47 protein-coding genes, 1 tRNA gene and 3 pseudogenes are annotated in these 57,409 nt (G+C 39.8%); 25 read left to right on the top strand and 26 right to left on the bottom strand.

All coding sequences use genetic code 11. From position 1 onward, the window contains the following. Window positions 1-86: 86 nt before the first annotated feature. Both FTV37_RS13130 and FTV37_RS13125 read right to left on the bottom strand, forming a co-directional pair. Window positions 87-1,017 (bottom strand): annotated as a pseudogene (locus FTV37_RS13130) (IS5 family transposase). Window positions 1,018-1,190: 173 nt separating this feature from the next. Next, window positions 1,191-1,922, bottom strand: coding sequence for a Fic family protein (locus FTV37_RS13125; RefSeq protein ID WP_120403233.1), 732 nt, complete (start codon window positions 1,920-1,922; stop codon window positions 1,191-1,193). Between the two features lie 346 nt (window positions 1,923-2,268). Here FTV37_RS13125 and FTV37_RS13120 point away from each other — a divergent pair, with 346 nt between their 5' ends. From FTV37_RS13120 to FTV37_RS13110, 3 genes are all read left to right on the top strand, one after another. Then, window positions 2,269-3,837: a type I restriction-modification system subunit M gene (locus FTV37_RS13120; protein ID WP_180064057.1), complete on the top strand. Its 1,569-nt coding sequence runs from the start codon at window positions 2,269-2,271 to the stop codon at window positions 3,835-3,837. Beyond that, entirely contained in the window at window positions 3,837-5,006 is a 1,170-nt protein-coding gene (locus tag FTV37_RS13115) for a restriction endonuclease subunit S (RefSeq protein WP_180064056.1), read from the top strand. The genes FTV37_RS13120 and FTV37_RS13115 overlap by 1 nt, the downstream gene beginning before the upstream one ends. Before the next feature lie 214 nt (window positions 5,007-5,220). Further along, a complete protein-coding gene (locus FTV37_RS13110) occupies window positions 5,221-8,184 on the top strand; it encodes a type I restriction endonuclease subunit R (protein WP_180064055.1) in 2,964 nt (987 codons plus the stop codon). A gap of 151 nt (window positions 8,185-8,335) precedes the next feature. On the opposite strand, the gene FTV37_RS13105 is transcribed toward FTV37_RS13110, so the two are convergent. Then, entirely contained in the window at window positions 8,336-8,530 is a 195-nt protein-coding gene (locus tag FTV37_RS13105) for a hypothetical protein (RefSeq protein WP_078189992.1), read from the bottom strand. 457 nt (window positions 8,531-8,987) lie between these two features. Here FTV37_RS13105 and sbmA point away from each other — a divergent pair, with 457 nt between their 5' ends. The 4 genes from sbmA (at window position 8,988) to FTV37_RS13085 (ending at window position 13,155) form a co-directional block, all read left to right on the top strand. Next, entirely contained in the window at window positions 8,988-10,184 is a 1,197-nt protein-coding gene (gene sbmA / locus FTV37_RS13100) for a peptide antibiotic transporter SbmA (RefSeq protein ID WP_180022286.1), read from the top strand. Between the two features lie 465 nt (window positions 10,185-10,649). Further along, complete coding sequence (locus tag FTV37_RS13095; RefSeq protein WP_180064054.1) at window positions 10,650-11,621, top strand: hypothetical protein; 972 nt, start codon at window positions 10,650-10,652, stop codon at window positions 11,619-11,621. A 94-nt stretch (window positions 11,622-11,715) separates the two neighbouring features. Then, a complete protein-coding gene (locus FTV37_RS13090) occupies window positions 11,716-12,561 on the top strand; it encodes a hypothetical protein (protein ID WP_180064053.1) in 846 nt (281 codons plus the stop codon). A gap of 147 nt (window positions 12,562-12,708) precedes the next feature. Next, a complete protein-coding gene (locus FTV37_RS13085) occupies window positions 12,709-13,155 on the top strand; it encodes a hypothetical protein (protein WP_257224341.1) in 447 nt (148 codons plus the stop codon). 649 nt (window positions 13,156-13,804) lie between these two features. On the opposite strand, the pseudogene FTV37_RS13080 reads toward FTV37_RS13085, so the two are convergent. Continuing rightward, window positions 13,805-14,550 (bottom strand): annotated as a pseudogene (locus tag FTV37_RS13080) (DUF4850 domain-containing protein). A 187-nt stretch (window positions 14,551-14,737) separates the two neighbouring features. Continuing rightward, window positions 14,738-15,640, bottom strand: coding sequence for an NADP-dependent oxidoreductase (locus FTV37_RS13075; RefSeq protein ID WP_180064051.1), 903 nt, complete (start codon window positions 15,638-15,640; stop codon window positions 14,738-14,740). 237 nt (window positions 15,641-15,877) lie between these two features. Between FTV37_RS13075 and FTV37_RS13070 the strand changes: the two genes are divergently transcribed. Both FTV37_RS13070 and FTV37_RS13065 read left to right on the top strand, forming a co-directional pair. After that, window positions 15,878-16,270, top strand: coding sequence for a lysozyme inhibitor LprI family protein (locus FTV37_RS13070; RefSeq protein ID WP_180040422.1), 393 nt, complete (start codon window positions 15,878-15,880; stop codon window positions 16,268-16,270). A gap of 448 nt (window positions 16,271-16,718) precedes the next feature. Next, complete coding sequence (locus FTV37_RS13065) at window positions 16,719-17,273, top strand: hypothetical protein (protein ID WP_180040420.1); 555 nt, start codon at window positions 16,719-16,721, stop codon at window positions 17,271-17,273. Between the two features lie 102 nt (window positions 17,274-17,375). Here the strand turns inward: FTV37_RS13065 and gatB are convergent, their stop codons facing one another. Genes gatB through gatC form a run of 3 tightly spaced genes read right to left on the bottom strand, consistent with a single transcriptional unit; the run spans window position 17,376 to window position 20,695 of the window. Next, window positions 17,376-18,851: an Asp-tRNA(Asn)/Glu-tRNA(Gln) amidotransferase subunit GatB gene (gene gatB / locus FTV37_RS13060; RefSeq protein ID WP_180064050.1), complete on the bottom strand. Its 1,476-nt coding sequence runs from the start codon at window positions 18,849-18,851 to the stop codon at window positions 17,376-17,378. Continuing rightward, window positions 18,851-20,329 carry an Asp-tRNA(Asn)/Glu-tRNA(Gln) amidotransferase subunit GatA gene (gene gatA, locus FTV37_RS13055; protein ID WP_180022293.1) on the bottom strand — a complete coding sequence of 493 codons (1,479 nt, stop codon included), beginning with the start codon at window positions 20,327-20,329 and terminating at the stop codon, window positions 18,851-18,853. The genes gatB and gatA overlap by 1 nt, the downstream gene beginning before the upstream one ends. A 51-nt stretch (window positions 20,330-20,380) precedes the next feature. Beyond that, on the bottom strand, window positions 20,381-20,695 hold the full coding sequence (gene gatC / locus FTV37_RS13050) for an Asp-tRNA(Asn)/Glu-tRNA(Gln) amidotransferase subunit GatC (protein ID WP_078189985.1): 315 nt from the start codon (window positions 20,693-20,695) through the stop codon (window positions 20,381-20,383). Between the two features lie 133 nt (window positions 20,696-20,828). On the opposite strand from gatC, the gene FTV37_RS13045 reads away from it, so the two are divergent. The 6 genes from FTV37_RS13045 to FTV37_RS13020 all read left to right on the top strand — a co-directional run bounded on the left by FTV37_RS13045 (window position 20,829) and on the right by FTV37_RS13020 (window position 25,594). Beyond that, window positions 20,829-21,875, top strand: coding sequence for a rod shape-determining protein (locus FTV37_RS13045; RefSeq protein ID WP_086178633.1), 1,047 nt, complete (start codon window positions 20,829-20,831; stop codon window positions 21,873-21,875). Window positions 21,876-21,891: 16 nt separating this feature from the next. Further along, window positions 21,892-22,749, top strand: coding sequence for a rod shape-determining protein MreC (mreC, locus tag FTV37_RS13040; RefSeq protein WP_078189984.1), 858 nt, complete (start codon window positions 21,892-21,894; stop codon window positions 22,747-22,749). Next, window positions 22,736-23,227: a rod shape-determining protein MreD gene (gene mreD, locus FTV37_RS13035; protein ID WP_168379038.1), complete on the top strand. Its 492-nt coding sequence runs from the start codon at window positions 22,736-22,738 to the stop codon at window positions 23,225-23,227. The genes mreC and mreD overlap by 14 nt, the downstream gene beginning before the upstream one ends. After that, window positions 23,215-23,781: a Maf-like protein gene (locus FTV37_RS13030; RefSeq protein ID WP_168379037.1), complete on the top strand. Its 567-nt coding sequence runs from the start codon at window positions 23,215-23,217 to the stop codon at window positions 23,779-23,781. The genes mreD and FTV37_RS13030 overlap by 13 nt, the downstream gene beginning before the upstream one ends. A 42-nt stretch (window positions 23,782-23,823) precedes the next feature. Then, entirely contained in the window at window positions 23,824-25,278 is a 1,455-nt protein-coding gene (rng, locus tag FTV37_RS13025) for a ribonuclease G (protein ID WP_078189981.1), read from the top strand. Window positions 25,279-25,420: 142 nt separating this feature from the next. Further along, window positions 25,421-25,594: a PA1571 family protein gene (locus tag FTV37_RS13020; protein ID WP_168379036.1), complete on the top strand. Its 174-nt coding sequence runs from the start codon at window positions 25,421-25,423 to the stop codon at window positions 25,592-25,594. A 311-nt stretch (window positions 25,595-25,905) separates the two neighbouring features. Here the strand turns inward: FTV37_RS13020 and FTV37_RS13015 are convergent, their stop codons facing one another. Further along, window positions 25,906-27,285, bottom strand: coding sequence for a wax ester/triacylglycerol synthase family O-acyltransferase (locus tag FTV37_RS13015; RefSeq protein WP_168379035.1), 1,380 nt, complete (start codon window positions 27,283-27,285; stop codon window positions 25,906-25,908). Window positions 27,286-27,452: 167 nt separating this feature from the next. Continuing rightward, window positions 27,453-28,187: a phosphoadenylyl-sulfate reductase gene (locus FTV37_RS13010; protein ID WP_168379034.1), complete on the bottom strand. Its 735-nt coding sequence runs from the start codon at window positions 28,185-28,187 to the stop codon at window positions 27,453-27,455. A 200-nt stretch (window positions 28,188-28,387) separates the two neighbouring features. Here FTV37_RS13010 and thrH point away from each other — a divergent pair, with 200 nt between their 5' ends. After that, the gene (gene thrH / locus FTV37_RS13005) at window positions 28,388-29,005 is read left to right on the top strand and encodes a bifunctional phosphoserine phosphatase/homoserine phosphotransferase ThrH (protein WP_078189978.1); all 618 of its coding nucleotides are present in this window, start codon (window positions 28,388-28,390) and stop codon (window positions 29,003-29,005) included. A 72-nt stretch (window positions 29,006-29,077) separates the two neighbouring features. Here the strand turns inward: thrH and FTV37_RS13000 are convergent, their stop codons facing one another. From FTV37_RS13000 to FTV37_RS12985, 4 genes are all read right to left on the bottom strand, one after another. Then, the gene (locus FTV37_RS13000; RefSeq protein WP_180064049.1) at window positions 29,078-30,229 is read right to left on the bottom strand and encodes an OmpP1/FadL family transporter; all 1,152 of its coding nucleotides are present in this window, start codon (window positions 30,227-30,229) and stop codon (window positions 29,078-29,080) included. A 305-nt stretch (window positions 30,230-30,534) separates the two neighbouring features. Next, the gene (locus FTV37_RS12995; RefSeq protein WP_180026496.1) at window positions 30,535-31,794 is read right to left on the bottom strand and encodes an OmpP1/FadL family transporter; all 1,260 of its coding nucleotides are present in this window, start codon (window positions 31,792-31,794) and stop codon (window positions 30,535-30,537) included. A 538-nt stretch (window positions 31,795-32,332) separates the two neighbouring features. Next, a tRNA-Arg gene (locus tag FTV37_RS12990) sits at window positions 32,333-32,405 on the bottom strand. Window positions 32,406-32,478: 73 nt separating this feature from the next. Further along, on the bottom strand, window positions 32,479-33,867 hold the full coding sequence (locus tag FTV37_RS12985; RefSeq protein WP_078189974.1) for an amino acid permease: 1,389 nt from the start codon (window positions 33,865-33,867) through the stop codon (window positions 32,479-32,481). A 330-nt stretch (window positions 33,868-34,197) separates the two neighbouring features. Between FTV37_RS12985 and prpF the strand changes: the two genes are divergently transcribed. Continuing rightward, window positions 34,198-35,388, top strand: coding sequence for a 2-methylaconitate cis-trans isomerase PrpF (gene prpF, locus FTV37_RS12980; protein ID WP_180064048.1), 1,191 nt, complete (start codon window positions 34,198-34,200; stop codon window positions 35,386-35,388). A gap of 242 nt (window positions 35,389-35,630) precedes the next feature. On the opposite strand, the gene FTV37_RS12975 is transcribed toward prpF, so the two are convergent. Continuing rightward, window positions 35,631-36,692 (bottom strand): RNA-guided endonuclease TnpB family protein, encoded by a 1,062-nt coding sequence (locus tag FTV37_RS12975; protein WP_180064047.1) that lies wholly within the window; start codon window positions 36,690-36,692, stop codon window positions 35,631-35,633. Window positions 36,693-36,805: 113 nt separating this feature from the next. Between FTV37_RS12975 and FTV37_RS12970 the strand changes: the two genes are divergently transcribed. Both FTV37_RS12970 and FTV37_RS12965 read left to right on the top strand, forming a co-directional pair. Next, window positions 36,806-37,768 (top strand): GGDEF domain-containing protein, encoded by a 963-nt coding sequence (locus FTV37_RS12970; RefSeq protein WP_180064046.1) that lies wholly within the window; start codon window positions 36,806-36,808, stop codon window positions 37,766-37,768. A 130-nt stretch (window positions 37,769-37,898) separates the two neighbouring features. Then, the gene (locus FTV37_RS12965; protein ID WP_078193048.1) at window positions 37,899-38,807 is read left to right on the top strand and encodes a polyprenyl synthetase family protein; all 909 of its coding nucleotides are present in this window, start codon (window positions 37,899-37,901) and stop codon (window positions 38,805-38,807) included. A gap of 190 nt (window positions 38,808-38,997) precedes the next feature. On the opposite strand, the gene putP is transcribed toward FTV37_RS12965, so the two are convergent. The 5 genes from putP to FTV37_RS12940 form a co-directional block, all read right to left on the bottom strand. Next, on the bottom strand, window positions 38,998-40,488 hold the full coding sequence (gene putP / locus FTV37_RS12960) for a sodium/proline symporter PutP (protein WP_180055351.1): 1,491 nt from the start codon (window positions 40,486-40,488) through the stop codon (window positions 38,998-39,000). 211 nt (window positions 40,489-40,699) lie between these two features. Continuing rightward, a complete protein-coding gene (locus tag FTV37_RS12955) occupies window positions 40,700-41,554 on the bottom strand; it encodes an SPFH domain-containing protein (RefSeq protein ID WP_078189969.1) in 855 nt (284 codons plus the stop codon). Window positions 41,555-41,570: 16 nt separating this feature from the next. Continuing rightward, window positions 41,571-42,050: an NfeD family protein gene (locus tag FTV37_RS12950; protein WP_078189968.1), complete on the bottom strand. Its 480-nt coding sequence runs from the start codon at window positions 42,048-42,050 to the stop codon at window positions 41,571-41,573. Between the two features lie 99 nt (window positions 42,051-42,149). Then, window positions 42,150-43,073 carry a patatin-like phospholipase family protein gene (locus FTV37_RS12945; RefSeq protein WP_180064045.1) on the bottom strand — a complete coding sequence of 308 codons (924 nt, stop codon included), beginning with the start codon at window positions 43,071-43,073 and terminating at the stop codon, window positions 42,150-42,152. A gap of 61 nt (window positions 43,074-43,134) precedes the next feature. Beyond that, window positions 43,135-43,770 carry a 1-acyl-sn-glycerol-3-phosphate acyltransferase gene (locus tag FTV37_RS12940; RefSeq protein WP_180064044.1) on the bottom strand — a complete coding sequence of 212 codons (636 nt, stop codon included), beginning with the start codon at window positions 43,768-43,770 and terminating at the stop codon, window positions 43,135-43,137. Between the two features lie 168 nt (window positions 43,771-43,938). On the opposite strand from FTV37_RS12940, the gene FTV37_RS12935 reads away from it, so the two are divergent. From FTV37_RS12935 to FTV37_RS12915, 5 genes are all read left to right on the top strand, one after another. After that, window positions 43,939-45,225, top strand: a complete 1,287-nt coding sequence (locus FTV37_RS12935; RefSeq protein ID WP_180064043.1) for an MFS transporter — start codon at window positions 43,939-43,941, stop codon at window positions 45,223-45,225. 127 nt (window positions 45,226-45,352) lie between these two features. Next, window positions 45,353-46,489, top strand: a complete 1,137-nt coding sequence (locus FTV37_RS12930; protein ID WP_180064042.1) for a porin — start codon at window positions 45,353-45,355, stop codon at window positions 46,487-46,489. 139 nt (window positions 46,490-46,628) lie between these two features. Beyond that, window positions 46,629-48,299: a phosphoethanolamine transferase gene (locus FTV37_RS12925; RefSeq protein WP_180064041.1), complete on the top strand. Its 1,671-nt coding sequence runs from the start codon at window positions 46,629-46,631 to the stop codon at window positions 48,297-48,299. 3 nt (window positions 48,300-48,302) lie between these two features. Then, on the top strand, window positions 48,303-48,971 hold the full coding sequence (locus tag FTV37_RS12920; RefSeq protein WP_078189962.1) for a response regulator transcription factor: 669 nt from the start codon (window positions 48,303-48,305) through the stop codon (window positions 48,969-48,971). Between the two features lie 19 nt (window positions 48,972-48,990). Further along, window positions 48,991-50,310, top strand: coding sequence for an ATP-binding protein (locus FTV37_RS12915; RefSeq protein WP_180064040.1), 1,320 nt, complete (start codon window positions 48,991-48,993; stop codon window positions 50,308-50,310). 46 nt (window positions 50,311-50,356) lie between these two features. On the opposite strand, the gene FTV37_RS12910 is transcribed toward FTV37_RS12915, so the two are convergent. Continuing rightward, window positions 50,357-51,064, bottom strand: coding sequence for a phosphatase PAP2 family protein (locus FTV37_RS12910; protein ID WP_180064039.1), 708 nt, complete (start codon window positions 51,062-51,064; stop codon window positions 50,357-50,359). Between the two features lie 172 nt (window positions 51,065-51,236). Here FTV37_RS12910 and FTV37_RS12905 point away from each other — a divergent pair, with 172 nt between their 5' ends. Then, window positions 51,237-51,935: an HAD family hydrolase gene (locus FTV37_RS12905; RefSeq protein ID WP_180064038.1), complete on the top strand. Its 699-nt coding sequence runs from the start codon at window positions 51,237-51,239 to the stop codon at window positions 51,933-51,935. Window positions 51,936-52,011: 76 nt separating this feature from the next. Here FTV37_RS12905 and FTV37_RS12900 read toward each other — a convergent pair whose 3' ends face one another. The 5 genes and pseudogenes from FTV37_RS12900 to FTV37_RS12880 form a co-directional block, all read right to left on the bottom strand. Then, window positions 52,012-53,199, bottom strand: a complete 1,188-nt coding sequence (locus FTV37_RS12900; RefSeq protein WP_180064037.1) for an ammonium transporter — start codon at window positions 53,197-53,199, stop codon at window positions 52,012-52,014. A gap of 599 nt (window positions 53,200-53,798) precedes the next feature. Then, complete coding sequence (locus FTV37_RS12895) at window positions 53,799-54,476, bottom strand: DUF421 domain-containing protein (RefSeq protein ID WP_111884449.1); 678 nt, start codon at window positions 54,474-54,476, stop codon at window positions 53,799-53,801. Between the two features lie 224 nt (window positions 54,477-54,700). Then, window positions 54,701-56,431, bottom strand: a complete 1,731-nt coding sequence (gene dhaK, locus FTV37_RS12890; protein WP_180064036.1) for a dihydroxyacetone kinase subunit DhaK — start codon at window positions 56,429-56,431, stop codon at window positions 54,701-54,703. Between the two features lie 421 nt (window positions 56,432-56,852). Beyond that, on the bottom strand, window positions 56,853-57,197 hold the full coding sequence (locus FTV37_RS12885; protein WP_180064035.1) for a hypothetical protein: 345 nt from the start codon (window positions 57,195-57,197) through the stop codon (window positions 56,853-56,855). A 96-nt stretch (window positions 57,198-57,293) separates the two neighbouring features. After that, window positions 57,294-57,409 (bottom strand): annotated as a pseudogene (locus tag FTV37_RS12880) (transposase); the annotation flags it as partial.

Here is a 57,409-nt window from a genome sequence, read left to right as displayed (position 1 = left end):
AATAACAGGATACTTCCACTTGGGAGATTTAAAGAGCTTTGTTGCACAAAGATTTAAAAATTAAGATTTCCCATATCTACTCAAATTTAAGTGACAATTTGGATATGAGGTTGGCCTAATTCCGTAAGTTTATTTCACCGCTACACGTGCATGAATTTCGTTGACTTGACTGTCAAACTTTCTAGCATTCAGTTTATCGCCTAATAATTTCATGCAATGCATCTTGGTTTCGACCAAACTTCGGCGATGATAGCCTGACCATTTTTTCCATATTGTTCTTCCTAAATGTTTAACTGTTCGAAGTAATTCATTTCTCTCCTGAGTATGAGCTTTTGTATCTTTCCAAGGTTTCGCATTTTTTCTTGGTGGAATCACTGCATGCGCTTGCCGATCTGCAATGACCTGACGGCATTGCTTGATGTCATAAGCTCCATCGGTATAAACAGCGTCAATTTGCTCACCTTGTGGAATCTGATCGAGTAAATCACCAAGTACCTGTGAATCACTGACATTGTTTGTCGTGAGCTGAAGTGCCCGTATTTGCAAGGTTTCAGCATCAATACCAATGTGGAGTTTACGCCATTGGCGAAGATATTCGGGCTGATGCTTTTTACGTTTCCATTCACCTTCACCTAAAAACTTTAATCCCGTGGAATCGACAAGTAGATGGAGCCTATCATTACTTTTTTGATAGCTAATTTGAATATCAATATGTTTTTGTCTTCTACAAAGCGTAGTGTAATCTGGAGCTGTCCAATCTAATCCGCAAAGTTTAATTAAGCTTTGAGCAAAGCCAGTAACCATGCGTAGAGTGAGTCTAAATAGAGATTTGATCATCAAACAGCATTGAATCGCTATGTCGGAGTAGGTTTGACTTCGACCTTGTTTGCCTTGTGGTTGTACATACCATTGTGTTTTTGGATCGAACCAAATAGCAATATTCCCACGATTAATGAGAGCTCGGTTATATGCGGGCCAATTGGTTGTGCGATAGATTTTGTGTGTAGGCTTCTTCATTTGGAAATTATATTGCCGAAGAAGTCCTTAAGAACAGCTTTGTGCAACAAAGCCCAATCGAATTAGACGGCATTCTGCAAATGGCTGGTTAAGCCCTGAAGCTTTTGAACAGAATTATTTTAAGAATTTAGAGGGATCGATTGTCCATGATACTGTCTAGGATCAGAATAAATTTAAATCCCCAATACAACTTGATATGGTTTAAATCCATCAAGCACAGCCTCAGAAACTAATTGGATAAATGCTTCAGTTTTACCATAAGCCATCCATTGATCTAAAGCTTCATAGTAAGCCAAACGATTTTCTACTGTAATCACACAAGGCGGATATCCAGCTTTAAGTAATTCGAGATTCATCAATAAGCGTGATGTACGACCATTCCCATCAATAAATGGATGAATGCCTACAAAGTCTGCATGTACTTTAGCTGCACGTTCAATAGGATGTAGCTTATGTGCCTCAGTATTGTACCAATCGACAAGCTGAGCCATTTTATCATTCAACAGTGTATAGTCGGGTGGGTTAGTCGTAGCACCTGAAATCAACACGTTTTGTTGGCGATAACGTCCTGCATTGTCATCATCGATATTTTTTAGAATGAGTTGATGGATATTACGAATCTGCCATTCAGAAAAAGGTTCTTCTTTACGAATAATATCTTCAACATAATAGATCGCATTTCTATGGTTAATTGCCTCGAAATGTTCTCGTAATGCTTTTCCACCAACGGTAATGCCTTCCAAAACCACTTTTGTTTCTAGCAATGTCAGTGTATTGCCTTCAATTGCATTTGAATGATATGTCCAGCGAACAATAAGATCTTCTTGTAGATTTTTTACAATTGCAGGAGAAAGAGGACGATGCTGATCTAATTTTGTTTTTAAAGCATCTATATTGTCAAACATAACTTTCACCCTGAAGTTGTACTCTTGAATGATACATGAAAAAAACAAATATAAAAAAGGAATGTTATAACATATCTTTTAATGTTGAATGCATACGTGTTAAAATCGGGACACCATTTTAAATCCTGTTAATGGATTTGAACAAAATAAATTTTGTGATTCAATGCACTAAATCTAATTTGGGTAAAAAATGGGTACAGGAAAAATGCTATTGGCTTTATGGTTCACTAAATCAATAGCTTAGGAGTTGAGTTTAATTGACGCCATCTCCACCAAAATTCAAAAAAGTCGAACCTTCGGGTTCGGCTTTTTTTATGATTAATTAAAAACATTTTTTGGTACAACAATGACTCAAGTCCAGCTTCAAGAACTGCAAAAACAACTCTGGAATATTGCCAATACTTTGCGTGGTAAAATGGGGGCAGATGAATTCCGTGATTACATTTTGGGCTTGATCTTCTACAAATATTTGTCTGAAAAAATTCAAAATAATGCCAACGAAATTTTGGCGCCGGATCAAATTAAGTTTACAGAATTGGTCGAAGATACTGAAAATAATCATGCATATTTGAGTGCTGTTCGTGAAGAATGTCTTGCCAGTATGGGCTATTTCTTAGCGCCACAAGAATTGTTCCACAGTATGGCAACATTAGCTCGAGCAAAAAAATACATTTTGGATGATGTAATTAAAACCCTTAAGGCAATTGAGCAAAGTACATTGCGTACAGATGCGGCCGATGATTTTTCACATTTGTTTGAAGACATGGATTTAAGTTCGACCAAGTTAGGTAATACGCCAGATGACCGCAATGAGCTGATTAGCCGTGTGATCGTACATTTAGACGATATTAATTTTGATCTATCGAATACTGAGTCTGATATTTTAGGCGATGCTTATGAGTTTCTCATTGGTGAATTTGCTTCAGGTGCTGGTAAAAAAGCAGGTGAGTTTTATACACCGCAAATGGTTTCGACTTTGCTTGCAAAACTTGTCACCTTAGGTAAAGAACGTCTACGCAGTGTATATGACCCGACTTGTGGTTCAGGATCTTTATTGCTACGTGTAAAGCGTGAAGTTGGTGATGTGGATGCGATTTATGGTCAAGAAATGAATCGTACGACATATAACTTGGCGCGCATGAACATGATTTTGCATGATGTGCATTATTCAAAGTTTGAAATTAAGCAGGAAGATACTTTAAAACGTCCACAGCATATGGAACTGAAATTTGATGCGATTGTAGCGAATCCACCATTTTCGGCAAAGTGGTCTGCGAGTGAGTCATACTTAAGCGATCCGCGTTTCCGTGATTTTGGCAAGTTAGCTCCAAGTTCTAAGGCAGATATGGCGTTTTTACAGCACATGCTTTATCAGTTAGATGAAAATGGGACTTTGGCGATTGTACTGCCGCATGGGGTTTTGTTCCGTGGTTCGAGTGAAGGGCATATTCGTAAGCATCTAATTGAAAAGTTAAATGTGATTGATACGATTATTGGTTTGCCTGCCAATATTTTCTATGGCACGACTATTCCGACTTGTGTGTTGGTGTTGAAGAAAAACCGTGAGCATAGCGACAATATTTTATTTATTGATGCGAGCAACGAGTTCGATAAGCAAAAGAATCAAAACAAGCTCTTGCCTGAGCATTTAGATAATATTGTTGGTGCATTTGAAAATCGTCAGAATATTGAAAAATATGCATATGTGGCAAGTTTGCAAGAAGTTGCTGACAATGATTTCAATTTGAATATTCCTCGTTATGTCGATACTTTTGAAGCAGAAGAAGAAATTGATTTAGATGCAATAGCGAAACAGCTTCAAGCCTTAGAAGTGAAAAGTCAAAAGACTGATGCAGTGATTGCGAGCTTCTGTAAGGAATTAGGCATTGACTCTCCGTTTGCGGAGGTGAAGTAATGACTTCACCTAAATTACGGTTTAAAGAGTTTGATGGGGATTGGAGTAAGGTTAGTTTAGATAAAATTTCTAAGGTTTTTGATGGGACGCATCAAACTCCCAACTATGTAGAGTCAGGCATCAAATTCGTTAGTGTTGAAAATATTCAGTCACCTTATGACAGTGATAAATTTATTACTGCAGAAGCATTTAAAAAAGACTTCAAAAATAAGCCTCAACTAAACGACATTTTAATGACGCGCATTACGGCTGGTGAAATTGGTGCTACGGCTATCGTTAATGACAGTGAACCATTAGCATATTACGTTAGTTTAGCTTTAATTAGACCTAAAGCTAATGTAAGTACACCATTTCTGAATCAATACATAGGAACACCTTTTTTTAAAAATGAGTTACACAAACGAATTATCCATGTAGCTTTCCCTAAAAAAATTAATCTAGGTGACATTAATGAGTGTTTAATATCATTGCCTAACAAGCAAGAGGAACAAATCAAAATCGCTTCTTTTCTTTCAGCAGTGGATGAAAAGATTAGCCAACTGACTCAAAAATATGAGCTACTTAGCCAATATAAACAGGGTATGATGCAAAAGCTGTTTAGTCAGCAGATTCGTTTTAAAGCGGATGATGAGAGTGAGTTTGGTGAGTGGCAGGAAACTACGTTAGGTGAGGTAGTTAAATTTTCCAATAGTAAGCGTATTCCATTAAGTGAAGGCGAAAGACAGAAACGACAAGGCGATTATCGTTACTATGGTGCATCAGGCGTAATTGATTATGTTGATGATTACTTGTTTGATGGAGAATATATTTTGATTGGGGAAGATGGAGCTAATATTTTGACCCGTTCATCACCACTAGCCTTTATTGTGGAAGGGCAATTCTGGGTAAATAATCATGCCCATATTTTTCAGTCTAAACAAGGAAATAATTTATTCTTAGCAACTTATTTGGAAAGTTTAAATTATGAAAAATTCAACTCAGGCACAGCACAGCCAAAATTAAATTTAGAAAATTTAAAGAAAGTATCAGTAATTAATCCTTGCCTAGAAGAACAAACTAAAATCGCTAATTTTCTGACAGTGATTGACCAAAAAATTGAAACTGTTGCACAGCAAATTGAACAAGCCAAACAATGGAAAAAAGGCTTGTTACAGCAGATGTTTGTCTGATTGTTTATAAGGTTTTATAAAATTCCTGCATTTATTCAAATGTGGGAATTTTTTTATTTAAGAAAGTACTGAAGGATTTCTTAAAGAAAAAACAGTGATCTGTATCATCAGTTTAGGTGTTTATTTGATGAATTTAAAAGATTGAAAAATATAATAAATCTATTAGAATCAAAAGATATACATACCAATAGTTAAAAACTGAGCAGTATTATAAATGTCGACCCAAAAAGAACTCGAACTCGAAAACCAATTTATAGCGCATTTAACAACTTTAGGGTACGAACGTGTTCAGTACAGAAACGAAACAGCTTTACTCCTAAACTTAAAAAATCAAATAGAGAAATTTAACGCACTGACTGCGCCACTTACACATGAGCAATGGGAACAGGTGTGGAATTACCTGAGCAGTGAACATACGATTTTTGGCAAAGCCAAACTTTTACGTGGTTCATATCAGCTTAAACATGATGACGGTACGACCCAAACACTGCGCTTTTTAAGTGATGATGCAGCAAAAAATATTTTTCAAGTGACCAACCAAGTGACGGTCCAATACGGTGAGAGTGGTACAGAAACCAGCCGTTTTGATGTAACGTTATTGATCAACGGTTTTCCATTAGTACAAGTTGAACTTAAACGCAGTGGCGTAGAAATCGCACAAGCGTTTCACCAAGTGCATAACTATAGTAAAGATGCCTATACCTCTGGACAAGGTTTGTTTGGCTATATACAGCTCTTTGTCATTAGCAACAGCGTAAATTGCTTATATTATTCACACGGTACGCCACTATTTGATTTTACATTTCCATGGGCCGATGAAAACAACAAAGCAATTAATGATTTGAGTAAATTTACCGAAGCATTTTTAAACGCCACACATATTACGAAAATGATCAGTAAATACATCGTTCAGCATCAAACAAATGAATGCTTAATGGTGCTACGACCTTATCAAGTCTATGCAGTTGAAAACATGATTCAGCATGTGAAAACCTCAACCGATCATGCCTATATTTGGCATACAACGGGTTCGGGTAAAACACTCACGGCATTTAAAGCCAGTGAAATCATGCGTCAGTTGCCAGAAATAGAAAAAGTAATTTTTGTTGTGGACCGCAAAGACCTAGATAATCAAACCACTAAAGAGTTCAATGCCTTTGTTCCCGACTGCGTAGACCAAACGACCAACACCAAAACATTGGTCGAACAGCTCATCGGTAAACGGCTGAACTCACGAAAAAATGAAAGCAATATACTCACAGATAAATTGGTCGTGACGACCATTCAAAAGCTGAATAACGCAATTACACTCCCTAAATTCAGAGAATTGATCGCCGATTTGGCAGATAAAAAAGTCGTATTTATTTTTGATGAATGCCACCGCAGTCAATTTGGTGATACTCACCAAAATATCAAACGCTTCTTTAAACAGGCGCAAATGTTCGGTTTTACAGGCACGCCTATTTTTCCTGTGAACTGTCAAAGCATTGGTGGCGTGAAATACACCACAGAATATCTATTCCCTAAACGACTGCATAAATATGTGATTGTCGATGCGATAGCAGATAAAAATGTTTTACCATTTCAAATTGATTACGTAGGACAATTTACCGCTCATCAGGTGAATGCAGGTGATGAAAAAATACAAGGCATCGATACTAAAGAACTGTATGACAACCCTGAGCGCTTAGAAAAAATTGTACGTTATATTTTAAAAAATCATGACAAAAAAACTGCAAAACGCGAATTTTGTTCAATGTTTTGTGTCAGCTCAGTAGATGTCCTGCTTCAATATTATGCAATATTTGCCAAAGTCCAAGCAGAGTTGGTTGCAGAAGCGGACAAGAAGGAAGAAATTTATACCCCTTTAGTGATTGGTACGATTTTTTCTTTTGGAGCGCAGGACACGACAAACGACGCCAATGACTCCACAACAGGTACGATTTCTGAAGAAGAACTTGAACAGCCGAGTCAAGTTGATATGGGGCGTAAAGCGCAACTTGAACGGATCATTGCAGAATTTAATACGCGCCATCTGACTAGCTATAACTGTGACGAAGGATTTTATGAATATTATAAAAATCTAGGTGATCGCGTTAAGTACTTCAAAGTCCCTAAACCACCTAAAGAAGTTGGGGAGCTGAAAGGGCCACCAATTGATTTGCTGTTGGTGGTGAATATGTTCCTGACTGGGTTTGACTCATTGCCGCTCAATACGATTTATGTCGACAAGAACTTAAAATATCACGGATTAATTCAGGCTTTTTCGCGTACAAACCGTATTTACAAACCAACTAAAGCTTTTGGTAATGTCGTGTGTTTTAGAAATTTAAAGCAGGCAACAGATAAAGCTCTTTCTACTTTTGCAGACGACCAAAATTTTGAGCAAGTGATTGTGCCACCGTTGGATCAACAATTAGCAGAATTTAATAAGTGTGTTAGTGAATTAAGAAAAATAACACCTGAGTGTCAGTCAGTAGATGATCTAAAACTCGAAAGTCAGCAGTTGCAGTTTATTCAAGCTTTTCGTGATGTGATTCGTCTACATTCACAACTGAAAATGTATACAGACTTTGATGTTGATAAAGCAGTTATAGTGCCGCAAGAACTTGAGGACTATAAATCTAAATATAAAGATTTGTATGACAGAATAAATAAAGGTACAGCGGTTGAAAAAGATTCAGTGCTACGTGACGTGAATTTTGCTTTAGATTTTATTATTAGTGATTATGTAAATCAGGATTATATTTATACATTATTAAATATGATTGCTGCTGCGCCACCGTCCTCGATTCAAAGAGCGAAACAGCAGCAACAACTCCAATCTTTACTCAGTAATGACCGAAAAATGTATAAAAAAATGGATTTGATTCAGAAATTTATTGATGAACAAATGCCACGAATGCTGAATGGCCAAAGTGTTCAAGATGCATTTAAGCAGTTTTGGGATGCAGAAAAACAGCAAGCCTATGATGTCTTTTGTAAAGATGAAAATCTTGTGATGGATGAGTTTAAAAAAGTGGTTCAACGATTTGATTTTACTGAACGTTTTCCGCACGCACATGAAATTCGGCCATTGCCAAAAAACAAGCCTTCAGCACTGGTGAGTAAAGTCTATTTTGAGGGATTGCATCAGAAAACCAATGCGATTTTAGAAAAATATGATTTACGGATTTAAACGTTAAGCTAAGTTATGAAAAATATTTGCTTAAAAGGAGGGTTCTTTTTTTATGGAATTTAAGAACCTTATCCTGTTTATTCAATAATTGTATGATTAAATTTCTTAGAATAAATATGATTTAAAAACAAATCACAAAGTGAGGCGAAAATTAAATTTCGCGCCAAACTTCATTCTTATCTTTCAATGAAATCATAAAGTTAAATTTGTCATCATTACTTACCAAAAGGCCTTCTGGCGTTTGCATAATCACTTTTAGAACGGTACCAGTTTCAAAAACCAAAGGACTGCAATTTTCTTTATTTAATGTAATTGGTTTGAGTAATTCAACAATTGCACTTTCCATTTTACTTCCCCAAGCATAGGTTGTTAATTGAACTTAGCATATTATTGGTGAAGAAACATGTTTTGTAAATGACGTGAGCTACATCGCAGAAAATATTTTAGAGAATTCCATAACTTAAGTTTAAATAATGGTTAAATAATTTATGGATTTTAATTTATTGATATCAAAGAAAATTTATAAAATTACAAATTTTTTAAGTGTATCTGTATGCTTAAGATGCGTTTTTTGTTCCACAAACAATGACCAAATCATCAATATGACTTGATCAATAAAGGAATTTAAGGCAATTTTCAGTTTTCATGCTTAAGCTAACAGAATGATGTGTCGTCTTGTATTTGATTGTTAAATTTCAGATTAAACAGCGTTAAATATTCAATCCGAATAACAAAATTGATGAAATAAAACTTATCATCAGCAACTCAAACTAAAAACAAAGATTTAGGGAAATGTAGGGCCAATGTTTAAATCGTTTTTTCCAAATCCAAAATGGTTTTTTGGATCATTCCTTCTATGGTTCGTAATCAATATTGTCTTGTGGTATAGCGGTGGTAATAGTTGGGGTACGATATTTGGTTTACCTGCAAATTATCATATTGCAGAACTACCTATTGGTGTCAGCCGATTTTGGAGTCCCAAATTTTTATGGTTCTATGTTTGGTTTTTTGTAGCAACGGCGCTTTTTGCAGCCTTTTGGAAGATCAAATCAGATAATCCTTGGCAGCGATGGTCAGTGTGGGGAACCGCACTTATTCTGTTTAATGTTTGGTTTAGTGTGGAATGTAATGTCGTGATCAATGCTTGGTATAACCCATTCTATGACCTGATCCAGAAAATGCTTTCAGGTGGTGGGGGCGAAGTGACGATGCTATATTCTGAGATACTGACTTTTCTCTATGTGGCCATGGTGTATGTCACACTGGCGGTATTGAACCTGTTTTTCGTCAGTCATTATGTTTTTCGTTGGCGTACTGCGATGAATGACTTTTATACAGCGCATTGGGAAAAACTGAGAACCATCGAAGGTGCCTCACAGCGTATTCAAGAAGACACGATGCGTTTTGCGAGAACCACAGAAGGACTTGGGGTTAGCTTAGTTGAATCGGTGATGACCTTAATTGCATTTCTACCTGTGCTGCTAACTTTATCAACACATGTAAAGAAATTACCTGTCGTGGGGGAAATCGCCTATGCATTGGTTTGGGCGGCAGTCCTTTGGGCGGTTTTAGGGACGGTTATTTTAATGCTGGTGGGTTATAAACTACCGGGTTTGGAGTTTAATAATCAAAAAGTCGAAGCGGCATATCGTAAAGAGTTAGTTTATGGTGAAGATTATGCAGATCGAGCAGACCCTTTCACATTAAAAGAATTATTTACTAAAGTTCGTTTTAATTATTTTAGACTGTATTTCCACTACGCTTATTTCAATCTGGTTCGTATTTGGTACATGCAACTGGATAATATTTATGGATATTTTATTTTGTTTCCAAGTATTGCTGCGGGAACAATTACGCTCGGTATATTAATGCAAATTTTAAATGTCTTTGGGCGTGTACGTGATTCCTTCCAATACCTGATTTCCTCATGGACAACCATTATCGAACTGATTTCTATTTATAAGCGTTTAAGAGCGTTTGAAGAAAAAATTAATAATTGATTTTATAAGTTTAAAATAGACCTGCACTAAAATGCAGGTTTTTTTATGACTTTAATTTTAAGTTAATATATTTCAATAAAATCAATAGATTAATATTTTTAGATGAGCTGTTTTTTTACTCGATTCCATATTGTCGCTCGAATCATGGATAGGCCCAGCTTTATATTATTATTAATAATAGAGGCTTGTTCTGATGGCAGATTTGATAAGCACATAGCGATACATAAATGCTTGCGAAATAACCTAAAAGGGAACGATGATGACCGTTCACCAAGGATAAACAAATACACTTAAATAAAATGTGAAATTCATCAAATTAAAATTAACAACATATGCACACATCTCAAACGTGTACGATTTTAGTGATTAAATTTATAAAAATAATAAATAAAATCAAGATTATAAAATTGTGAAAGGCACTAAATTACGCTATTTTTTAAGGGTGAATTTTTTGAGATTTTTGCTGTGAATTTAAAGGCAATTTTATGGGTGGGGAGTATTGGATTTGCATTACATGGTTGTACCACCATGCAGAGTTTAAACCCAAATTCATTTAATCATTATGCATCACCACAAGAAGTGATCAATCAAAAAGGGCTAAATAGCTCAAATGGCAAGGCGAAAGAATACGTCTATGATTGGGGACCACAAAAGAAAAATATGGAAGCAGAATCGCTCATACCCAAGCAAAATATGAGCAGTTACTGCCAAGCCAAAAATGGCAAATTTATTCAACTGAATAAAAGCAATTTGAACCAAGTCAAAAATGCATGGAGTCGTAAATTATTAGCGACCTATAGCAGTATAAAACAGAGCACAGGTGTGTTTCAGTGTAGTCAGGCAGATGGACAACGTTGGATGGTTGCTATTGAACCCGTTTCAGAGCGTAAATTAAATGACCGTTCTGAAACCCGCTTAGTGAGTTTGTATACAGCAATTATTGGACCCGAAGAACGTCGCAAAAACTATAATAAACAAGAAGAAACTGTAGCTAAAAAAGCCACACCAAGCAAAGCCAAAGCAACGACAACAAAAAGCAATGCGAAAGAGGAAGCAAAAAAAGAAGTAGAGACTAAAAAAGAAACCAAAGCCAAAGAGCCTGAAAAAAAACCTGTAGTGAAACCAGTTGCAGAAACATCGCAACAGATACAAATGCGCTTATATGTGAATGCACGACGTGACCTGAATGCCGGAAAAAACCAAGTCACCGCTTGTAATAATGCACAGCGTGCTTATAGCTATGGCAAATTAAATGGTGCAAATGCCAATAGAGCCTATGCTGAATCAGGCATGCTCGTTGCAAAATGCTTAACATCAGTGCCTGCATATAGCAAAAGTTATCCAAACGCCAATGCAAGAGCAAAAGGCATCTTACAAAACTTAGCGACCAACTATAACCACGCAGGGGCAAAAAATATGTTGAATCGTATGAAATAAACTTCAACAGGATAAAAGCCATTTGGGGAAATAAGCTTTTATCCTGATTCAATCATGTACTCAAACAAAGTTTTAAAAATAATAAGGAAAAACCATGAGTTCAGTAAATGAAACTTATTTTAATGCACCATTATTTGACCGAGAATTAACAGAAATTACAGTCAATATCGAGCAAACACCGTTCTTTTTGAATGATCGTGGGCATCCAACATATTTAGCATCACTTGGGGCAGGGATTCATTTAATTACCGAGTCACCAACCAATGCGCAAATGACGATGGGAAATCCCTACACGGTTCCTTCCGAAATTTCGACGATAATTACCGATTGGGGCAAACAGACTGAGCTTGAATTTGAAGGGCAACACTTCGAGTTTATGCCATTGGTGGCAAGCAAAGAAACCGCGGCAGCTTTTGGTATCACCTTAGTTCAGGCAGGTGAAGCGATTCAGATTCATTCAAATCAAAAACGACTATCAGAAATTCATTATGAATACGGCATGATGGCAGGGCATTATTTGCCTTATGAAAATGCAACATCAAATTTAAATGGCTGTAAAACTTTAACGCCATTTGTCATTACTGATTTAGAACATCATGACTTTCCGCATATTTTTAGCGCGACAGATCAGGATCAATTGCCACTGGTTATCTCAGTGGGACGCTATTTTCCAAATCTAGGCAAGATTTACTTGGCAGATTTATGGGTTAATCCCGGAGATGCTTTATATATTCCTGCGAAACCCAAATATTCGAATCCTGAGTTTATTGACCTACATAATAACCGTAATGCAGCACTTGCATGTTGGCGAGGGGATAGCAATAAATCGACATTGACCACCCATAGTTTGCTCGATACCCATGGACATTTTTACTGGTATTGGAATAGAAGACCGACGATTCATCCTCTCATCTATGCACCGACTAGCAAAAATGAATAGTTGAGTTACATAGACCAAACAGCAAATACAGCACTTCATGATACAAAGGTGACTCAAGTTTTGGGAGTTTGGTCTATGGCTTACGGTTTATCTAAAAAATTACATCTACGTTTTTCACGACCAACAGGTTTGGCTTTATTGACGCTCATGATGCTCGGAACGACTCAGGTGAGTTTGGCGAGTCCGACGGTCGATCAGCTCAGTCAATGTTTAGTGAAATCGACTACTGCGGCGGATAAAAAGGCGGTTTTACAATGGACCTTTTCTGCATTGGCAGCACATCCAGATTTAAAACAATACAGTAACGTCAGTGATGCGCAAAAAACACAACTCGATAAAAATTTGGCGCAGGTCATGCAACGAATCTTGGTGGAGCAATGTTCTACGCAAACGCAGGCCGTAATTAAAGCCGATGGTCTACAGGCTGTAGGCGAAAGCTTTCAAGAGCTTGGTAGTATCACGGGGGATGAAATATTAAAGACGCCTGAAATTAAACAACAATTACAAGGCGTACTGCGTTATGTCGATTTGAATAAATTGGTGACTAAATTTTTAACCCCAGAAATTTGGAATAAATTGGGTATCGTTCGTTAATGTTTAGTCTTAAATATTGATTATGGCTAATTTGTGGATGAACATTACCATCAAGCAAAATGTTAAGTTCAGGGTTGTATAATAAGCAGATTGTGTCTGTATCTATAAATGATTGATGGAATATTAAAATCATTTAATCAGTATTGTCTGCTTTGTCCTGTATGGCTTCCAATGATGTGTTGTATATGCAGAATGAAAATACGCCTTGACTCAGCTATATATTGAAACGACTTGAGCAGATGCAGAAAAAATAATATCTACAGATTTAGACCTTATATTTAGTATTAACTGAAATATTTTCAATCGAAAATATGGAAAATAGCAAGAAATAAACTTTTAAAGACGAACCAAATTCCACGTAATATAAAATTAAAAATGATTTCTATAATCACGTTTATCAAAAACTTTAAAAGCTTAAGTGATAATGATCCGAGTTGATATAGAAGCCATTTCAATAGACGAAAGGGTGCATAGCACATCAAATAAAATGGTTGCCGCTTAAAGCGCTGCCAACCCTCAATCCAAAGAGATTGTAATTTGCTAAAGTTTAATGAGGGTATTTTCTCACTGAAAACGAGGGCATACATCCACACAACAAAGAGGATGCCTAATATTGATAAACCAATCGAGAGTGCACTCATCTTACTTTTTAATGCATCGCGTTATAAAAATTCAAGATTGGACGTGCTAAATCCTGATGTTCTGCATTTAGTGTCACTTCGATACTTTATTAAAGGTATCTTCATCATAGTATTTAGCAATGCCATGGGTTTTTGCACCGAATTTGGGGATTTGATAGCTAAAAAACGCGGTGGTTTTGGATGGATGTACGAGATTTATTTTTTTATGCGGATCGACATAGCCACCAAATTCACTTTCTATACTTTCTTTCAGAATATGTGGAAAATAAAGAGTGGCATAGGGCAGACCACAGCCTACACATGCCGATGAATTGTATAAATCAATTGCCTCATTTCCCTGCGGATTCATAATCACCACAGAGCCAGTACCATTCGCTCCTGCAGCAGCTTGTATGTTATTCCATGATTTTGGCACTAAAGTTAAGCCGATACTCGGTAGCACAATTAATTTGAGTTGACTAGCTTGTTGCGGCGTTAAGGTAAATTTATAGATGCAATCATTTTTGCCACAGGCCTTTGCGTCTTTAAGTAGTCCATCCTCCATCGGATTTTCAACGGTGACGCCATACATAGGTACTTTCACATTGTTGTTAAAGGTGGCTTGTCCCAGTGCATAGAACTGATTAGTGTTTTTACGGTTGGCAGCACTGTCCCAAAATTGAGGGAAGCTAGGTTCAAAAACTTCAGGTTTAGCCGCTTGGGCTATACTTAAGCAAAGACTGAGTAAGGACAGGGCTATTATGTGTTTAATCATATGTTTAATTATCTTATGCATGATTTAAATTTTTATTAAATTTAACGTACATTGTAGCCTTTAGTGCAGACTAATTATATTGAAAAATTGCAATTCAAACATAAAAAAGCCTAAGCAAAATTTAACGATTTGCTCAGGCTAATGATGATCAAAACGCTTTGGCTGAATCTAAATTTAAAACAGTGAGTTATTCAAAAACCAAAACACTTTTACCTTTGGTATGACCTTCTAAAATATCACTATAGGCTTGCTGCGCATTCTTAAATTCATATTCACGGCTGACTGTCCATGTGAAACGACCTTCAGCAATTCCATCGACGATATGTTGTAAGTTTTTAGTGTTACGTTTAACCCATACTGGCTGAATTTTATTTGAAGATAATTTTCTACCAGCAATACTTCCCATAAATCCGCCAACTTTGACCACAGCAAGAGAGGATTGAGTTGCTTCTTCCGAGCCGATCATATCAATAGAGACATCAAAAGGTGTTGGATGTACTGCTTTTAGACGTTCAACTAAACCTTCTCCATAAGTGACAGGTGTAGCGACTAGTTTGCGAATATAGTCTTGATTGGCTGCTGATGCTGTTGCGACAACCTCAATGCCTTTTTCTACTGCGAGCTGTACCACAATTGAACCGACTCCGCCTGAGCCGCCATGTACCAGTAAAGATTGAGCAGGGCCCGTTTCATCTAAAATGGTCATGGCCGTTTGTGCTGCGCCTGCAATTGTTCCCGCAATAGACCAATCAATATTTTGGGGTTTACGGATCAAATTTGCTAGTGGTACATCAATCACGGTTGCATGGGTAAAAGCACCGCCTGAACCGAGCACTTCATCGCCAACAGTCCATTCATTTTGAGAGCTGTCTACTTCTGCAATGATGCCTGCATATTCTGTACCAAAGGTTTGCGGTAGGGCCGCATGTTTAAATTCACCTGTCATGCGACGTGCGTCAATGGGGTTAATACCAGAGGCTTTAACGTGAATGCGTGCCATGCCTGCAGCTAGTGGAGGCAGTTCGTATTGTGCAAATTCGAGCACTTCAGGTTGGCCGTATTGGTGTGCTGCTAAGATGGTTGATTTCATTTTTGTACCTATTCATATCTGGTTTTTTAAATCATGGTTGAATTATAGGCAGGTGGTGTTTATGGATTACAGAGCGAAATTTGCATTAGATTTTTCTATAAATAGAACAGTGCTTAAAATTAGTATGGATATGTGCACTGTTTTTGTTATTTTATTTTAGTGTGGAAATGAATGGAAAAATAAAAATGGTATTCCTAGTAAAGACATTTGTATCTATAAATTTATAAAGGGATAGTTATGATTAAGCAATTTATATGCGCGCTGATGGTTGTTTTGGGTTTTATACAAATGGCACAGGCAGAAGACCGATCGTTGAGTAAGCATTTTACAGCGTGTATGGACAAAGCTGGCGGTGTGACTGCAAGCATGGTGGAGTGCACAGCAGCGGAAACAAAACGTCAGGATATACGTTTAAATGAAGCTTATAAAAATTTGATGAACACCTTAAGCGCAACACGTAAAAAAGAACTGCAAAATACACAGCGTTTATGGATGAAGTATCGGGATGCGAACTGTAACTTTTATTATGATCCGAATGGCGGTTCAATTGTACGTGTAACCAGTGCTGGCTGTTTCATGGATATGACAGCAGAAAGGGCGAATGAGTTGGAGAATTTTTTAAAGTATTAATGATTAGCTCTCCTTTGCGGGATAGGAATTTAAAACTCGCTCACATTAATAATTTTCTAAAACCTCTCCCTAGCCCTCTCCTTGAAGGAGAGGGGACTTTCAATATTAAATTCATGTTGTTATATGATTCGTAATGAAAGCTCCTTCTCCCATTGGGAGAAGGCGGGGGATGAGGGTATCAGAAGTCACGCATAAAGAAAGACTTTGAAAGTTGAACACGTCCTAAGTCTTCGAGTTTAGCGATAGACGATACTTTTTTGATGGTCATGTTGTTTTTGGTGTGAAGTATTGGATTGATTGTAGGTTTAAATCATGCAATTGTAATACTTTGATTGGAATATGAAGCTTGGTTATATTTAAAAAAATTATTAGCATGGAAAAATCGATATCTTAGATGTGGTTTAGCTGTATTTTAAAATCATAAGAAAATTTAGTTTAAGAATAATTAATGCAATTATTTGATAAAAGAGGAATTATGAGTAAAGAAAGTAACTTTGAAAAATATGGACTTATATTAATTGGAATTATGGGGTTAGTTGGAGGAAGTGTAAAAGCTTATGAATTTTTTTTAGATAAAAATTTAAACTCTATCCCATCATTATCACCCAGCGAATATGATTTAAATTTGCAAAAAGAGGGGGTTCTAGATAAAAATTTTAGGTATACAAATAAGCCCATTGTCTATGAATTATATAGATCTACAACAAAAGAACTTAATAGGCACACTCCGATAGACATGGGTGATGGTGTGCTAATGACTCAAGCTTTAAAATTAAAAGGTATGTCTGCTTATAGTTATTCTCTTTCAATCGAAAAAAATAATCTTTCAGATCAAAGTGTAGAGTATTTTAATAATAACAAACACAATTTGAAATCAATATTCTGTAATCAAGTAAAAAAACATGTCCATTATAAAGTTAATAACATGATTGAGAAATTTATGTATTATGATGTGGCAGGAGAATTCCTATTTGAATACCAAATAAGAGCTGATGAATGCTAAGCTAAATAAGTGATAGAAACTGAATTATTGAAATTATATGTATGGTTGCATATTAAATAAAAACCCGCTTTCGCGGGTTTTTCTTCTAAAGAAAGATCAGCCTTAACCAATCAATTTCTTCATCAATTCATTTACTTGCGCAGGGTTTGCTTTACCTTTTGCTGCTTTCATCACTTGACCAACAAGACCGTTAAAGGCTTTCTCTTTACCAGATTTATACTCTTCAACCATCTTCTCGTTAGCAGCAAGTACGTCTTTAATAATCGCTTCAATCGCGCCTGTATCAGTTTCCTGTTTCAAGCCTTTTTCAGCAATAATCTCGTCCGCAGTTTTGCCTTCTTCCCACATAAAGCCGAACACTTGTTTCGCAATTTTGCCATTAATTGTGTTGTCCACAATACGTGCAATCATGCCGCCAAGTTTTTCCGCAGATACAGGAGAGTCATGAAGCTCTAAGCCCGCTTTGTTTAAAGCGCCTGAGAATTCGCCCATCACCCAGTTCGCAGCAACTTTGCCTTGTGCAGCACCGCCCGCAGCTTTTACCACGTCTTCATAAAACTCTGACATTTCACGAGTAAGCGTAAGCACGTGAGCATCGTACTCAGTTACACCAAAGTCAGCCACAAAGCGCGCACGGCGTGCAGCAGGAAGCTCAGGAAGGGCAGCACGTGCCGCTTCAATTTGCGCATCTGCAATCACAACAGGCAACAAGTCAGGGTCTGGGAAGTAGCGGTAATCGTTCGCTTCTTCTTTAGAACGCATAGAACGCGTTTCCATCTTCACAGGGTCGAACAAACGTGTTTCTTGGTCGATGGTGCCGTCCCATTCCAAGATTTCCATTTGACGTTCAATTTCAACATTGATCGCTTGCTCAATGAAACGGAATGAGTTGAGGTTTTTAAGCTCACAACGCGTACCAAACGGTTGACCAGGACGACGCAGTGACACGTTACAGTCCGCACGGAACGAACCTTCCGCCATGTTACCGTCAGAAATACCTAACCAACGCACTAACGTGTGAATCGCTTTAATATAAGCAACAGCTTCTTCAACCGAACGCATATCCGGCTCAGATACGATTTCAAGTAAAGGTGTGCCTGCACGGTTTAAATCTATGCCTGACATGCCTTCAAATTGGTCATGGATCGATTTACCTGCATCTTCCTCAAGGTGCGCGCGCGTCACGCCAATGCGCTTTACTGTGCCATCTTCAAGTTGGATGTCGATATGACCCAAGCCCACAATGGGATTGTCCATTTGGCTGATTTGGTAGCCTTTAGGAGAGTCAGGGTAGAAATAGTTTTTACGTGCAAATACAGAAGCTTGGTCGATGTAAGCATCGATACCCAAACCAAAGCGAATCGCAAGATCAACTACTTCTTTGTTGAGTACTGGCAATACGCCAGGCATTGCCAAATCAACAAGGCTCGCTTGTGTATTTGGGTCTTGACCAAATGTGGTAGATGAACCTGAGAAAATTTTGGTATTGGTTGCAAGCTGAGTGTGAATCTCAATACCAATCACCACTTCCCAACCATCAATCAGGTTAGATTTTGGTTTAGCAGCGTTTTTAGCCATTATGCATTCTCCTCAGCAATTGCAGCGCGTTGTGTATGCCAATCCGTTGCTTGTTGGTACTGATGCACCACAGACAACAATTGAGATTCTGACCAGTAATTACCAATCAGCTGTAAGCCAACAGGCAAGTTGTCTTTGTCAAAACCAACAGGCGCGTTAATCGCAGGCAGACCTGCCAAGTTCACTGCGATGGTGTAGATGTCGCCTAAGTACATTTCTACAGGAGACAGGTTTGCACCAATCTTATATGCAGTTGTCGGTGCAGCAGGGGCAGCAATCACGTCTACAGATTCAAATGCTTTTAAGAAGTCTTGTTGAATTAAACGACGTACTTTTTGTGCTTTCACATAATAAGCATCGTAGTAACCCGCAGACAGCGCGTATGTACCAATCAGGATACGTTGCTGAACTTCTTTACCAAAACCTTCAGAACGTGAACGTTTGTACAAGTCCATCAAATCCACAGGGTTTTCTGCACGGTAGCCATAACGTACGCCGTCGAAACGAGATAAGTTAGACGATGCTTCAGCAGGGGCAATCAAGTAGTAAGTCGGCACGTAGCTTTCAGTCATGTTTAGGTCAATCTCAACCAAGATTGCGCCCATTTCTTCAAGCTTTTTCAGTGACTCTTCAACGCGTGCTTTCACGTCAGCATCTAAGCCGGCAACGTTAAAGTATTGTTTAGGAATACCAATGCGTAAGCCTTTTACAGAAGTGCCGTTGAGGTTCGCTACATAGTTATCGACGTCTTTTTCAACCGAAGTTGAATCTTTCGCATCATGACCTGCCATCACGTTCATGAGGTAAGCACAGTCTTCAGCCGAACGTGCCATCGGGCCGCCTTGGTCTAAAGATGATGCATACGCAATCATACCGAAACGAGAAACACGACCATACGTCGGTTTAAGACCAGTCAAACCGCAGAATGATGCAGGCTGACGGATTGAACCGCCTGTATCTGTACCTGTTGCGAAAGGCGCAAGATCAGCCGCTACTGCAGCCGCAGAACCGCCTGAAGAACCACCGGGAACATGGTTTAAGTTCCAAGGGTTCGCAGTCGCGCCGTAGAATGAGTTTTCACTTGTTGAACCCATGGCGAATTCATCCATGTTCACTTTACCTAAAGTGACAAGGCCCGCAGCTTTACCTTTCGCTACAACGGTCGCGTCGTAAGGAGAGATAAAATTGTCCAGCATTTTAGAACCAGCAGTGGTTTTAATGCCTTGGGTACAGAAAATATCTTTATGCGCAATTGGTACACCGGTCAACGCAGTTGCATTGCCTGCTTTAATTGCAGCATCAGCCGCATCTGCTTGCGCAAGTGCTTGTTCAGCTGTCACGGTCACGTATGACTTGACTTGAGCATCGATTTTTTCAATGCGTTTTAAATAGTGTTCAGTCAATTCGCGTGAAGAAAATTTAGCGCCAGCCAAACCTTCAGACAATTCACGAATTGATAAGCGATGTAAATCTGTCATGAGAAATATTTCTTTACGTTTAATTTGAAAAAATGTTGATCTGAATAAAAATTATTCAATCACACGCGGAACAAGGTACAAGCCATCCTGTACGGCAGGAGCAACTGCTTGATATGCTTCGCGATGATTGGTCTCAGATACCACGTCTTCACGTAAGGGCTGTGGATTGTCGAATGGACTTTTTAGTGGTTCAACACCGTCAGTATCGATGCCTTTCAGGGTTTCCATCATGCCTAAAATTTTATTTAAACTTTGAGCATAGTCGGCAGATTGCGCTTCATCTAGCGACAATCGAGCCAGATGGGCAATCGCTGAAACTGTTTGTGCATTTAGATCTGCAGAATGCTGTGCATCCGATGTAGACATAACATTACCTAATCAGTATTAAAAAAATTCAAAATATCGTGGCTTATAATAAGCGATTGACTTGTTCAAATCATCACATTTAGTTAAAGTTGCCACCTTGCGTCCATATAAAAGTTTAACTGAGAACGTCCCCGTGATTCTAAAACGACTAATTGGCTTGTTTTCGCCGGATCTTGCCATTGATTTAGGCACTGCAAATACACTTATTTATGCGCCAGGACGAGGCATTATATTAAATGAACCGACGGTGGTGGCAATTCGCCACAGTGGTTCACAAAAAATCGTTGCCGCAGTAGGTCTTGACGCGAAGCAAATGCTAGGTCGTACACCTGCAAATATTTCTGCGATTCGCCCAATGAAAGATGGTGTGATTGCAGATTTTGAAGTCACTGAAACGATGTTGAATCAATTCATTGGCAAAGTGCACGAAAAACGTTTGTTCCCACCTGCACCGCGTGTCGTGGTGTGTGTGCCATGTAAATCGACGTTGGTGGAACGCCGTGCAATCCGTGAAGCTGTATACAATGCAGGTGCACGTGAAGTTCGCTTAATTGAAGAGCCAATGGCTGCTGCAATTGGTGCAGGTATGCCTGTTGAGCAAGCTTGTGGTTCGATGGTTGTCGATGTTGGTGGTGGTACAACTGAAATCGCGATCATTTCACTTCAAGGTTGTGTCTATGCAGACTCACTACGTATCGGTGGTGATGTATTTGATGAACAAATCATTAATTACGTGCGTAAAGCACATGGTTGTGTGATTGGTGAAACCACTGCAGAAAACATCAAAAAAGAAGTTGGTATGGCGCTTCCAGAAGAAGGTGCAAAACCTTTGGAAATCGAAGTCCGTGGTCGGAACTTGGCTGAAGGTGTACCTCGTGCGATTACCGTAACTTCTGATGAAGTGACTCAAGCGATTTCTGATCCACTGCAAAACATTGTGGCTGCGGTTAAATCTGCACTAGAGCAAACGCCACCTGAGTTGTCTTCAGACATCGCAGAACGCGGTATTGTGTTGACTGGTGGCGGTGCATTACTTCGCAATCTTGATAAGCTTCTTGCAAAAGAAACAGGTCTTCCTGTCGTGGTTGCAGAAGATCCACTATCATGTGTTACACGTGGTGGTGGTAAGGTTCTCGAATTCTTCGATAACCCAAATCATGACATGTTATTTGTAGGCTAAGAAAAGGACTCGGCGGGTGCAAACGCAACTGTTTTCAAGACAACCGCCATCTTTTCGCTCATTTATCATTGCGGTGATTACATGCTTGGTGGTGCTTTTCTTTGATTGGCGCATGCCACATGTAATTCAACCGGCCAGAGACGTCTTGTATGCGGCATATAATCCAATTTATGCCCTTGCAAGCTATCCAGTGTTATCGCGAGAATGGCTGAATCAACAAACCAAGTCTGAAGCTCAATTACGTCGTGAAAATACCGCGATGCAAGCAGAGTTAATTCAGGCTCAAGTCCGTTTACAGAAACTTTCTGAACTTTCTGCTGAAAATACTCGACTACGTGGACTACTCGATACACCACTCATCATTGATGGTCGTATGGAGATTGCCGAAGTCATTGGTACTGATGCTGATCCCTTACGTCATATTATTGTGATTAACCGTGGAGCCAGCAGTCAGCTTAAAGTGGGACAAACTGTACTCGATGACAAGGGCATTATGGGGCAAATTATCAATGTTTACCCGCATAGTAGCCGTGTCATGTTGCTCTCAGACAAAGAGCACTCTTTATCCGTGCGTATGGAGCATACAGGTATGCGCGCAATCGTTACGGGTACAGGTGACTTAGGTCGACTTAAGATGGAATACGTGCCAACCAGTGCGAATATCAAAGTCGGTGAAAAAGTCTATAGCTCAGGGCTAGGGGCACATTTCCCAGCAGGATATTTGGTGGGGACAGTCTCGAAAGTCAGTCGTCACAATAGTGGTGAATTTGCCCAAATTGATATCAATCCTGCTGCCCAATTGGCAGGTGGTCATCATGTGGTTGTGCTATTTTCCGATTCTTTAGCGATGGAGCAACCGCATGTCACTCGCTAAGCTTAGTCGTCATACAGAGCGCGACCCATTATTTCCAATTATCTTTTCCATCATTTTGGCATCCGTGCTGATGGTGTATCCGCTTTCTTATGACCTATCGGGTTGGCGCCCATTATTCATGATGATGATCATGCTATTTTGGGTCCTCTGTCAGCCGACATGGTGCGGTGTTTGGTTTGCATTTGCCACAGGTCTCTTTACGGACTTATTGACTGATGCGCCATTTGGCATGAACGCACTGAGTTTTGTGGTCATTGCATTTGTGACACGCTTTTTGACCCGTGAACGTCGTATCCTCACATTTGGTAATTTATGGATTATTGCTGCAATGGCAATTTTCGCGCATTTACTGTTTGTGTGGATTGTTCAAGTGATGGGTGGAGCACAGTTTTCATTTGCCCGCCATTGGCAGCCAATTGTTACTAGCTTACTCATTTGGCCAATCATGTATTACTTCTTGAGAAAATGGCGCATATAATTTTAGCTTCGAGTTCTCCTCGACGACGCGAACTATTGCAACAATTAGGTCTGGAATTTGAAATTTTCAGTCCAGATATTGATGAGTCCGTGTTGGAAGGAGAACCTGTAGCGGATTATGTAGAGCGTTTAGCACGTGCTAAAGCTTGCGCAGTACAACAACAATTCCCTGATGCTATTGTTATTGCCGCCGATACCAGTTTAGGCGTTGATGAGCACATTTTAGGAAAACCAGCGTCGAAAGCACATGCTTTTTCTATGTGGGAAATGATCTCTGGACGAAAACATGATGTGTTTTCAGGTGTTTGTGTCAGTACAAAAGATCAAATATACAGTATAGTAGTGCGCACACAGGTTGAATTTCAAACGCTGAGTCTAGCTGACATGGAAAGCTATTGGGCAACAGGTGAACCAATCGGCAAGGCGGGAGCCTACGCCATTCAAGGAATTGCTGCGCGCTATATTCCTTGTATTGAAGGGAGCTACAGCAATGTCGTTGGGCTGCCTTTGCATGAAACCGTACAGTTATTACAGACAGTTAAGGCATTAAATTAACTGCTGCAACACAAGAATTTTTATAATGTTTTGAGTTTTGATATGTCTGACGAGTTGTTGATTAACGTCACACCGATGGAATGTCGGGTGGCGTTGATTCAAAACGGTACGGTCAATGAATTATTTGTTGAGCGCACCGTGAAGCGTGGGTTAGTGGGCAATATTTATAAAGGGAAAGTTGTTCGTGTGCTTCCGGGTATGCAGGCTGCTTTTATTGATATTGGATTGTCGAGAACGGCTTTTTTACATATCAATGATATGGTCTGGCAGCGCAATCAACCGACCCCGAACGTTTTTGAGCTGTTACAACCGGGACAAGTACTCACCGTACAAGTGATGAAAGATATGTTGGGTACAAAAGGTGCACGACTATCAACTGATCTTTCTATTCCTTCCCGTTACCTCGTTTTAATGCCATATGGCAGTCATACCGGTGTTTCACAGCGCATTGAGTCTGAAGAAGAACGTGATCGCTTGCGTAGCATGATTGAACGTATTCAAAAGGAACACAACTTACCGGGTTCAGTCATCGTTCGTACTGCCGCCGAAGGTATTCCTGAATGTGAAATTGCGCAGGACATGGCTTATTTAGCAAAACTGTGGGAATACATTCAACGTAAACAACGCAGTATTGTTGTGCCTTCATTGATTTTTGAAGAGCTACCTTTACCACAACGCGTCATCCGTGATTTGGCCAATGAAGATACTTCTAAAATTCAGGTCGACTCACGTGAAGTGCATGGCAAATTGCAAGAGTTTGTTCAAGAATTTGTACCGAGTATGCAAAATCGCTTACTGCATTATCCGGGTGAGCGTCCAATTTTTGACTTGTACAATGTCGAAGAGGATATTCAGAAAGCCTTACAGACACGTGTAGCACTTAAGTCTGGCGGCTACCTGATGATCGATCAAACTGAAGCGATGACCACGATTGATGTCAATACTGGCTCCTACGTCGGTGGTCGTTCGCTTGAAGACACTGTGTTTAAAACCAATATGGAAGCCACACAGGTCATTGCACGTCAGCTCCGACTACGTAACTTGGGAGGGATTATCATTATTGACTTCATTGATATGCAAGAAGCACATCATCGTGAAGAAGTGATGAGCCAGTTTGAGAAAATGCTCGAGCGCGATCATGCTAAAACCAAGATCACTCAAGTGTCTGAGCTGGGTTTGGTGGAAATGACTCGGAAACGCACCCGTGAATCTTTAGAGCATCTGCTTTGTGATTCTTGCCCGACTTGTCAGGGGCGTGGTTATGTGAAAACGGCTGAAACAGTTTGCTATGAAATTTTCCGTGAAATTTTGAGATATGCACGTGCTTATGAGTCACAAAGTGGTTTCACTGTGGTGGCACATCCGTCGGTGATTGACCGATTGTTAACTGCTGAAGCACCTGCAGTGGCTGATTTAGAGCACTTTATTAGCCGTGTGATCAAGTTCCAAGTGGAAAATTTATATACGCAAGAGCAATACGATATCATTCTGAGCTGAAATTGTAACAGAATATCGTTAAACACTTGTTACAACTGAGATTTTACTTTTGAACTGTTATTTTGAATACTAGACACATCAAATAGCCAAAGCCATTTTCCTGCATTGGACTTGAAAATGGCTTAGCAAAAAGAGGTGTACTATGGGTGTTAGTAAAACAGTAATGAAAAGTGGTCTTAAAACTGTAGTTGAAGCAAAAGCGATCCATTCAGGTTATATCGTGGATGAGCGTGGTAATGAGGTTCAAATTACAGCGTCTATGATTCGCTCTGCTTGTCATCAGTTACTTAAACAGTGCCGAGCTATCAAAGCTTAAATATTGAAATATAAATAATGTAATCCAGAGGGTTATAGTGCTAACGCGCAATTCTAAAATATTTAATGCGCTAAAATTTTATAAATAATGGAAAATAAACTTAATTATCAGTGCGTATCTACAAGTCATAATTAAACAAAAACAACGGATTTGTTTACTTAAATTTTAGCTGAAATATATAATTTACACTAAAAAATCAAACAAAGTTCAAATACTAAAAACCCGTCTAGATTTTGCAATGTAGACGGGTTTTTATCTTTTTGGATGGTTCAATCTGCTGCAGAACTGATACCAAATCTTGAAGCAGGCGGTTAGCTAACCGCCTGTAACTTTGGGGAATCTTGGTTCACAATAGTTTCAAATCGTTGAATTTCTTCTTCCAAATGTGTTAGTAAATTTTGCATTTTTGGCAGCGCATTACGACATGCGGTTAAACCCACTTCAAGCTTATCTAAATAGCTGGTCATGGTGATATTAAGCGCTTGACCATCCAAAACAATAGACGCTGGGTAGAGCGCTTCTAAACGTGCACCATTCCAATATAACGGCTCTTGTGGGCCGGGAACATTCGAAATGACCAAGTTAAAGGCCTGACGTTTTGGCATGAAGCCTGATGCAATATTTAAACCTGCTGCACTGTAGACAAAAGCACTGTAGTTTAAAATTTGATTCGAGTTCATCCGCTTAAAGCGCTCTTTGGCATTGAGCACACTACGACGCACAATCTTCAACCGTTCTAGCGGATCTTCTTTATGGGTTCCAAGATTGGCCAAAATCATGGTAATACGGTTTGACATATCTGAATCATCGGTACGCACAGATGCAGGCACCATGGCAATCAATGGCTTTTTAGGTAAAGCATTTTGTGTAATTAAATATTCACGTAATGCGCCTGAACAAATTGCAAGCACAATATCGTTAATTGTTACGCCGAGTGACTTGGCAATATGTGACAAACGTGAAAATTCAAAAGACTGAGCAGCGAAACGACGAGAAGAACTAACCCGTTGGTTTAATATTGAACTCGGCGCTTGGAAACTAGACACATAATCCGGGTTACGCCCCATATCTTTCATTACTGTTTGTGACAGTTCGTACAAAACTCGTGGAGTTGAGTCAAGTTGTCCCTTAATGGTCGATAACAGACCTTTCATACGACTGGATTTAGGCTGTTTCAGGCGTTTTGCACGAGGGCCTTCTACACACCATGGTGGCACAATTCTTTTAGCATCTGGGTCATGCGAAAGTGATTTTTCAACTAAACGCATACCTGCAATGCCATCGACCATCGCGTGGTGGATTTTGAAGTACATCGCAAAACGATTGCCTTCAATGCCTTCAATAATATGGCAAGTCCAAAGCGGTTTCGCACGGTCAATCAGCGCACTGTGTTCTTGAGAAATATAAGTCAAAAGTTCACGAATACGACCGGGATGCGGCAGTGCGATATGGCGGAAGTGATGATCTAAATCAAACTCTTCGTCTTCATCCCAAAAGAAGCCGTTGAGTTTATTGTTAAAAGGAGGAATAGGAATGGATTTTGAATTACGAATATCTGCGACTAAATCTTGAATAAAAGTATCTGGTGCATTGTCAGGGATCTGAAATAAAAATAGACCACCTACGTGCATCGGTTGTTGCCGTTTCTCTAAATTTAAGAATATGAAATCAATAGGATGTAATGGACGCATAGCGTTGATTGCCTCACTGCAATTTCTACAGCTGCTCATGTATGAGTAGCATTGTTAGAATTATTAAATTGTCATTTGCAGTATAGCGTTTTTACGTTGAAATGATACGGAATTATGTGTATCTATGCGTTGAAAAAAACCACTGCTATGCAGTGGTTTTGTGATCTTTATTTTTTCATGTTGCCTGCGTGTAAGCCGCATTCTTTATGGGTTGCATCTTCCCACCACCAGCGACCTTCACGTTCGTGTTGATTCGGTAAAACAGGTCGAGTACATGGTTCACAGCCAATCGAGATAAAGCCACGTTCGTGTAGTGGATTATATGGAATTTCCATGAGACGGATATAGTTCCATACATCAGCGCTAGACCAGTTTGCCAAAGGATTATATTTAATCAATTGCTTGCCCGGACCTGAAAAACCTGGGTCAGCTTGTACCACTGGAATTTCATTACGTGTGCCTGGGCTTTGGTCTTTACGTTGACCTGTGATCCAGCCATCTAAAGTGGCTAGTTTTTTACGCAAAGGTTGTACTTTACGGATACCACAGCATTCTTTATGTTCATCTTGATAGAAGCTAAAAAAGCCCTTTTCTGTTACCAGTTTTTGTACGGCATCACTTTCTGGGAAACAGATTTCAATATCAATTTTATAATGTTTACGGACAGTATCTAAAAATTGGTAAGTTTCAGGGTGTAAGCGACCGGTATCTAAACTAAATACACGAAAAGGAATCCCTAAGTTTGATGCAAGATCAATCAGTACAACATCTTCTGCACCAGAAAAGGAAATCGCAACTTCACCTTGCTGGCTAAGCGCAAGTTTCATAATCTCAGAAGGTGATTTATCTGCATATTCAGATGCAAGTGCATCGACAAGGTCAATAGTAGGGATGGTAGTCATGAATGTCCTGGCTATAGGCTTGGAACGTTAAAACCTATATTAATTTATTTCAGAACTATTTTAATGGAAATGCTAAAACACACTTATCACTAAAAAATAGATACTTATGAAAAAAACAGATTTAAAAAAGAACAATGCATTTTTTTATTCTTCCGCTATGATAATGAAAAATTTTTTTCACATAACAGAGGGTAGAGTGCATGGAAGTCGTTTGTTTAGATCTAGAAGGGGTTTTAGTACCTGAAATTTGGATTAATTTTGCGAAAAAAACAGGCATTAAAGAACTTGAAGCAACGACTCGTGACATTCCAGATTACGATGTGTTGATGACTCAACGTTTAAATATCCTAAAACAACACGGTTTGGGTTTAAACGATATTCAAGACGTAATTGCAGATATGGGGCCATTTGAAGGTGCAAAAGAGTTTGTAGAGTGGGTACGTACTCATTTTCAATTAATTATTCTTTCAGATACTTTCTATGAGTTTGCACATCCATTAATGCAGCAACTTGGTTGGCCAACGATTTTCTGCCACAAATTAGAAACTGATGAAAATGGTATGATCTCAGCTTATAAGCTTCGTCAACCTGATCAAAAGCGTAAAGCCGTTCAAGCATTGCATGGGTTAAACTTCCGGGTGATTGCAGCAGGTGATTCTTATAACGATACGACGATGCTTGGTGAAGCAGATGCGGGTTTCTTATTTGATGCGCCTGACAATGTGATTGCAGAATTTCCACAATTCCCACCAATTCATGGCTATGCTGCATTAAAAGAAGCGATTCGTAATGCTTCAGTTCGTGATATTCCAGCTTAATTCTGTATAGCTGGTTATAGAAAAGGGCGCTTATGCGCCCTTTCTTGTTTAATGCAAAGCTGTTCTAACAACTTAGAAGCGATAGCCTATTTTCAAACCATAGCCAAGCGCATGGTTATCTTCAAATTCACCTACTGGATTACCACCAGTTTGAGCAGTAGCATCACCTAACCAGAAGTATTTAACACCTGCTTGGATGAAATAGTTTTCAGCAGGACTATATTGACCACCTAGACCAACATTCCAATACCCTTCAACAGGGCCTAAAGTCGTAACAGGGTTGCCAGCACCCGAATCGTAACCTACAGATGCAGAACCAGACCATTTGCTGTTAAATTTATGGCCTACACCAACATTAGCTGACCATTGGTCGTCTGAGTAATCAATAAGATTTTGACGGACATGAGGTGCTGGAATTGAACTTACGTTACCAAGTAAAGTTGGTTTAACCGCAAACTGGCTCCAATGTACCCAACGAACATTGGCAAATGCTAGCGTATCTTTAGCAATACCTGTTTGGAAATCTAAGTTAACTGATTGAGGTGTTGTTGCATCAACAGATGATGTCAGCGCACTTAAAGATGGATACGGTAGAAGCGTAGTTTCATTGGATTTTGTATTATGTTCAATTTCAGAGCGGTAGGTAATAGCCGCTTTTAATGCAATTTCAGGAATCGAATAAGCAACACCTGCTAACCAGCCATAAGCTTCTTCACGTTCCATTTCGATGTTATAAGTACCAAGTTTGGCATTACCACCATAAGCAGCACCACGTAGTTTGATATTGGCTTCTACAGTTTGCCAAACTGGACCTGCATAAAAGTTCCAATTTTCGTTTGGTTGGTAACCAATTAGGGCAGTTAAGCTTTCAGTTTTAACATCTACAGATGTACCTTGAGCACCATTACCAAATACTTGCGATGCAGCATCATATTCAGCTTCTGCACCGTATGGTTGGTCGTAAATTAAACCTAGTGAAATTTTGTCAGTCGCTTGTACTTTGACAGCAGCGGAAGGGAAGTAATATGACTTCGCCATGTCATCGACATTAAGTTCATTTGACTTTACTTCTGCATCTAGAACAGTGATACCTGCTTCTGCATAGTTACCAGGTTGTAAAAATGCAGAAATTGACTGGCCTGAACGATCTAGACCCGCTGCAAATAATGATGCTGTTGGTAAAGCGGTAAGTAAAATTGCGTAGCTAAGGTGATTTAAGCGCATACTTTTCCCTGTTTGTAACTTTTGATGTTATTTCAATGTGTGGAAAGTAACATAAATAGAAAAACAGTAAATAAGAGTTGCTACTCTAAAATTGAACTAGGGAAGTTAAAAAATGAGCATGACTAGAGTATTTATTCTAGTGATTGATAATTATCTTTATGATTTTTAAATGAAAAATTAGAGTAAAAAGCTTAGTTTTTGATAAATGTTTTAGTAAATTTAAATGTTTATTGTTTGATCAAACAAGATAGGGAAAGAATAAAAAGTTAGGGCCATAGCGAACTATGGCCCGAATCATATTTAAATTAGAAGCGGTAACCGATTTTTAAACCGTATGCCCAAGCATCGTTATCTTCAAATGATGCTACTGATTCATTTGTACCAAACATTGATGCAGGTTGTGCTTCAGCATCACCTAACATGAAGTATTTAACACCACCTGCGATAAAGTAGTTAGGCGCTGGGCTGAATTGTAAACCTAAGCCAACGTTCCAGTAGCCTTCAGTAGGACCAAGTGTTGATACAGGGTTACCTGCGCCTGAATCCCAGCCTACAGAGACGTTACCAGCCCATTGTTCACTAAATTTACGACCTACACCGACTGTAGCATTGATTTGATCATCAGTATAAGCAACAAGATCAAACCCACCCACTGGGCCACGACCAATGGCACCTAGTGTTTCAGATGCTGCACCAAAAGCAGTTGGACGAATTGCGAAATTTGACCAATCTACCCAACGGACATTCGCAAATGCGACAGTGTCGGCCATGATACCAGTTTGAAAATCTAGGTTAACAGACTGAGGTGTAGTGATCTTGGTGTCAGCACGTGTTGAAAAAGCACCGCCAAGTAGAGCACTGTTTCCAGTTTCTGTGGTTGCAGCTTCGTGATCAATTTCAGAACGGTAAGTAATAGATGCTTTTAAAGCAATTTCTGGGATTTGGTAAGCTAATCCTGCTAACCAACCAACGGCGCTATCTTCTTTCATATTTGCATTATATAAACCGAGAGCTTGGTTTGCTCCATATGCAATACCACGTAGTTGAACATCGCCTTTTACTGTTTGATATACACCACCGCCATAAATGTTGAAATTTTCAGTCGGTTGAAAACCAAATATCATCGAAATATTTTGGGTGTGAACGTCGACTTCAGTTGTTTCGCCCATTAATTGGAATGCGCCAGGGTTACCTGCAACTGGTAGTGTTTGATCTGTTGCACTATATTTAGCTTCTGCACCAAAAGGTTGATCATATAGTAAACCAAAAGAAAAATTATCAGTTAGCTGTAATTTTAATGCTGCTTGTGGAAAATAGTAATCACCCGCCATGTCATCTAGTGAAGTATTGGCAAGAGCTCCTAATGTTGGGTTGCTAGCAGGTGCAGTGCTGTTCATCTTCCCTGAAACATTCGGATCTAAAACCGAAATACCTGCTTCAAAATAGTTCCCTGGTTGTAAAAATGCAGAAATAGATTGTCCTGAACGATCTAGTGCTGCTGCAAAAGCACCTGTCATTGGAACTGAAGCAAGAATCATGGCTGTAGCTAAAGTTTTTAATTTCATTCTTCGTCATTCCTTGAGATACGAATTTGATTTTTATGGTTACTGCATATATTCGTTATGGAAAACTTCTTAATACTCTTAGGCTTAATTGTTACTCCATGTGACAAAAATAGCACAATTAAAATAAGAGTAAATGCTCTAGATTGAAAAATATGGCTAAAAGTTGCTATTTTTAGAGTAAAAGTACTAATTAGTATATATAACATTTTGATTATTATTTAATATTTTCATTTAGCGCATTATTTTCTAAACCTAGAAAAAAATTGAAAAAATTTTGATATGAGCAGTCATAAATTGATTTTTTGGCCTTATGGACCATACTATGTGTCGTTTTTTGCATTGAGAGGTAGGTGGTTAGCACATTTTAAAGCGCTATTTAACTGTTCTTAAAAATAGTCTTTGAACAGTAATCTTTGTAAAAACAATAATTAAGTTAAAAACTGTAATTGATGGGTTTTTAGTGTGAAAGGTTCTTTCTTTATATTTATTGGTATATGGGGGATTACAAATACAGGGAGGAGGGATATCTCAGAAATTGTGCGCTCTGCGGGACTCGAACCCACGTCGGTCGCTTAGGAGGCAACTGCTCTATCCAGTTAAGCTAAGAGCGCAAGACGGAGGCTAATGTACTCCTATTTTAGCTAAAAAAAAAGTTATTGCCGAAACAATAACTTTTTAAATTACTTAGTCTTTATGAACTTCATTGGGGTCAATGTCGCTCAAATCTTTAGGATTAAGATAGTTAAACATTAATAACATGACTGTAATCCAAACAGGGATCATTAGAACAGATTCCATAAAGCCCTGAGTCCACATAATAAAGAGAACTAAAGCAATAAAGATCAGAACGATGTAGTTGCTGACTGGTGCCCAAAGTGCAGGATAAGACGTTGTAAAATTCAAAATACGTTTTGCACGACGGAACTGTAAGTGAGTCATGGTAATCATCGCCCAGTTAAGGACAAGTGCACCAACCACCACATACATTAAGTGACCCAGCGCATCTTCAGGTACGAAGTAGTTTAAGAGTACGCAACCGAAAATCAGGACTGCAGAAAGTAATACCGCTGGAATTGGCACGCCACTTTTGTTGGTTTTAGCGAAAACTTTTGGAGCATTACCTTGCTTCGCCAAGCTGTAAAGCATACGGCTATTGGCATACATACCGCTGTTATAAACAGACAGTGCTGCAGTTAAAATAATGAAGTTCAGTAAATGTGCAGCCCAATCAATACCCAGTTGGCTAAAGATCATCACAAATGGACTTTTGTCTAGACCACCTAGTTCAAGCTGATTCCATGGCACAAGTGATAATAGAATAGTCAAAGAACCCACGTAGAAAATCAAAATACGAAAAACAACTTGGTTGATCGCTTTTGGAATAGTTTCTTTTGGATTTTCAGCTTCCGCTGCCGCCATACCGATCAGTTCAATACCACCGAAGGCGAACATCAAGAAAGCCAGCATGAAGAATAAGCCTTCAAAACCATTTGGGAAGAAACCGCCCTGACTCCATAAGTTGGTAAATGATGCTGTTGAGTTAGCATCTGCAGTCAGCAGCAAATACAAACCAAATACGATCATCGAAATAACCGCAGTGACTTTAATAATCGACAGCCAAAACTCAGATTCACCATAAAACTTCACATTACCTAAGTTTACTAAAGTAATGATCACGAAGAAGAACAGTACAGATGCCCACGCTGGAATATGAGGCCACCAGTAGTTGATGTATTTCGCAACAGCGGTGAGTTCTGTCATTGCCACTAAAATATAGAGAATCCAGTAGTTCCAACCTGTTAAGAAACCTGGAAATTTCCCCCAATATTTATATGCAAAATGGCTAAATGAACCCGCTACAGGTTCATGGACGATCATTTCACCCAACTGACGCATAATTAGAAAGGCGATCAAACCGCCAATGGCGTAGCCAAGAATAATGGATGGTCCAGCAGATTGAATCACATGCGCTGAGCCCAAGAATAAGCCTGTACCAATTGCACCACCCATGGCAATCAATTGAATATGACGATTCTTTAAGCCACGCTTGAGTTCGGAGGAATTGGTAGTCAAGTTACTCTTCCCGAGAATGGTTTAATTTTGGTAATTGTAATGTATAGAGAATGAATAGCCTAGTAGCTCAAAATTTATGAAAAATATTTATAGGTTTAATAACCTATTTTTCGTTTTAAATGCTGAATTAAAAATTTATGAATCAATAGATTAATTTTATTTTAATTGAAATTCTGATACTTGGCTTTATATGGAAAAGGTATCGAATGTTGTTTTTTTATACTTAAGTCATGTGATTGTTAAAACTTCAATTAAACATTGTATGATGCAAAAGCGCAGAAAAGAATGCTCTGCCAAAACACAATGATAAAGATTAAGGATTCAATAAAAATGAGTTTTGCTCCCCAAATTAAAATTGCAGCGACTTATATGCGTGGTGGTACAAGTAAAGGTGTATTTTTCAAGCTAGATGATTTGCCCCTTGCAGCACAACAAGCTGGAAAAGTTCGCGACCAACTTTTATTACGTGTGATTGGCAGTCCAGATCCTTATGGCAAACAAATTGATGGGATGGGTGGAGCGACTTCAAGTACCAGTAAAACCGTGATTTTGGCAAAAAGTTCACAGCCTGAGCATGATGTAGACTATCTATTTGGACAAGTGTCGATTGATAAAGCATTTGTCGACTGGAGTGGTAACTGCGGAAATTTAACTGCAGCGGTTGGTGCGTTTGCCATTTCAAATGGTTTGGTTGAGGCATCACGTATTCCTGAAAATGGTTTGTGTACGGTTCGTATTTGGCAAGCCAATATTCAAAAAACCATTATTGCGCATGTACCTATTACTGATGGTGCAGTACAAGAAACCGGTGATTTTGAACTAGATGGTGTGACCTTTCCAGCAGCCGAAGTTCAAATTGAATTTTTAGACCCCGCAGATGATGGTGAAGATGGCGGTGCTATGTTCCCTACAGGGAATTTGGTCGATACCTTAACCGTACCCGATGAAGGCAGTTTCGCTGCAACATTTATTAATGCAGGCATTCCAACGATTTTTTTAAATGCAGAAGATATTGGCTATGTCGGCACTGAACTGCAAGATGCGATCAATGGTGATGCCAAGGCATTGGCCCGTTTTGAAAAAATCCGTGCTTATGGTGCGCAGCAAATGGGTTTGATTTCAGATATTGCTGAAGCAGAACAGCGTCAACATACCCCAAAGATTGCATTTGTTTCAAAACCGAAAGCCTATACATCTTCGAGTTCTAAACAAATTTCAGAACAAGATACGGACTTATTGGTTCGTGCCTTGTCGATGGGGAAACTGCATCATGCCATGATGGGCACAGCGGCAGTTGCCATTGGTACAGCTGCGGCGATACCGGGAACGCTTGTGAACTTAGCCGCGGGTGGTGGGGAGCGAGAAGCTGTGCGTTTCGGACATCCGTCTGGGACGCTACGTGTAGGTGCGCAAGCAATTTATGAAAATGGTCAGTGGGTCGTTAAAAAAGCCGTGATGAGCCGAAGTGCGCGTGTCTTAATGGAAGGCTGGGTGCGTATTCCTGCGGATAGTTTGGATTAAGCATTTAACATCTCATTTGAAATCAGCCTCTGCTTTGCAGGGGCTTTTTTTTGCCTTTATCTTTTATATGAATAAGCAAATCATGAATTGGTATATCTTTTTATATAATATGAACTGCATTTAATATTAGAAAGTTTCTGTGATTTATGTCAGATTAATTTTGTTAGCATTTTGCGTAGCTTTACCCTGAAAAAAAGTAGCGAAACCATGCTTAAAAAAGACTTATTGACATCCTCACCCCCTTAAAAGAGGGTGATTCCTACAGCTAGACGCTTATGCCCAAGCGCAAGAATGTTTAGAGCTGAGTTTATATCTCGATCATGAGCTGTACCACAGCTCATGCACTCCCATTCTCTTATTCCAAGATCTGTCCTACCTTTTGGACTACTTGAGGTGATCTCACCGCAGCACGAACAGATTTGGGTGGTATAGGCTTCTTGGACTTCTTCAAACAATACGCCTGCGTTCTCGCATTTATACTTGAGCATTGTTTTTAGTGCAGAAAATCCTGTATCCAAAACAGATTTTGCCATTTTGGTTTTTACTAATTTTTTAGCACTCAAGTCACCTACAATAATCAATGCATTTTCATTCACAAGCTTGGTGCTTGCTTTATGCAAGTGATCTTTTCGACTATTTGCAATCTTGGCGTGTAATGCACGAACACGCTTCTTATTCTTGGCTCTCTGAGCAATACCTAATTTCTGCTCATATTTTCGATAGAATTTTGGATTTGAAATTACAGTGCCATCAGAACAGGTGGCAATATCTTTTAAGCCTAGATCAATACCAATCGCTTTGGTTGCTGTCGATTTATCTTGCTTAGGCGATTCAACAACAAGACATACATACCAACGCCCACGGCTATCCTCTACAAATGAACCTGTTTTTAACGTGTATTTGCTTAAACCGTAGCTATCCCAAAGCTTAAATTGGTGTTTTCCATACTGGACATATCCATTGGCATATTTGATAGCCACCTTTTTAAAGGGAACCCATCCCAAAGAGCGCCTTGCTGATTTTTTATTGCTGACACGCCATTTCAGCTTTGCCTTTTTAAATTGCTTTCTTCGGGTGACTAATTCTTCAGTTACAGCCTGAATGGTTTGACTATGTAAATTACATTCTTTGGATGTGCCTTTCGTATATTTGGCAATATCAAAAGCAGAGAGAAATTCACCTTTCCGCTTCAAATGCCTAAACCCTAAATCATTGACATAATTCCAGACGAAGTTCACTTCTGATGCTAGTTGGTCTAACACCTTGCAATGTTTGTCTTTTATACGTAATTTAAGGGTTTTCATGTACTTATATTAACAATCAAAACTCAAGGAAAATAGTCCTTAGTTAAATCAAACGACACTTCATGTCGTGTCGCTTATATCTCTGACCTGAAGGACAGAGTTTTACGCTCCATTTGATAAAATCGGACCTACCTACTGAACAATTGGCTGTATTAGAAGCGTTGCCAATGCCTGCTGCGTTATTTTCTGCCACAGCTGAGCTGATATGCGCCAATCAAATATTTAAACATCGATTTCAGTCAGACTTACAAGAGATCGTATTAAATCACGTGTCTGAGATGCAGCAAAAGACCAAAGCCACAAGTTCTGAGTTTGATTTACGCTGTTTTGAGAACGATAGCATTGAACCCTTTATGTATAGTGAAAACGAACGGCATTATTGGTTCACGCTCAAACCAAAGTTTAAACAAAGTGGCGATTTGGAACATGTGTTGTTGTGCTGTGCGGATATTACAAATTTAAAGCAATTCGAATTATCGCTGTTGAAACATAACCAACAACTCGAACAACAAGTTTATTTTGATTATCTGACAGGGATAAAAAATCGACGTGGATTTGATTTAGACCTTTCTCAGTGGCAAAAAAGCTTCGCGGTTGAACAAGCCAATGAAATTTGTTTGATTATGCTCGACTTAGACAATTTTAAGCAAATCAATGATATCTACGGTCATGCGTTTGGCGATGAAGTTTTAAGAAAAAGTGCGCAGCTTTTAAGGATGCAAATTAGTCAACATGCAGATGCACAAATATATCGCATGGGTGGGGAAGAGTTTGCAATGATTATGCCACGCACGGCTATATCGACTGCATGTTCGATTGCACAACAATGTTGTGAGCAAATCTATGCTTCTTCGATGAATTATGCGGATAAGGCTTTACAACTGAGTATCTCATGCGGAGTGGCCTTGTGGGATGGTACAGAGTCATTTTTTGAAACATTGGCACGTGCCGATCGGGCTTTGTATCAAGCCAAGAAAGGCTCGAAAAATTGTACCTGTTTTAATGATGGACAAAATGTGGCGCTATTTGAGGAAACGACATTTAAAAAACCATCAGACTGTGGGAAAAACACATAGATTTAGGCCGTAACATAGAGAAAGATTTGAGAAAGCAGTATGATGCAACAGGTCAAAATTGACAGAAAACATTGGCAGTCGATTTGCTAATGAACGAAGCAGTTAAATATTTAAAGTATTTGAGGTGAATGTGTCTTCTTTAACAGACGTTTCCACACATGCCCTGACAGAAGCGCAGCAGCGTATTCAGCAGGATTTACTGACAGCGCTTGATGCATTTTCAATTCCAGAACCCTTAAAAGGGGCGGTGTATCATGCTGTGATGTTGGGTGGAAAACGTGTTCGACCGGCACTTTGTTATGCAACAGCAGCATTAAAACCCAATACAAATTTTGCAGCCGTACGCCGTGCTGCAGTGGCGATCGAATTTATTCATTGCTATTCATTGGCACACGATGATTTGCCGTGTATGGACAACGATTTACTCCGTCGTGGTCAACCAACCTGTCATGTGGCTTTTGGTGAAGATACGGCTTTACTTGCTGGCGATATTTTACAATCGATGGCTTTTGAAGTTTTAGGCAGCCGTCTCTTTGATCAAGGCCCAGCCGTTGAAGCGCCGATCATCTTAAAGCAAATGCAAATTTTAGCGACTGCAACTTCCAAAATGGTCAATGGCCAAGTTCTAGACTTACAAGCGGAAGGCAAGCATGTCAGTCAGGATGAACTGGAAAATATTCATCGAAATAAAACTGGTGCTTTAATTTCTGCTGCAATCATGATGGCTGCAGTGACAATATTTAATGGCACAGATCAAGCCATTCCTAAACTCCGTGAATTTGGTCTCGCGATTGGTTTAGCGTTCCAAGTTCAAGATGATATTTTAGATATTATTGCTGACACTGAAGCATTGGGTAAAACAGCGGGTAAAGATCAACAAGTGGATAAATCCACATATCCTGCGTTAATGGGTCTCGAGCAAGCCCAAGCTTATGCAGAAGAATTACATGCACAAGCACTTCAAGCTTTGGATTATTTTGCAGAAGATGCGGCAGAATTACACAAGATCACGCAGTTTTTATTAAAACGTCAAAGTTAATATGACGTAGTAAAGACATTAGCCCACACATTTAACATGTTGTGGGCTTTTTTATATTTTGTATATTTGGAACAGAAGTAAATAAACCATCTACGGAATATCTAAATGGATGACATGATAAAAAAAGGACGCTAGGCGTCCTTTTTTGCAGATATTAAAACTTAGAAATTAAATTTAAGTGCTATTGGTCTTAAATACTTTCTTTATAGATACGATCTGCTTCTTCAAATTTTTCAGTGACTTCGGCAGATGGTGCTTTGCCCATTAAGCTCACAATGATGATTGCAAGTAGTGAGCAGATGAAGCCCGGAATAATTTCATAAACGCCTGTGTCGCCCCAGAGGTTTTTCCATAGAATAACCATAACAGCACCAACCACCATACCTGCTAAAGCACCATTGAGTGTCATGCGTTTCCAAAACAATGACATGATAATCAGTGGGCCAAATGCAGCACCAAAGCCTGCCCATGCATATGCGACGAGACCAAGGACTTTAGAGTCAGGATTACCCGCCATATAGATCGCTAGCAACGCAATCATTAACACCATGATACGGCCGACCCAAACCAATTCTTTTTGTGAAGCATTTTTACGTAAGAATGATTTATAAAAGTCTTCAGTTAAGGTACTTGAACATACTAAAAGCTGACAGCTTAGGGTACTCATGATCGCAGCTAATATCGCGGCCAGTACGATACCTGCAACCCATGGGTTAAATAGAATTTTAGTCAATTCCATAAAGACCGTTTCAGGGTTTGCTGTAACGACACCTGCCAGTTCTGGATGCTGTTGGAAATAAGCAATACCGAAGAAGCCTGCTGCAACTGCGCCACCGAGGCAGAGCGTCATCCATGTCATACCAATACGACGTGCATTGGGAATCGATTTAACAGAATCTGCTGCCATGAAGCGGACTAAGATATGCGGTTGACCAAAATAGCCTAAGCCCCATGCTAATAAAGACATGATTGCGACAAAACTTAAGTCAGCAAATACATTCATCGCTTGAGGGCGTGCCGCTTCTAGTGCCAGAGTGAACTGGCTTAAATCAGAGAATGACAACATGACCACGATAGGGGTAAGTAGCAAGGCAAAAATCATAAAGCCCGCTTGAATGGTATCGGTCCAACTGACAGCAAGGAAGCCACCAATAAACACATAGCTCACCGTTGCAATGGCACTGATCCAAAGCGCAGTGCTATACGACATACCAAACATACTTTCAAATAATCGAGCGCCTGCAACCATGCCTGAAGCACAGTAAATTGCGAAGAAAATCAAAATAATCACAGCAGACACGATACGTAAGATTTTCTTTTGATCGTTAAAACGATTTGAGAAATAGTCAGGTAGGGTCAAGGCATTATTTTGAACTTCGGTATGTACCCGGAGACGACCTGCAACAAGTAGCCAGTTGAGCCAAGCACCGATGATCAGACCAATTGCAATCCACATTTCAGATAAACCTGAAAGGTAAATCGCCCCCGGAAGACCCATGAGCAACCAACCACTCATATCCGATGCACCTGCAGAAAGGGCAGTGACAAAGCTCCCTAATCGGCGGCCACCTAAAATGTAGTCAGAAAAGTTACTGGTCGCACGGTATGCAAGTAAACCGATCACGACCATGGCGACAATATAAAAGAGAAAGGTAATTAGGGTGGGATTCAGGGAGCTCATACGGTATCCGCTTTGGCGTTGGACAATTGCGTTTAATCAGGGGACTCAATGGGATTTGCCTAAGCCAAGTAGGTGAAATCGAACGATAAGTCCTAAAACGTCAAAAAAATAACGTGAAATTTAAACATAAATTCACAAACTTTGCCTTCTTTTTTGTTTTGGGCATAAAAATGGGTCGTATATCACGACCCATTTTAATTAATGCGAAGATTTAGTTATTACGTCCCATCACACCACGAATCGTATTCAGTACATCCGCAGGTAAAACCACAGTTTTGGCATTATTAGATTTAGCCATATCTTGCATGGCTTTAACGTATTGTTCACCCAGTAAGTAAGCAACTGGAATTTCTTTATCGCCGACGGCTGAACTCACCATTTCAATTGCACGTTGAGAAGACTCTGCCAGTACCACTTGAGCTTCTGCATCACGACGAGAGGCTTCTAAACGACCATCAGCTTCCAAAATAGCCGCTTGTTTTTCACCGTCTGCCTTGGTGACTGTTGCACGACGTTGACGTTCAGCGGCCGCTTGCTCTTCCATTGCCGCTTGCATGGTATGAGAAGGTTTAATATCTTGAATTTCTACAGTTTTAAGCGTAATACCCCAGTCAGAGATATCGTCAGAAATTGCGGCTTTAAGTTTAGCCTTAATATGATCACGCGATGAAAGTGCATCATCGAGGTCCATTTCTCCGACAATTGAACGTAAAGAGGTTTGAACTAAGTTTTGAATTGCCCATGTGTAGTTTTCAATACCGTAAACTGCTTTTTCAGGTGTGGTTAAATTGATATAAGCCACAGCATTCATCAGTAGTACCGCGTTGTCACGTGTGATCACTTCCTGAGAGGGAATATCTAACACGATATCTTTGGTTGTGACTTTATAAGCTACTTCATCGACATACGGAATCACAAAGTTCAGCCCCGGATTGAGCGTGGTATGGTATTTACCTAAACGCTGAACAATCCATTTATAACCTTGGGGAACAATACGGACACCTTTAAAAATGGTGACGGCTACAAAAACTAAGAGCGCTAAAAAAACAATAGAAACACCAGACATGTCATTTCTCACTTATTTATGGATTGTCAGTGGGGTGGTTGCTGCTGTGCAGTTGGACGACTAAATCATTGCCTAAAATATCGGTCACGCGAACACGATCACCGACTTGAAGTGCATCTTGGGTACGGCAATGCCATTCGTCTGAACCTAAAACAGGCATCGGGAAGCGAACTTTAACGCTGCCATGATTGAGCTGGGTTTGAATCACCATACCCACTTGGCCAATTGTCGCTTCACGCGACAGACCTGCTTTGGTTTTATCGATGGATAAAGGCTTAATAAATTTGAACCACAAAAATGTGCAGAGCACGGCAAAAATAATCCAAACCACAATTTGGACATTAAAGTCCATGGATGGAAAGATCCAATATAAGATCCCAACCAAAATTGCGGAAACGCCAAACCATAGAGCAGCAAAAGACGGCAAAATCAGTTCAAAAAGCATCAAAGCGACGCCCAATACAAACCAGTGCCAAGGTTCTAAAATAAATTCCATACATCTACTCTTATATAAGGGTGAATTGATATAGATGAACCAGCATCTATATCAATGTAGCAGATGTATAACTCAATGAATATAAAAAAAATCGTTGAATTATATTTTCGCTTTTGGTGCTGGTTTAAAGGCCGCAGGGGACTGTTTAAAGTTATCGATCGCCTTAATAATGCTATTCACTTTGAGCTGTGCGGCTTTTTCACCTTCTAAAATCGTCGCATTGCTCGACTTCAAATCGAGTGTGCCGATATGTCCCACTTTAGGTTGAATCACGAAATTAGCATTTTTCAGTTCTTCATTAATACTTTGTTGTCCCATGATGTTAATGGTTTGATCGAGTAAACCAAACATGCTTACGGCTTTGCTACCGTCAGGACGCGCAGAAATATCAACAGCAATCACGATATCTGCACCCATATCACGTGCCGTTTTCACTGGAATCGGGCTGACTAAACCCCCATCGACATATTTAACCCCTGCAATAGTCGCAGGTACAAATACATTTGGAATGCTGCACGATGCACGCACTGCTTGGCCAGCATTGCCGCGGTTAAATTCAGTTTTGCTGCCATTATCTAAACGGGTGGCTACAGCAGCAAAGCGTTTTGGAAACTGTTCAATTGGTTTATTGCCGACGTTTTTATTAACAAAGTCTTGCAGTTTTTGCCCTTGAATAATGCCTTGGCTATTTAAGGTTAAGTCACGAATATCGGATTCTTTAAAGTTTAAGGCCAATTGCTGCATTTGATAAGGCGTTTTACCGCTGGCGTACAAGCTACCGACAAAACTACCCGCACTGGTCCCAGTCACAATTTTAGGTTTAATACCATGTGATTCGAGTACTTTAAGCACGCCAATATGAGCAAAACCTTTGGCACCGCCACCACCGAGCGCAATCGCGATCACCGGTTCACGTGCTTTGGCAGGTGTAGGTGTCGTGGTTGCAGGCGTTTTGGTTGCGGAATCACAGCCAGCGAGTGCCAATACGAAGAGGCTAGGAATCAGGTAATGCAAAAGTTTCATGGGTGAAATCTGATGGTTAAATATACAAAGTGCACATCACATCAAAAAAATAGCCATTTGACTAGGGCTTTTTCCAGTGCTTTTGTAACGGCAATGCCAACCATTCGGGATTTTTCGGGGAAAATTTGCCATCATAAATCTTCAAAATTTTTTTGAGATCAGTTTCAAAATCTCCACTGGGTTCAAAAACACCTAAGCAATGAATGGTTTTCTTTGCATAATCAAAGCTAAACATCACAATAGGTATCTGTGCTTCATAGGCAATATAGTAAAAACCACTACGGATTTTATCGGCTTTTTTTCGTGTTCCCTCAGGTGCCATTCCAATCCAAATTTGATCTGTCGCTTGGACAATCTCAGCAATTTCACGCGTCAGTCCATGTGGATTTTCACGCTGCACAGGAATCACGCCGACCCAATCCAAAAGTGGTTTTAAGGGAGTATCAAAAAGGGTGTTTTTACCAAAAATGGTTATTTTTATCCCGATCCCAAGCAAGGCAAGAAAACCATGCCATGCATCTATATTAGAAGTATGCGGAGAAATGATTGCCACAGCTTTGGCAAGGTTGGGAAATTCGCCGTCAAATTTCCATCCTTGTGCCAAAAAAAGTTTTTTAAAAATAGCGCGGCTCAGGGGGAAGCCGCGTGATGGAACTTGATCGGGCAAAACTGGAAATAATTGAGTCTTTTGATTCATTGCATATTCTTATATAAGTGAAATCCATTTTCGACGTGATGCACTTTAAAAATACGGCATCAGTATTGACCTTTATCTTAGGTCGATGATTTTTTTAGATCATTGGCAAAATAGCCGTATTTTGACTACTCTAAATGTAACTTCAGCGCATTCAATATTAAGGAACTTATGATCCAGCTTCGTCAGCTCTATCTTTTACTGTTTTCCTTATATTGGGCGCAAGGGTTACCTGTCGGTTTTATGACGCATGCTTTACCAGTGATTTTAAGAGCGCAAGGTGTGTCTTTGGCACATATTGGTGGCTTTGGATTACTCATGCTGCCATGGTCGATCAAAGTTTTTTGGGCTCCGTGGATTGATCGACATGGTTCAAGGTCCAAAGGGCACTATCGGAGTTGGATTATCCCAATGCAGTTGTTGTCCGTGGTGGTCTTGGTCTTTCTGTCCTTTTTGCCGATCCAAAGCTTGAATGAACCGATGTACCTGCTGCTGTTTTTTGTGGCTTTACTCAGTATGAATTTGGTCGGTGCGACTCAAGATGTCGCAACCGATGGCTTGGCTGTCAATATTTTAAAAACTGACCAACAGCACTGGGGCAATACCTTTCAGGTGATTGGTTCCAGACTCGGCTTTATTGTCGGTGGTGGTGCTGTGCTTTGGGCTTTAGATTGGTTGGATTGGCAAGCCACATTTCTGTTTTTAGCGGCATTGGTGTTCATCAATACCATTCCTATTTTTATGTATCGAGAACCTTTAAAGCCGCCACTCAACATAAAATCCTCTCAAGAGCATGATAACAACCATAAGCATACTTCAGGCTTGTTCTACGCCATTCGCCAGTATTTGAAGTATTTTACCCAAACTAAAACCCTCACACTGTGGCTGATGATCTTATTGAGTTTTAAGCTTGCAGATGGTCTAGCAGGACCCTTACTTAAGCCGCTGATGGTCGATTTAGGATTGAGTTTTAGTCAAATCGGTCTATATGTCACCATGCTAGGTGCAGTGGCTGCTTTAATTGGGGCAGGGCTTGCTGGTCTTAGCTTGAAGTATATTTCTCGGGCGCAAGCCTTGGTTTTCTATTCAGTATTGAAAATATTCAGCTTATTAGCCTATGCATGGCTGGCTTTGCAGTTCGAGGCTAAACGGCCAGTCCATGAATGTCTGATCTATGGCATTAATGCTGCCGAAGACATGATTTCAGCCATGCTGCTCGTGATCATGCTGACTTTGGTGATGCAATATAGTCGTAAAGCATTTGCAGCAACGGACTTTACATTTCAGGTTGCCATTATGGCGACGGTGAGTGGGGGGCTGTATAGCATCAGTGGCATAGTGGCCGATCAGTTGGGTTATAGCAATTATTTATTTTGGATCACAGGTTTGGCTGCATTGAGCTTAGTCCCGATTCTATTTTGGGGAAAAGCATCAAAAAATGACCAAAATCACTTCTAAATCATGATTTTGGTTGTTTTTTATCAGCTAAAGCACTAAAAGAGCAATGCAAATATTATTTTAATAATTTTGTAATATGTTTCGCGTGTGTAATATCTGTTACAAAATAATTTAAGGAAAATTTTTGATGAAAACTAAGTTAGCAGCGGCTATCGCATTGAGCCTTTTGGCTGGGTCAACCTTTGCAGCACCAACATTCTACGGTGAAATTGATGCGTCTGTTGATTATTTACCTGAAGATAATAAAACGGGTGTTTCAGACAAAGATGTCGTTGAAATCAGTTCAAACAGTTCTTTCTTGGGTTTAAAGGGCGATGAAAAACTGACTGACCGTTTAAGCGCAGTTTATGCAATTGAATGGGCATTTAACTCAGACGGCGAAGGCGATGACTGGTCTAAGCGTAACCGCTTCGTTGGTTTGAAAGATGCGAAACTTGGTACATTGAAAGTCGGTGCACACGATACACCATTAAAACAATTGTCTAGTCCGGTTGATACATTCAACAACTACGTGGGTAACCGTGCTGATGTTACAGGCATCATGACGGGTGAAAATCGTGTGGATAACGTTGTTGTCTATGAATCACCAGCTTTTAAAATTGCTGAAGGTGCAATTAAAGTTAATGCATTGCTTGCAACAGGTGAGTCTTCAGGAATCAAGAGCGACAAAGGTGTAGTAAAAACTGCAGGTCGTGGTCTTGGCGATGCTTGGTCGGCGTCTGTTGTCTATGACAGCCCCGTTGTTGTCGCAGGTTTAGCCTATGACAAAGCCATTCCATCGAACTTTGGTGGCGTAGGGATGCTAAATAGTGGTACATATACCGTGAATGATAAAGTTGTTTCAAATTCTGAAATAACTGGAACCAAAGTATTTGCTGCTGCAAATACAATTCGTGCGATTGGTCGCGTAAATCTTGAGGGCGGTTTGGCACTCAAAGCACTGTATCAAACATCAGAGGTTGAGGCTGCTAAAGGTAATGATGTTGCAGCAGCAAATATTGATGATGCACAAGGTTGGTTAGTCGGTGCAGAATACAATCTACCTTCTGCAAAAGCGTGGACAGTCAAAGCACAATATAGTCAAAATACTACGACCTATAAAGTGGGTGATGATTACGAAGCTCAGCAATTCATTGCAGGTGCAGATTATGCATTTAGCAAACAAGTGAAAGCTTATGGTTATGCAGGTTACTTAGCACTTGAACAAGGTTCGAATGAAAGCGAACAACCTGTTTTAGGTACAGGTCTAGAATTTAAATTCTAAGACCTTGATTTAAGTTGTTCAAAAGGCGATGTTTACATCGCCTTTTTTGATTTTTCTTGCTTGGTTTTGATCAGTTTTAAGTGATTTTTAAGTTTGAATTTTTAGATTAGGGCATCAAAGATCAATAATTGATGCCAATATGCTTCAGGTCATAGCTAAAATACAGCAAAAAATTCCAAGACTTAGTTTAAGTCAATTTAACCTCGTGCTTGCCTTATGGCTTGGGATGGTTTTGAACCTCGCGTTTTATCAGCAAATCCAGCAGCTCACACCTTATACGGGATTGAAGGCCGGACTATTTTTAGCTGCAACCGTACTGGTGGTGGTGGCACTTTATAATGTGCTGATGCAACTCCTGCAATGGCGATGGAATTCAAAACTTTTGGCGAGTGTTTTGCTTATCATTGGTGGCTTGAGTGCTTATTTCGTCAATAGTTTAGGCGTGACCATTACATCTGACCAAGTGCAGAACATGATGCAAACAGATGTAAAGGAAGTGCAGGATTTAATCTCGCCACAATTTTTTATCTGGGTCTTTGGACTGGTTATTTTGCCAGTGCTATTGATCTGGCTTTTACCACTGCATAAAGAAGCCCTAAGCACGGTCGTAGCCAAAAAGGGTCTACATATAGTGCTATCGCTCATCCTTTTGGGTGCTTTGCTGTTTGTTTATTTTGTTGATTATGCAGCGATCTTTCGTGAGCATCGTGACTTAAAAGGCATGCTCTCACCACAAAACAGTATCGCTTCGACATTTTCCTATTATCACAAAAAAGCACCGAAACAGAATTTGCCATTGCTGATCTATGGTGAAGATGCACATATGGTTGAAAACGTAAGCGCCAATAGCTTACCAAAATTGATGGTTTTAGTGGTTGGTGAAACTGCGCGCGCGGAAAGTTTTTCACTCAATGGCTATGCTAAAAATACCAATCCTGAACTCAGTCAGCAAAATATTATCAATTTTAGCCAAGTCAGTTCATGTGGCACGGCAACCGCTGTGTCTGTTCCTTGTATGTTCTCGGGTATGCCGAGAACCGAATATGACGAACAGCTTGCAAGTCATCGCGAAGGTTTACTCGATATTGCACAGCGTGCAGGCTATAAGGTGACGTGGCTAGATAATAATTCAGGCTGTAAGGGCACATGTACACGTGTTGAAAAATATGAATTTCCTGAAGCACTGAAGAAAAAGTGGTGTGATGCCGATGGCGAATGTCATGATGAAATCTTAGTGGATGGTTTGAAGGCATATTTGGCTTCGATCCCCAAAGCAGATCCAACTCCCCGTTTAATTGTATTACACCAAATGGGCAGTCATGGCCCTGCTTATTTCAAACGAAGTACCGCAGCGTTTCAAAAATTTAAGCCAACCTGTAATAGCAATGCCATACAGGGATGTAGCTCTACAGAATTAATAAATAGTTATGACAACAGTATTATCTATACCGACCATGTGCTGAGTGAATTGATTAACACCTTAAAAGTAACTGACCACTATCAAACAGGACTGTGGTATTTGTCCGATCATGGCGAGTCGACAGGTGAGCATGGTTTGTATTTACACGGTTCTCCATACGCAATTGCACCGTCACAGCAAACCCATGTACCGATGTTGATGTGGTTTTCACCGGCGTGGCAAAAAAATAATTCAGCGCAATATACTTGTTTAATGGCACAAAAAAGCCAAAAATTAAGTCAGGATAATCTATTTCCATCGCTATTGAGTTTGCTCGATGTGCAGACTCAGGTGATTGATGAAAAAAACAATATGTTGCAACAATGTACTTCAGTACAGCGCAGGACTTAAGCCATGCACAAAATACTTATTATTGAAGATGATTTCATGATTGCCGAATCGACTAAAACCTTGTTGAACTATCAACAGTTTGAAGTCGAGTGGGTGAATAATGGCATCGATGGCTTAAAGCTCATAATGCAAGGGGGAATTGATATCGTCTTGCTGGATCTGGGTTTGCCGATGATGGATGGTATGCAAGTCCTGAAACAAATTCGTCAAATGCAGCCCAAATTGCCTGTATTAATCATCTCGGCACGTGATCAATTACAAAATCGTGTAGATGGTTTAAACCATGGGGCAGATGACTATCTGATTAAGCCTTATGAGTTTGATGAATTACTTGCACGGATTCATGCGCTCCTTCGACGCACAGGGCTGAGTTCAGTCGAAGCACCACAGAAAATTTTAAAACATGGTGAATTGATTTTAGATATTGAGCAGCATCTTGCACGCTATAAGGGTCAATATGTCGATTTATCTAACCGTGAATGGGCGATATTGATTCCACTGGTGACACATCCGAATAAGATTTTTTCTAAAGCCAATTTAGAAGATAAGCTTTATGATTTTGATAGTGATATCAGCAGTAATACCATTGAAGTGTATGTGCATCATCTCAGAACAAAATTAGACAAAGATTTTATTCGCACCATTCGTGGTTTAGGTTATCGACTCGGTTAAGGCAAAGGAATTATCGACCATGCAGCAGCCTTATTCTCTGAAAAACAGACTAATTATTTATGTTTCTGTTTTCAGTATGCTTTTAGGCTGTCTTTTGGTGTTATCAGCTTATCGAATTGCACTTGAAGAAATTAATGAAATTTTAGATGCACAAATGCAAAATTTGGCTGAACGTGTTGCAGAGCATGATCCGCAGCCCATTCGCAGTGAATTTGATCAACATAAGCATTATCACGAAGAAGATTTATTTGTTGATGTGTGGACCTATCAATCCAATGCACATCAAACCCATCAATTAAAATTATTGGTCGCGCCTCAGCCCAAAGCCGGTTTTTATACCCACAGTACCCAACAGGATGAGTGGCATACCTATATTTTGCCACTCACAGATCGGCAAATTCAGGTCAGTCAGCAAGAGTCGGTTCGGCAGCATCTTGCAGCAGAATTGGCCAGTAGTATGTTTATTCCCTATTTGGTTTTTATACCTTTTGCATTAATCGCTTTGGGATGGTTGATTCAACGCAGCTTAAACCCACTGGAAAAATTTAAAAAAGAACTGGCAAAACGGGATGCCTTTGAACTTTCTCCAATCTCTCAAATGCCGTATCCAGAGGAAATTGCACCAACCATTATTGAAATGAACCAGTTGTTTGAACGAATTTCATTGTCACAGCAGGAACAGCGCCAGTTTATTGCTGACGCAGCGCATGAGTTACGGACCCCGATTACCGCACTGAATTTGCAAATGCAGATTTTGCTACAAAAATTTCCACAAGATGACGCTCTACAAAATTTGAGTAAAGGTTTAATTCGTATTCAGCATTTGGTCAGTCAATTATTGAGTTTGGCAAAACAAGATGCCTCGGTCTTTGAACTTGAGCGCAAACAACATTTTGATCTTAAGCAAGTCGCAACCAATTGCGTGGAGCAACTGGTACATTTGGCTATGCAAAAAGATATTGACCTTGGCATGGAGCAACAACAAAGCATTGCCTTATATAGTCTTGAGCCAACGGTACATTCAATCATTTTTAATTTGATTGATAATGCCATTAAATATACCCCTGCACAGGGCATGATTAATGTCTCCGTCTTTGAACATGCGGGGCAGGCGGTTGTAAAGGTTGAAGATAGTGGGCCTGGCATCGACCCAGCTTTATATGAGCAAATTCGAAAACGCTTTTATCGAATTTATAATCATGAAGAAATTGGAAGTGGTTTAGGCTTGGCGATCGTGGATAAGGCCGCTGCGCATATTGGTGCGGAATTGGAGTTTTCTCAAAGTGAAACACTAGGTGGTCTGAAAGTGAGTTTACAGATCCCATTCAGTGAATCATGAGTGACTCAATCATTTTCGGATCAAGCTCAATTTAGATACTTAAAGATTAGATCCATGTAAATGCTTTGCTGTTTTGCTGCGTAGTTGATGTAGTGAGATGGCGAGAAAACAACACATACATGACACAATTAAATGCCCAAATGATCCATGCGGTCCAAAGGTTATGACTGAGAAAATGTGCACCCCGCATCATTTGCGCCCAGCCAAAAGCAAAGCCTAAAATCAGCCCAGCAGATAAAAAGAAATAGGCACGGGCAGGTCGATGTATACGATAAACAAAATATCCCGTAATTAAGGCAAAACCAGTCGCAGCATGGCCACCGGGGAAGCAGTGTCCTTGGCGTGCTGAAAAATCCCAAGAAAAGCCTTGGGCTGTGGCGACGGTCATATTCCAAGGGCAGGCATGTGCAGATTGTGATTTGAGTAAACCAATCATTGCAGTGCTGAGTAGAGCCACCACGATAAAATAGCCAAATTCAAACTTACGTGCTTTCAGATGTGGATATTTAAAACTGCATATCCATGCTGCGATATAGAGAACATACACACCTATGACGATATTCTTGATATAGCGATGGTTCAGCACCGCAAGTGCCCAATCATTACGATGAGAAAAACCACCATGTAGGTCGACCCAAGGCTGAATAAAAGCTTGGTCGAGCGAACCGCCGACGGGAAAAACATAAAGGAGGCCAACCAAACTGAGTGTGAGCAGCAGGGTTTGTCGCAATAAAAAGGTACGGTTCGAGAGCATAAGTCGTGTGATGTGCTGAAATTATTTTGTTTGAATGCTGCTATTTGAAACCACAAAACTTAAATCAGACTTAATCGGCTATTTGAACTGTATTGATATCGATAGTGAAGAAGGTGCATAAAGCAAAACGGGCATTGTGTTAAAGTTTTTGAAAACTCAGTAATAAAGATTTATGAGCATACGTGCAGTCCTTTTTGATTTAGATAATACCTTGACTCACCGAGATCACAGCGTTCAGGCCTATACGCAGTATTTAGCCGAGTCTTATCAGTCGACGCTGGTGGAGGTAGACCTTGTACAGATTAAACGTATTATTAACCGTATAGATAATGGGGGATATCCGAAAAAAGAACTCCTTACTCATCCGAGTATTGGGGCATCTGTCGCTTATGCTCTACAAACGGAGCTGGATTGGATACATCAACCCGATTTTGATGAGCTCACACAATTTTGGTTTCAGTACTTCGGTCAGTTTGCCGTGGCGATGCCTGGGGCATTGAGCTTGCTGCAGCAACTAAAACAACAGCAGTATAAATTGGCGGTGGTGTCGAATGGTGGACATGCCACACGACTGAACATTTTAAATGGACTAGGTTTTGCATCGTATTTTGATCAGATCATCAGCTCGGAAAGTGCCGGGATCAGTAAGCCCAAAGTTGAAATATTTCAGTACAGTTGTCGTGAGTTGGGCGTGACGGAAACCGAGTGTTTATTTATTGGTGATCATCCTGTCAATGATATTTATGGTGCGAGCCAAGCAGGGATGTCTGCCGTATTGCTTGAAGGCTTTCATACTTTAAGTGCTGAACAACAGCACAGCATTCCGAATAAAATTCAGCATTTGGATCAGGTCTTAGATTTTCTAAAATAAGGTGATTTAAACTCAAGCTTTAAGCGAAGTTCTGGGTAAAAAAAAGCGGCATAAATGCCGCTTTAGATTGTGTTGTTTAGAACATGTTTTCTTCAGAGTTTGCCGAAATACGGTGAATACTTAAGTCTGCACCTCGGAATTCTTCTTCTTGATCTAGGCGAATGCCCATCGTTACTTTGAGTAGACCATAAACGATGAATCCACCTGCCAATGCAATCAAGATTGCGAGTAGCGTACCGATACATTGAGAGATCATTGAAATACCGCCTAAACCGCCCAACCATTTTTGTCCAAATACACCCACTGCAATACCACCGAAAGCACCACAAACACCGTGTAGTGGCCATACGCCAAGTACATCATCGACTTTGAGTTTGTTTTGAGTGTATGTAAATAGTTTGACAAAGATCAGACCTGCGATAGCGCCGATAATCAACGCACCGACAGGATGAACCACATCTGAGCCTGCACAGATTGCAACCAAACCTGCTAAGGGACCATTGTGTAAGAAACCGGGGTCATTTTTACCCATAAAGTTTGCTGCAAGCGTGCCGCCCACCATTGCCATGAGAGAGTTAATTGCAACCAGTCCTGAAATGGCATCCAAACGTTGCGCACTCATCACGTTAAAGCCAAACCAGCCAACGATTAAAATCCAAGAGCCTAAGGCAAGGAATGGAATACTTGAAGGCGGGTGCGCGCTGATACGACCGTCTTTTTTATAGCGTCCATGACGTGCGCCAAGTAAAAGTACTGCAGCTAAAGCGATCCAACCGCCCATGGCATGTACCACGACCGAACCTGCAAAGTCATGAAAGGCTGCGCCAAATGTACGTTCTAACCAAGCTTGTAATCCAAAATTACCATTCCATGTCATGCCTTCAAAAAATGGATAGACCAAAGCGACCAATAATAATGTGGCAATCGCTTGAGTCCGCATTTTTGCACGTTCAGCAATACCACCTGAAATAATCGCTGGAATGGCTGCGGCAAAAGTCAGCAGGAAGAAACAACGCATTAAGTTGTAGCCATGATCGGCTGCTAAAGTGTCCCCAATATGAAAAAAGTGCTGACCATAAGAGATGTAATAACCCACAAAAAAGTATGCAATTGCGGAAATAGAAAAGTCAGTCAAAATTTTACTCAGCGCATTGACCTGATTTTTATGTCGTACTGTACCTAATTCTAAAAATGCAAAGCCAGCATGCATGGCAAGAACCAAGACTGCACCAAGAAGGAGAAAGAGGAGATCTATATTTTGCATAAGGTGTTCCAGTTTAGTGCGCTAGTTCACGAAAAGAACTTCAGTATATCGAGCGAAAAAAAATGGAAAAGAGATTGGCGCTAGGGAAATTTTGATTAAAAAAACTTAAAAATACATAAGACTCGATATAAAGCAAAGACTTGCATGGGTGTGATATTAACGCACTAAAGTGGTGCAATAGTGTTTTGCAATGAGAAAATTAAATGAATGATTATTAAGTGAAAAACTATGTTTTTTGAATCTGTTTAAAAAATGAAAAACAAATAGCGCCATTTCTGAGTTAATTCAGGGCAATTCATTATTTTGTATTTTTATCTGATTGATAGATGTTAGTGCGAGAATGAAACTGAAAATTGACGAATGATACATTTTGGGGAGCCTATCTGTGTATCTTGTGGTCTTCAAAACATGAAATCTGGCTGTCTAGCCTGAACTGAAATAATGCACAGATATTAATCGGTGAAATCTCTGCTGCTGCACTTTTAGATGGCGAAAAACATTCAAGGATGGGGCTGAGGTGATGGTCGTTGGATCTGACTGTATTTGATGACGTGTTTAATTGAAGCGGTACAGAATTTTAAAATTTAAGCCTTGAATGCTTAAGCTAAACGCTGTGTATTAATCGCTTCAGCCCAGTCACAGCATCCACATCGTGGGCAAACATCCTGCGCGCCGTGGATATACATAGTTTTACCGCAATGTGTGCAGGCATACAGCTGATGCATTTTGATATCTCGAACCGCTTTATAGGGTTTCGGAAATAGTGGCAGTCCATAACGTACTTGTTCAGGTGGATAAAACAAAATACTAAATTTTCCATCACTTTCTAATAGACCGACGCGGACTTGCCCTAAATGTTCAACATTTTGCTGACGCATTTCAGAGAAGAATTCATCATGTGACATTTTACCTTGTTTAATCTTTTCTAAAACCAATTCACCATCTTCAACAATGTAGAGGGCTTTGCCTTCAATTAAATCTTCAAAGGGTTGGTATTTCATCATGAGCCAAGTGATTACGCGGTATAAACCAATTACCACCGTCATCACAATGAGAGCTTGCAGGAGGGGGAGCTCCTCTTCAAACATTGGGTCGCCTGCAATAGAACCCAAAGCAAGGAGTATCGCAACTTCAAATATGGATAACTGTCGCACGCCGCGTTTGCCCGTTAGGCGTAAGAATACGATGATTAAAACGAACATAATGACGCTACGCAAAATCACTTCGGCAGCAAAAGTCCATGTAGTGTCATGGATGAATATTTGAGTGAAATCCATGTCTCATCCTTTTTTATCGTTATGTGTTTTAACTTAGCAAAGCGCTGGGTGATAAAGCAGCTCAATTGTGTTAATTTTTAAGCACTATTCGAAAAAGGATTTCATGCTAAAGGTATTGTATGCATGAGATATTTGATGAAAAAAAGTGCTTTAAAATAGCCATAAAAAAAGCACCGACGAATCGATGCTTTTGATGTAGTCTGGCAATTTTTAAAGATGTTCAGTTATTTAATATGTTCTGCAATATCCGTAAAGATTACACCTAAACCATGTGCGCCAACATCTGGATAGCCAAGACTACGGTCGCCTGCAGTTCCCGCACGTCCCATACGCGCTACGATCTCTTTGGTATTTTCAGCGCCTTGAACCGCCGCTTTTGCACCAAGTACAAAGTTTTCTTTAAAGGTTTTATCTGTATGGGCAGACCAAGAATCTGCGCATGGCACAAGTGCATCAATCAGGGTTTTATCACCCACCACTGCGCCGCGTCCAAATGAACGCTCACCTGTAGTTTGAATGCCTTTGACCGCTGCTTGCAGCATCTCGGCAAAATCAGCGACAGTTAAAACTGATTTGCCTTGAATTGATTTCGCTGCCGCACGGAATGCTGAACCCCAGATTGGGCCAGACGCGCCACCACAATGTTCCATAATGATCATTGAGCAGTTCAGCATGAATTTATCCATCTGCTGCGCTTGAATCAGACTTTGCCATTCACGTTTTAATTGCTTAAAGCCTTTCGCCACGCTCATACCGAAGTCGCCATCACCTGCATGCGCGTCTAGTTCACAGAATGGCACTTCATTTCTAATGATGCAGACAGACATCACATCGACTACATAGCGCATATTTTCAATGGTGAATTGTTCATTGCTAATCACCGCATGTTCAGGCTGTGTTTCAACTTGGGTATTTACCACAGCTTCGGTGGCAGAATCTTTGGTCGTGAAAGTTAAAGGCTGTGCTGCTGAACCATCCATTTTGAATGCAGGGGTATTGGCTGCTGCATTGAGGTAAGTTTTCAATTCATCATCGACAGCAAGTAATGACACAGATGCACCATTCATGTCGATACTGGTCATATAGTTGCCAACAAATGTACGGTAAATTTTAATGCCTTTATTGGCAAGGTGTTGGCAGACATCGTTATTAAACACATACAGTTCTTGTAATGGTGTCGTACCAAAACCATTGACCAAAACTGCAACTTCTTTCATGTCAGGGCGGTCAAGGAATAAATCATCTACGATGCGCTGTGCCATTTTTTTAGAGGGCAAGATTTTTTCACGGCGGATGCCGGGTTCACCGTGAATGCCGACGCCATATTCCATTTCGTCATCAGCCAATGTGAAGGTTGGCGTACCTTTAGCAGGAACGGTACATGAGCTATAAGCAAAACCAAGGCTAATGACGTTGTCTGCAGCTTTTTGAGCAATCGCTTTTACTTCGACAAGTTCTAAACCTTTTGATGCCGCTGCGCCTGCAATCTTATGTACAAATACTGTGCCTGCAACACCACGACGACCGACTGTATAGAGGCTGTCTTTGACCGCAATGTCATCTGCCACTTTGACATAGTCAACTTTGACGCCGTCTTCAGTTGCAAGGGCTGCACCATTCTGGAAATTCATCATATCGCCAGAATAGTTTTTGATGATCATCAGCACGCCTTTATCAGTCGCGACTTGCTGTAAGGCTTTATAGACCTGAATTTGCGAAGGAGATGCAAATACGTCACCACATACGGCAGCATCGAGCATACCTGTGCCGACAAAACCTGCATGGGCAGGTTCGTGACCGCTACCACCACCACTGATCAATGCCACGTTATTGTGTTTTTCTTTACGTGAAATGATTTTGTGTGACTCGTTAAATGCGAGTTCAGGATGCGCAAGAACGAAGCCTTTGCACATTTCAATTACGATGTTTTCTGCACCGTTCATGAGTTTTTTCATGGATGTACCAATCTGTATTTATAGGGGAGAGTTCTAAGTTTTAATTATTCAGGAATTTGAAGTTTTTTGCTGATTAAATAATGTAAAAACGGATGGTTTGGAAAGTATAGATTGAGCTTTTGAAACTTTACCTCTCCCTAACCCTTACTTTCATTTTGTCTTAAATCAATGCGTAAAGGTTATTATAAGGGTAATATCCATTAATAAATTCATAAAGTTTTTAATTCACAATGAAAGCTCCCTCTCACTCTGGGATGAGACGCATTGCTTAGCAAGGGGGAGGAGGAATGGGTAGGTGCTAGGACAGATTGATGAGTGGTTTTTTAGCGTTTTTTGAAATTTCCTATAAAGGAATCCCAATACATCTGATTTAGTGAGATTCTCATTCTTTAAGACATGTCTATTGTTTTACTAGGATAGATTATTTTTTAATTAAGTTTTTGTTGAAATGGATATCAGTCAAAAAATAATAACCAAATCTATCTGAATAATTTTCTGCATAGGTTAAACAAACTGATTGTGGTGGATTTTCCAAATATTCAAAATGGCTTCCAGTCATAGAAATTTGATCTGATTCAGGGAAACTAAGATTTTTACCATCTAACATTGTGAAATGGAAAATAATTTGTTGCCATGAGTTGCGATGACTTCCTCGCAGAATTGTTGAATGACCTGTATATGTGCCGCATTTTTTGACTTTATGTTTTGATTGCATGGCATCATTAATTTTTTGCGTACGAAAATGATCAATAATAAGTGATCCCATGTGTGCAAAGCATGACATAAAAATGATAATCCAGATTAGTGAATGTGTGTATTTCCATACAAAAACGGATCCTATTAAACACACAATAAGTTGTCATTAAAAAGTAAACATGTATTCTTTTCCGAATTGGTTTGATACTTTCTCCACCCATTGCTCTATTTTATCAGCTGTCATGACTTGAAAATCTCGCCAATAATATTTCATCTGCTTCC

This window comes from Acinetobacter sp. YH16042, assembly GCF_013417245.1.
Taxonomy (GTDB): domain Bacteria; phylum Pseudomonadota; class Gammaproteobacteria; order Pseudomonadales; family Moraxellaceae; genus Acinetobacter; species Acinetobacter amyesii.
This window is presented reverse-complemented; position numbering and strand designations above follow the sequence as displayed.

Coding starts and splice junctions, on each gene's coding strand:
- FTV37_RS13125 (WP_120403233.1), bottom strand. CDS start 1,922: ATGTTTGACAATATAGATGCTTTAAAAACAAAATTAGATCAGCATCGT.
- FTV37_RS13120 (WP_180064057.1), top strand. CDS start 2,269: ATGACTCAAGTCCAGCTTCAAGAACTGCAAAAACAACTCTGGAATATT.
- FTV37_RS13115 (WP_180064056.1), top strand. CDS start 3,837: ATGACTTCACCTAAATTACGGTTTAAAGAGTTTGATGGGGATTGGAGT.
- FTV37_RS13110 (WP_180064055.1), top strand. CDS start 5,221: ATGTCGACCCAAAAAGAACTCGAACTCGAAAACCAATTTATAGCGCAT.
- FTV37_RS13105 (WP_078189992.1), bottom strand. CDS start 8,530: ATGGAAAGTGCAATTGTTGAATTACTCAAACCAATTACATTAAATAAA.
- sbmA (WP_180022286.1), top strand. CDS start 8,988: ATGTTTAAATCGTTTTTTCCAAATCCAAAATGGTTTTTTGGATCATTC.
- FTV37_RS13090 (WP_180064053.1), top strand. CDS start 11,716: ATGAGTTCAGTAAATGAAACTTATTTTAATGCACCATTATTTGACCGA.
- FTV37_RS13085 (WP_257224341.1), top strand. CDS start 12,709: ATGATGCTCGGAACGACTCAGGTGAGTTTGGCGAGTCCGACGGTCGAT.
- FTV37_RS13075 (WP_180064051.1), bottom strand. CDS start 15,640: ATGAAATCAACCATCTTAGCAGCACACCAATACGGCCAACCTGAAGTG.
- FTV37_RS13070 (WP_180040422.1), top strand. CDS start 15,878: ATGATTAAGCAATTTATATGCGCGCTGATGGTTGTTTTGGGTTTTATA.
- FTV37_RS13065 (WP_180040420.1), top strand. CDS start 16,719: ATGCAATTATTTGATAAAAGAGGAATTATGAGTAAAGAAAGTAACTTT.
- gatB (WP_180064050.1), bottom strand. CDS start 18,851: ATGGCTAAAAACGCTGCTAAACCAAAATCTAACCTGATTGATGGTTGG.
- gatA (WP_180022293.1), bottom strand. CDS start 20,329: ATGACAGATTTACATCGCTTATCAATTCGTGAATTGTCTGAAGGTTTG.
- gatC (WP_078189985.1), bottom strand. CDS start 20,695: ATGTCTACATCGGATGCACAGCATTCTGCAGATCTAAATGCACAAACA.
- mreD (WP_168379038.1), top strand. CDS start 22,736: ATGTCACTCGCTAAGCTTAGTCGTCATACAGAGCGCGACCCATTATTT.
- FTV37_RS13030 (WP_168379037.1), top strand. CDS start 23,215: ATGGCGCATATAATTTTAGCTTCGAGTTCTCCTCGACGACGCGAACTA.
- rng (WP_078189981.1), top strand. CDS start 23,824: ATGTCTGACGAGTTGTTGATTAACGTCACACCGATGGAATGTCGGGTG.
- FTV37_RS13020 (WP_168379036.1), top strand. CDS start 25,421: ATGGGTGTTAGTAAAACAGTAATGAAAAGTGGTCTTAAAACTGTAGTT.
- FTV37_RS13015 (WP_168379035.1), bottom strand. CDS start 27,285: ATGCGTCCATTACATCCTATTGATTTCATATTCTTAAATTTAGAGAAA.
- FTV37_RS13010 (WP_168379034.1), bottom strand. CDS start 28,187: ATGACTACCATCCCTACTATTGACCTTGTCGATGCACTTGCATCTGAA.
- thrH (WP_078189978.1), top strand. CDS start 28,388: ATGGAAGTCGTTTGTTTAGATCTAGAAGGGGTTTTAGTACCTGAAATT.
- FTV37_RS13000 (WP_180064049.1), bottom strand. CDS start 30,229: ATGCGCTTAAATCACCTTAGCTACGCAATTTTACTTACCGCTTTACCA.
- FTV37_RS12995 (WP_180026496.1), bottom strand. CDS start 31,794: ATGAAATTAAAAACTTTAGCTACAGCCATGATTCTTGCTTCAGTTCCA.
- prpF (WP_180064048.1), top strand. CDS start 34,198: ATGAGTTTTGCTCCCCAAATTAAAATTGCAGCGACTTATATGCGTGGT.
- FTV37_RS12975 (WP_180064047.1), bottom strand. CDS start 36,692: ATGAAAACCCTTAAATTACGTATAAAAGACAAACATTGCAAGGTGTTA.
- putP (WP_180055351.1), bottom strand. CDS start 40,488: ATGAGCTCCCTGAATCCCACCCTAATTACCTTTCTCTTTTATATTGTC.
- FTV37_RS12955 (WP_078189969.1), bottom strand. CDS start 41,554: ATGTCTGGTGTTTCTATTGTTTTTTTAGCGCTCTTAGTTTTTGTAGCC.
- FTV37_RS12950 (WP_078189968.1), bottom strand. CDS start 42,050: ATGGAATTTATTTTAGAACCTTGGCACTGGTTTGTATTGGGCGTCGCT.
- FTV37_RS12945 (WP_180064045.1), bottom strand. CDS start 43,073: ATGAAACTTTTGCATTACCTGATTCCTAGCCTCTTCGTATTGGCACTC.
- FTV37_RS12940 (WP_180064044.1), bottom strand. CDS start 43,770: ATGAATCAAAAGACTCAATTATTTCCAGTTTTGCCCGATCAAGTTCCA.
- FTV37_RS12935 (WP_180064043.1), top strand. CDS start 43,939: ATGATCCAGCTTCGTCAGCTCTATCTTTTACTGTTTTCCTTATATTGG.
- FTV37_RS12930 (WP_180064042.1), top strand. CDS start 45,353: ATGAAAACTAAGTTAGCAGCGGCTATCGCATTGAGCCTTTTGGCTGGG.
- FTV37_RS12925 (WP_180064041.1), top strand. CDS start 46,629: ATGCTTCAGGTCATAGCTAAAATACAGCAAAAAATTCCAAGACTTAGT.
- FTV37_RS12920 (WP_078189962.1), top strand. CDS start 48,303: ATGCACAAAATACTTATTATTGAAGATGATTTCATGATTGCCGAATCG.
- FTV37_RS12915 (WP_180064040.1), top strand. CDS start 48,991: ATGCAGCAGCCTTATTCTCTGAAAAACAGACTAATTATTTATGTTTCT.
- FTV37_RS12910 (WP_180064039.1), bottom strand. CDS start 51,064: ATGCTCTCGAACCGTACCTTTTTATTGCGACAAACCCTGCTGCTCACA.
- FTV37_RS12905 (WP_180064038.1), top strand. CDS start 51,237: ATGAGCATACGTGCAGTCCTTTTTGATTTAGATAATACCTTGACTCAC.
- FTV37_RS12900 (WP_180064037.1), bottom strand. CDS start 53,199: ATGCAAAATATAGATCTCCTCTTTCTCCTTCTTGGTGCAGTCTTGGTT.
- FTV37_RS12895 (WP_111884449.1), bottom strand. CDS start 54,476: ATGGATTTCACTCAAATATTCATCCATGACACTACATGGACTTTTGCT.
- dhaK (WP_180064036.1), bottom strand. CDS start 56,431: ATGAAAAAACTCATGAACGGTGCAGAAAACATCGTAATTGAAATGTGC.
- FTV37_RS12885 (WP_180064035.1), bottom strand. CDS start 57,197: ATGGGATCACTTATTATTGATCATTTTCGTACGCAAAAAATTAATGAT.